The following is a 54,766-nucleotide window of genomic DNA, read 5'->3' as shown; positions in this document are numbered from 1 at the left end:
CTCGCCGCGTCGGCCGGACGCTCCGACGCCCCGGCCACCGAGGCCCTGCTGCGCCGGCTCAACGGCATCCTCCCGGCCGACGTGCGGGTACGCCGCGTGGCCGAGGCCGCGGACGGGTTCGACGCCCGCTTCTCGGCGCTGTGGCGCCGCTACGCCTACCGGGTCGCGGACCTGCCGGGGACCGTCGACCCGCTCACGCGCCGGCACGTGCTGGCCTGGTCCCGCCCGCTCGACCTCGACGTGGTCAACGAGGCCTCGGCCCTGCTTCTTGGGGAGCACGACTTCGCCTCCTTCTGCAAGCGACGCGAGGGTGCCACCACGATCCGCACGCTGCTCGACCTCGCGTGGGAGCGGGACGCGGACGGCGTCGCGGTCGCGACGGTCCGGGCCGACGCGTTCTGCCACAGCATGGTGCGTGCCCTGGTCGGATGCCTGCTCGCCATCGGTGAGGGCCGGCGTCCCGTGTCGTGGGCGGCCGAGGTGCTGCGCGCGCGGGTCCGCGACCCCGCCGTGACGGTCGCGCACGCCCACGGGCTCACGCTCGAGGAGGTCGGCTACCCCGCCGACGACGCGCTCGCCCGCAGGGCCGAGCAGACCCGGGCCAGGAGGAGCAGCGATGGATGAGCACTACTTCAGCGCCGACCCGTCGGTGCCGTTCAGGCGCGCGCCCGTGCACGCGGCAGTGTGGGGTCACGACCTCGAGCTGACCAGCGGCTCCGGCGTCTTCGCGCAGGGCCGGCTCGACATCGGCACGGCCGTGCTGTTCCGCGAGACCGAGCCTCCGTCCGGGGGACGGGTCCTCGACCTCGGCTGCGGCTACGGTGTCATCGGCCTCGCGGTCGCGGTGGCCGTGCCGGAGTCCGTTGTCACCGCCGTCGACGTCAACGAGCGCGCGGTGCTGCTGGCCCGGGAGAACGCCGCCGCGCTCGGTGTGGCGGACCGCTACACCGCGACCACGCCGGAGGGGGTCGCCGCGGACGCGTCGTACGACGAGATCTGGTCGAACCCCCCGATCCGGATCGGCAAGGACGCCCTGCACGACCTCCTGCTCACCTGGCTGCCGCGGCTGGTGCCCGGCGGCCGGGCCGTGATGGTGGTCGGCAAGAACCTGGGGGCCGACTCCCTCCAGCGCTGGCTGGGGGAGCAGGGCTACCCGACCGAGCGGCTCGCCAGCGCGAAGGGATTCCGCGTGCTGGAGAGCCGTCGGCCGGCATAGGCCGCACGCCGCTCAGCAGCACGCGGTCGCGGACGGCACGAGCTCGCAGCTCGACGTGCCGCAGCACCCGCAGGTGGACCCCTCCGGGACCTCGCCGAAGGTCTCGGCGTCCTCGAGGACCGTGTAGATCTCCCAGCGCTCGCCGTTGGGCGCCCCCTGGACCCAGAACTTGTCCTGCTTGGCGTAGCAGCAGGTCGTGCCGCGCTCGTCGACCGAGGCGAGTCCCGCCGCCGCGAGCCGGGTCTGCTCCGCGTCGACGGTGTCCACGTCGGCCACCTCGACGCCGAGGTGGTTGACCGAGCCGCCCTGGCCGGGGTTCTCGATGAGCACGAGCTTCAGGGGCGGCTCGACGACCGCGAAGTTGGCGTAGCCGGGCCTGGTCTTGGCCGGCTCGACGCCGAACAGGGAGGTGTAGAAGGCGATCGAGGCGTCGAGGTCGTCGACGTTGAGGGCCAGCTGGAGACGGGACGTGCGGGACATGGGTGGACCTCCATAGATATTGATGACTGTCTATGTCCGATGTTGCACCAGACATAGACGCCTGTCAACATAGATGCATGTCGAAGTCCTCGATCGAGCTGACACCGGTCCAGACCGTGGCGTGCTGCTCGCCGCTGGTCCGCGAGCCCCTGAGCCAGGAGCAGGCCGAGGCGATCTCGCCGCTGATCAAGGCGCTGGCCGACCCGGTCCGGTTGCGGCTGCTGTCGCTGGTGGCCTCCCACGCCGGCGGCGAGGCGTGCGTCTGCGACCTGCAGGACGCCTTCGACCTCTCCCAGCCCACGATCAGCCACCACCTCAAGGTGCTGCACGAGGTGGGACTGCTCGACCGCGAGAAGCGCGGTGTGTGGGTCTACTACCGAGTCGTCGACGGCGCGCTGCGCGGCGTCGGCGCCCTCCTCGGCGGCGTCGCGCGGTGACGCTCGCGCGCCGGGCGGTGGCCGAGCTCGTCGGCACCGCCTTCCTCGTGGGCGCCGTCATCGGCTCGGGAATCGCTGCGTCGCGGCTGTCCCCGGACGACGTCGGGCTCCAGCTGCTCGAGAACAGCCTGGTCACCGGCGCGGCCCTGGTCGCGCTGATCCTGGCCCTCCAGCCGGTCTCGGCCGCCTTCAACCCGGTGGTCACGCTCGTCGAGCGTGCGCTCGGCCTCGTCACCACGCGCGACGTGCTTCTCCTCGTGCCTGCCCAGCTCGTGGGCGGCGTCGTCGGCGCGATGGTCGCGAACCTGATGTTCGGCCTCGACGCCGTCTCGGTCTCCGGCCACGAACGCACCGGTGGGGACCTGTGGCTCGGTGAGGTGGTGGCGACGCTGGGCCTGGTGACGGTCATCTTCGGCAGCATCCGCACCGGGCGGGTCGAGACGATCGCGTACGCCGTCGGCGGCTACATCACGGCGGCGTACTGGTTCACCAGCTCCACCAGCTTCGCCAACCCCGCGGTGACGATCGCCCGGATGCTCTCCGACACCTTCGCCGGGATCGCCCCCGCGTCGGTGCCGATGTTCGTGCTCATGCAGCTGGTCGGTGGCGTCCTCGCCCTCGGCCTCGTCCACCTCGTCTTCCCCCGACCCGAGAGGGTGTCGTGATGAACGACCGGCCCACCGTCCTGTTCGTCTGCGTCCACAACGCCGGCCGCTCGCAGATGGCCGCCGGCTACCTGCAGCACCTCGCCGGCGACCGGATCCAGGTCCTCTCGGCGGGCTCGGTGCCTGCGGGGCGGGTCAACCCCGTCGCGGTGGAGGCGATGGCCGAGGAGGGCATCGACATCACCGCCGCCACGCCCAAGGTGCTCACCACCGAGGCCGTGCGGGAGTCCGACGTCGTGGTCACGATGGGCTGCGGCGACGCGTGCCCGTTCTTCCCCGGCAAGCGATACGAGGACTGGCCGCTGGACGACCCGGCAGGCCAGGGGATCGAGGCGGTGCGTCCGATCCGCGACCAGATCCGCACCCGGATCGAGACCCTGGTCACGGAGCTGCTCGGCGGCTGAGGGACCGAGGTTCGGCCCCCGACCGGTGCGGGCAGGATGGACCCATGACCTACGAAGCAGCCGAGAACCGCTACGACACCGACGCGACCGGCATGGAGTACCGCTTCACCGGCCGCAGCGGCCTGAAGCTCCCCGCGCTCTCGCTCGGGCTGTGGCAGAACTTCGGTGACGACCGGCCGGAGGAGACCCAGCGGGCCATCCTGCGTCGGGCCTTCGACCGCGGCGTCACCCACTTCGACCTCGCCAACAACTACGGTCCGCCCTACGGCCGTGCCGAGGAGAACTTCGGGCGCTACCTCAAGGACGACCTCGCGCCCTACCGCGACGAGCTGGTCATCTCCACGAAGGCCGGCTACGACATGTGGCCCGGCCCCTACGGCCAGGGTGGCGGCTCGCGCAAGTACGTCCTCGCCTCGCTCGACCAGTCGCTGACCCGGATGGGGCTCGACTACGTCGACATCTTCTACAGCCACCGCTTCGACCCCGAGACGCCGGTCGAGGAGACGATGACGGCGCTCGACCACGCCGTGCGTCAGGGCAAGGCGCTGTACGCCGGCATCTCGTCGTACTCCCCGGAGAAGACCCGCGAGGCCGCCACCATCGCCCGTGAGCTCGGCACGCCCCTGCTGATCCACCAGCCGTCGTACTCCATGCTCAACCGCTGGATCGAGGAGGGCCTGCTCGACGAGCTCGAGCAGCAGGGCATGGGCTGCATCGTGTTCACCGCGCTGGCCCAGGGGCTGCTGACCGACCGCTACCTCGACGGCGTGCCGAAGGACTCGCGGGCCGCGCGCAGCGACTCCACCATCCCCGGCGAGCACCTCGACGAGAAGGTGCTCGGGCACGTCCGCCGGCTCAACGAGATCGCGTCGGCCCGCGGCCAGAAGCTGGCCCAGCTCGCGCTCCAGTGGGCGCTGCGCGACCCCCGGGTGACCTCCGCGGTCATCGGCGCGAGCTCGGTCGAGCAGCTCGACACCAACCTCGACGCACTGGCCTTCCCGGCGCTGAGCGCTGAGGAGCTGGCCCAGATCGACCAGAGCGCGGTCGACGCCGGCATCAACCTCTGGGCCAGGTCGACCGAGCACTGAGCGGCTCGTCGGAGTCACCGGTGGACCGGTGACTCCGACGGTCCTCAGTCCCCGCGGCCGTCCTCCCACAGCGTGCAGCCGACCAGCACGAGCACGGCGAGCAGCCCGCCGGCCACGACGTCGATGACGTAGTGCTCGCCGTAGTAGACCAACGCGGTGGACATCGCGACCGGGTAGGCCAGCAGCAACCAGCGCCAGCGCGAGCGCAGCCGCTGCACGGCGTAGATCGAGATCAGGAAGGTCATGCCGGCGTGGAGCGACGGCATCGCGGCCACCGGGTTGCCGATGCCCTGCAGGGCCACGCCGACGTGGTCGATGCCGAGGTCCGCCCAGCCTCGCCCGGTGAGCCGCTCGACGTGGGAGGGCAGGTAGCCCTCGTCCGCGGCCAGCCACGGCGGGGCCATCGGGTAGAGGATGTAGACCACGAGGGCGGCGAAGTTGATCGTCACGTAGCGCCGCATCCAGCGGACCCACTCGACCCGGTTGCGGACCCACAGCACCGCTGCGATCGTCAGCCCCGCCAGGAAGTGCGAGGTGTAGACCGTGGTGAAGGCGACGTCGTACCACCGCGGTGGCGAGCCGGGCAGGCACGGTTCGCCGCACCAGGCGTCCTGCAGCCGCTGGGTCGGCGTCTCCCCGCGGCCCAGCCAGGTGTCGACCGAGACCGGCATCGAGAAGTGCGGGGCGAACCCGAGGTCGTCGGTGAGCCCGCGGCTGTAGAAGTAGAGCATCAGCCCGACCAGGGGCGGCCACCAGTCCAGCAGGAAGTTCAGGTGGTAGCGCGGGTGCGCCTCCACGTGCCAGGCGATGGTGCCCAGCCACAGCCAGAGGAACACCGGGACGGTCCCCTTCGGGATGCCGAGGAGCTCCGACCAGGCGATGAAGGCCAGGGCGTAGACCAGCATCGCGCCGGTGCGTGCCCACGGCCTCGTGACCGGGGTCCGGTCGACGAGCTCCGCGTCCGCGAGGTGGTCGGGCCCCGTCTGCATGACCCCGATCCTAGGAAACCGGGGCGCGGAGCCACGTCACCCGAATTGATCACACCCGTCGCAGGGCCATCAGCGGGCAGCTGCGCACCGCGTGTTCCGCGTGCTCCTCGAGAGCCGCCGGGACCTGCGGATCCCGCTCACCGGTGCGGCTGAGCGGGAAGCCCCACTCGTCGCTGACCAGGAGCTCGGGCACCAGCTCGGCGCAGGCGCCGTGCCCGTCGCACCTGGTCCAGTCCACGTGCAGCCTGCTCATCGGTGCGCCCCCTCGCTGGGGCACTGCCCCGACAGGTGCGCGGCGACGTGGTCGTCGAACACGCGCATCGTGCTCGCCACCATCCGGGTGGTCCCGTCCGGGTGCGCGCAGGCGCCGCGGCCGGTGACCAGGAGCCGGAGCCGGTCGATCTCCGCGGGCAGGCCGCGGTCGGGCGCCAGGTCGGCGAGCCGCCGCAGTGCGTCGGCCATCCGCGGCAGGCCGTTGACGCAGGGTCCGCACTGGGCGGCGGACTCCCCGGCGAGGTACGCCGCGATGTCGGCCGCCGCCCGGACCGGGCAGCTGCCGCGACCGAGGACGTGCAGGACCCCCGCGCCGACCGAGGCGCCCCAGGGCCGCAGGTCGGGGTTGCTGAGGGGCGTGTCGAGTGCGCTGGCCGGGAGCCACGCCCCGTGGTAGCCGCCCACGAGCACCGCGACCGGGTCGACCGGGACCGCCGGGCTGAGCACGTCACCCAGCCGGCCGCCGCGCGCCGCCTCCACGACCCCCGGGTGCGCGACCGCGCCGCTCAGGGTGAACAGGGAGGTCCCCGGGTCCTCGGGGGTGCCGGCCTCGCGGAACCAGGCGACCCCGTGCCGGACCAGCAGCGCGAGCTGGGCGAGGGTCTCGGCGTTGAGGACGAGCGTCGGGCGACCGCCGACGCCCTTGGTGGTGACGCGCACCAGCGGGTCACGGGGGACCGCCGGGCGGCCTTCGAGCTGGTTGACCAGCGCGGACTCCTGGCCGGCGACGAAGCCGCCCCGCAGCCGGGCGACCCGGACCCCGCGCGCCCGGGCGGCCCGCCTGGCGGCGTCGGGCCGGATCTCCGGCCCGATCGCGAGGACGGTCTCGTGCGCACCCAGCGCGCGCCCGACCACGGCCAGGCCGTCCGCCACCAGGTGCGGGGCCCGGGTGAGCAGCACGGCGTCCTTGTGGCTCAGCGGCTCGCCCTCCATGGCGTTGCCGACCACGACCGGGGCCCGCCCCTCGGTGACCGCCCGCACCTTGATCGCGGTGGGGAACCCTGCCCCGCCCCGCCCGGTGAGGCCGGACTCCTCGATCAGGGCGAGCAGCCGGTCGAGGGTGGGCGTGGGCAGGCCGTCGGCAGGCGGCTCCGCGAGGAGGCGGCGCGTGTCGGCGTGGGTGAGGGTGCTCATCGGGAGACCTTTCGGGGAGTGCGCGTGCGGCCGCGGTCGCCGTACGACGGGAGGAGCCGCCAGCCGACGGCGGCGGTGACGGCCGCGAAGCAGGTGGCCGCCAGGCCGGTCATCCACACCGAGCCGGCGTCGGTGCCGGTGCCGAGGGCGTGGACCAGCGCGACCGGCCACAGCAGGTAGGTGAGCCAGTGGACGGCCCGGAAGACGCGCGGGCCCACCCGCTGCCGCAGCAGGCTGACGACGGTGACGACGGCCAGCAGGTCCACGGCCAGGGTGCCCAGGCCGAGGTAGAGCGGCCGGTAGCCGCCCAGGAACGGGAACAGGACGTCGATCAGGTGCAGCTGCGCGAAGGGGTCCAGGAACAGGCTGCCCACGTGCACCGCCACCAGGCCGGTGCCGGTGAGAGCGGCGGTCCGGTGGACGTCGGCGACGCCGAAGCGGCCGAGGCCACCCACCGAGCGGCCCGACCGGGTGGCGATCCCGAGGACCAGGGCGATCGTGAACATGACCAGCGCGACGATGCCGGTGCCCCGGCCCAGCGCCCAGAAGGCCTCGTTCATGCCGCTTCACCCTCGGGCTCGCCGGGCCAGCCGTTGCACAGGTGGATCGCGCCGGTCCGGTCGACCAGGCGGGCCGGAAGTCCCTGGGCGCCCAGCCAGCCCAGGCCGGCCGGGCCCTTGACGACGGTGGCGGTGGCGGCCGCGTTGGCGATGCTGCAGGTGGCCGCCGCGACGCTGACGCTGCGCCAGACCGGGTCTGCCGGACGCCCGGTCCGGGGGTCGACGATGTGGTGCAGCGTCTCGCTGCCGCGGCGCCAGGTACGCCGTACCGTGCTGGAGGTCGCGAGGGCGCTGCCGGCCGGGAGCGAGACCTGGGCGGCCGGGTCGGTGTCGGTGTCCTGGACGCGGACCTGCCAGCCGCCGGCCGGTGCGGGGCCGGCGGTGGCGATGTCGCCGCCGAGGCTGACCAGGACGCCGACGCCGAGCCGCTCGGCCACCAGTGCGGCCGCCCGGTCGGCGGCCACCGCCTTCGCGGTGGCGCCGAGGTCGAGCTCGATGCCGTCCGGCAGCCCGAGCCGCCGGCCGGCAAGCCGCAGGGTCCGCCAGCCGGGGACCGGACGGACGAGGGCGACCAGGCCGGTCCCGCTCTCGACCAGCCGGATGTCGCGGTCGTAGCCGAGCGCCGAGAGGGTCGCGCCGATGGTGGGGTCCACCGCACCGTCCGTGCGCCGGGCGGCGTCGAGCGCCTCGGCGAGCAGGTCGGCCAGCACGGGGGAGACCAGCACGGTCCCGTCCGGTCCGGGGCGGAGCGTGCTCACCTCGGAGTCGGGACGGAACCGGCTGGCGGCCCGTTCGACCTCCGCGAGCAGGTCGTCGACCAGCAGCAGCGCCTGCTCCATGGCGGCGGGCTCCGTGACGACGAGGCGGGCCCGGGTGCTCCACAGGTCCCAGTCGCGTGCGGCCTCCATGTCAGGACCCGCTCGAGGTGGCGTGGCTGGTGCCCGACGAGCCCTGCTGGAGGGTCGTCGTCCCCTGCGAGCCGTGGTTGGTCGAGCCCGTGCTCGAGCCGGAGCCCGTGCCGGTGCCCGTGCCCGTGCCCGTGCTCGCAGCGTGCTGGGCGGCGACGCCGCAGGCGGCGGTCACGCCCAGCGAGGCGGTGACGGCGCCGACCAGGAGCGAGCGGCGCACGCGGGCGGTGCGTCGGAGGCTGGCGGTGCGGTCGTGGGTCATGGGTGCTCCTCTGGTTGGTCTTCCTCCACGGTGGAGGCGGACGCTGTGAGCTCCCTGTGAGCAGGCATCGGGTTTCCGTGTCGCTGCTGCCCATGACCCGTAAACGGGATGCCGCGGGACCCCCGGGTGGCGCAGAATCCTTCGACGTGGGTCATGTGGATGTCGCCGGGGTGCGCTACGAGCTGCCGGACGGTCGGGTGCTCCTCGACGACGTGTCGTTCCGCGTCGGTGAGGGCGCCAAGGTCGCGCTCGTCGGCGCCAACGGTGCGGGCAAGACGACGCTGCTGAGGATCGTCACCGGCGAGCTCGTCCCGCACGCCGGGGTGGTCACCCGCACCGGCGGGCTGGGGGTCATGCGGCAGATGGTCAACGCCGGCCTGGGGGACTCCCCGACGGTCGCCGACCTGCTGCTGTCGGTCTCCCCGCCCCGGGTCCGGGCCGCGGCCGCCGAGGTGGACCGTTGCGAGCGCGCGCTCATGGACACCGACGACGAGTCGACCCAGATGTCGTACGCCGCCGCGCTGGCCGAGTACGCCGACGCCGGGGGGTACGACCTCGAGGTGACCTGGGACGTGTGCACGACGGCCGGCCTGGGCGTCCCCTACGAGCGGGCGAAGTACCGCGAGCTGCGCACCCTCTCGGGCGGTGAGCAGAAGCGGCTGGTGCTCGAGCTGCTGCTCCGCGGGCCCGACGAGGTGCTGCTGCTCGACGAGCCGGACAACTTCCTGGACGTGCCGGGGAAGATGTGGCTCGAGCAGCGGATCCGGGAGTCCGAGAAGACGATCCTCTACATCAGCCACGACCGCGAGCTGCTCGACAACACCGCGACCCGGGTGGTGACCGTCGAGCTCGGGAGCGCCGGCAACCAGGTGTGGACGCATCCCGGGGGCTTCGCGTCCTACCACGAGGCGCGTCGCGACCGGTTCGCGCGCTTCGAGGAGCTGCGCAAGCGGTGGGACGAGGAGCACGCGAAGCTCAAGGCCCTGGTGCTGATGTACAAGCAGAAGGCGGCGTACAACGACGGGATGGCCAGCCGCTACCAGGCTGCCCAGACCCGGTTGCGCAAGTTCGAGGAGGCGGGCCCGCCGACCGAGCAGCCCCGCGAGCAGCAGGTGAGGATGCGCCTGAAGGGTGGCCGCACCGGCAAGCGCGCCGTGGTCTGCGAGAACCTCGAGCTCACCGGGCTCATGCGGCCGTTCGACCTCGAGGTCTGGTACGGCGAGCGCGTCGCCGTGCTCGGCTCGAACGGCTCGGGCAAGTCGCACTTCCTGCGCCTGCTGGCGGCCGGAGGCTCCGACCCCGACGTCGAGCACCAGCCCGTGGGTGAGGTCGCCGTGGCGCCGGTCGACCACACCGGAAGGGCCAGGCTCGGTGCCCGGGTGCGGCCCGGGTGGTTCGTGCAGACCCATGAGCACCCCGAGCTGGTCGGCCGGACGCTGCTGGAGATCCTGCACCGGGGCGACCAGCATCGCGACGGCATGGGACGCGAGCAGGCCAGCCGGGTGCTGGACCGCTACGAGCTCGCGCACGCGGCGGACCAGAAGTTCGAGTCGCTCTCGGGTGGACAGCAGGCGCGCTTCCAGATCCTGCTCCTCGAGCTCTCCGGCGCGACCCTGCTGCTCCTCGACGAGCCGACCGACAACCTCGACGTGCAGTCGGCGGAGGCGCTGGAGGAGGGCCTCGAGGCCTTCGAGGGCACGGTGCTCGCGGTCACCCACGACCGGTGGTTCGCGCGCGGCTTCGACCGGTTCCTGGTCTACGGCGCGGACGGCGAGGTCTACGAGGCGCGCGGACCGGTCTGGGACGAGGGAAGGGTGGAGCGCGTCCGATGAGCGTGCCGAACGACGGGCTCGTGATCGAGCCGCTGGACCCGCACGACGTCGGTGCCTTCGACGCCTTCTACGACGTCTACCTCGCCGCCGAGCGCGCCCTGGGTGACATCGCCTCGCCGTGGATGCGCGAGGAGGTGCGCGTCTCGATGCAGGAGCAGGGCGCCAGCCGCTGGCTCGGTGGGTTCGTGGGTCGGGCCGGCGGACGGGTGGCCGTGGTCGGACAGCTGTCGACGCCGCTCCTCGACAACCGGGACAGCGCCACACTGGCGGTCCACGTCGACCCCGACCGGCAGCGCCGCGGGTTGGGCTCGGCCATGCTCGACCGGCTCGAGCGCGAGGCCCGTGACCGGGGGCGGACCCTGCTCAACGCCGAGGCCGTCTGGGGCTGGCCGGCAGGGGCCGAGGGCGCCGGTGAGGCCGGGCCGGAGTTCGCCCGCAGCCGCGGGTTCCGGCTGGGGCTGGCCGACGTGAAGCGCCGGCTGCTGCTGCCGGTGGCTGCGGAGCTGCTCGACACCCTGGCCGCCGAGGCGGCTCGCCACCACGCGGCCTACACCCTGCGCTCGTGGGAGGGGCCGGTCCCCGACGACCTCGTCGAGGGGTGGGCCCGGCTGTCCGGCTCGCTGGTGACCGAGGCTCCCACCGGGGAGGTGGAGCGCGAGCCGGAGCACGTCGACCCGGCCGTCGTCCGGGAGGCCGAGGACCTCCTGGCCAAGCAGGGGCGCCGGAAGTACAACACGGTCGCCCTCGACCGGACGGGCGACGTGGTCGCCTACACGGACGTCGCGACCACCGTCCACGAGCCCGGGAGGGCCTACCAGTGGGGCACCCTGGTGCGGACCGACGCCCGTGGGCACCGGCTCGGACTGGCGGTGAAGGTCGCCAACCTGCGGCTGCTCCAGGCCGCGCGGCCCGACCTGACCGAGCTCACCACCTACAACGCCGAGGTCAACCGCCACATGATCGGGGTCAACGAGCGCCTCGGCTTCACGCCCGTCGCGTGGCTCGGCGAGTTCCAGAAGCGCCTGTGCTGAGCGGCGGGACGGGGCAGGAGGCGGGGCCCCGGCGACCGTTCGGGAGACGGACCGTGCGGTCGCGGGGCCCCGCCGGCCCGGGGCGCCTCTCACCAACGCCCCGGGAGTCGGTTGCCTACGAGTTGGACGCCGTGGAGTCGGAGTCCAGCGCGAGCCTCACCGTCTTGGTGTCGCTCCCGCGGACGTAGGTCAGGGTGACCTCGTCACCCGGCCGGTAGGACCGGATCGTCGCGACGAGGGAGTCGGCACCGGTGATCTGCGCGTCGTCGACCTTGGTGATCACGTCGCCGCGCTGGAGCCCGGCCCTGTCGGCCGTGGAGCCGCTGGTGACCTCGCCCACCTGGGCGCCCTCGGAGACGTCGGCGTTGCTGTTGCTCGACAGGTCGGACACCGAGATGCCCAGCCGGGCGTGCGTCGGGGTCTCGCCCTTGGCCATCTGCTCGACGATGGGCATCACCTCGTCCATGGGGATCGCGAAGCCGAGTCCGATCGACCCGCCCTGGTCGGCCCCGGAGGAGCTCGAGGTCCGGATCGAGGAGTTGATCCCCACCACGTGGCCCCGCAGGTCGACCAGCGGGCCACCGCTGTTGCCGGGGTTGATGGCGGCGTCGGTCTGGATGGCGGGGTACGTCGTGCTGTTGCCCTGGGCGTCCGACCCCACGTCGACGGGACGGTTGAGCGCGCTCACGATGCCGCTGGTCACGGTGGACTCGAGGCCGAACGGCGAGCCGATCGCGACCACGCCCTGGCCGACGGCGAGCTCGGAGGACTTGCCGATCGTGGCCGGGGTGAGGCCGCTGACGTCCTCGGCCTGGATCACCGCGGTGTCGGTGAGCGGGTCGGTCCCGAGGACCTTCGCCTTCGCCGAGGTGCCGTCGTTGAAGGACACCGAGATGGTCCCGGAGTCGCCCGCGATCTCGACCACGTGGTTGTTGGTGAGGATCTGGCCGTCGGAGCTGAGGATGATGCCCGAGCCGGACCCCGCCTCCTGCGGGCCGGTGACGTCGATCTTCACCACCGACGGCAGGACCTCCTGGGCCACCTGCTGGACCGAGCCCTCCGGGGCCGCGGAGCTGGGGCTGCTCACGACCTGGGAGGTGGTCCGCGCGGTGGGGGAGGCGGCCGTGTCGGACCCGTTCGAGCCCCACTGGTCCCAGGCGGCCGCGCCGGCCACCCCCGCCGCCCCGCCCACGAGCAACGAGGTCGCCACCACGGAGGCCACGAGAGCCGACCGGGCCGGACGCCGCTTGGTCGCTGTACCTCCGGGCGGGGCCGGCGGCGGCCCGCCCGAGGGGGACATGGGGTACGGCGGCGCGTACGGCGGAGGGGTGGTCGGCCTTTCGCCCGGGGGCGGGGTGGAGGGGGTGTCGGTCATGTCCCCGAGGATGTCGCCCCTGCCTGTGACGGACCTGAGACGTCGCTGGGGGTCTTTGAAGAAGCCTCGGCGGCGAGCGTCATCTTCTTCAGCAGCCCGTTGAGCGTGGCCCGCTCCTCCGGCGCCAGCACACCGACCAGCGCGGTCTCCTCGGCGCCGAGCTCGGCCATGGCGCGCCGCCAGATCTCGGCACCGGCCCGGGTCACCTCGATCTCCACCCGTCGTCGGTCCACGGGGGAGGGGGTGCGCTTGACCCAGCCGGCCTGCTCGAGCCCGTCGAGGCGGCCGGTCATGCCGGCGCCGCTCAGCCCGAGCGCCTCGGCGAGGGCGGACGGGTTGGCGGTACCCGGCGTCTCGCTGATCATCAGGCGGTGCAGGGTGTCGTACTCGAAGTCCTGGAGCCCGGTGCGGGCCGCGGTCTCCCGTCGCACCTGCTTGAGGTGACGCGTCAGCCGCGCGATCCGGGTGACGATGGCCTCGGTGTCGTCGTCGAAGGTGATGTCGACCCAGTGGTCCCGCCAGCGGGCCACGTGGTGGTCGGTCCAGTCCTGCGGCTCGTCCATGGGTCCGACTCTAGTCCGATCTAATTCGTTGACGAATAGTTCGCCAGCGAATTAAATGTGCCGCATGACGACGACGGAGACGGTGCCGGCCCGGCGCGGCCCGATGCGCTCCCGCAACTTCCGGCTGCTGGCGACCGGCACCACCACCAGCGCCCTGGGCAACGCGATCACGCCCGTCGCTCTCGCGTTCGCGGTGCTCGACCTCGGGGGCTCCGCCACCCAGCTCGGGCTGGTGGTGGCGGCGTTCGCGCTGGCCGAGGTCGTGACGGTGCTCTTCGGCGGCGTGCTCGGCGACCGGGTGCCCCGGCAGCTGATGATGGAGGGCTCCGCGGCGGCCAGCGCCGCCACCCAGGGGCTGATCGCAGTGCTCCTCGTCGGCGGCTGGGCCAGCATCCCCGCGCTCGGGGTGATCGGGATGGTCAACGGCTGCCTCTCGGCGCTGAGCGGGCCGTCGTCCCAGGCGATGACCCGGCTGACGGTCCCGGCGGAGGACCTCTCCTCCGCCGTGGCGCTGCGCCGGCTGCTGCAGACCACGGCCGGGGTCATCGGCTTCTCGCTCGGCGGCATCCTGGTGGCCGCGGTCGGCCCCGGCTGGGCGATCGCGGTCGACGCCGCGACGTACGCCCTCGCCGCCCTGTGCTACTCGCTGCTCCGCGTGCCGCACACCCGTCCGGAGGGAACCCGTCCCTCGCTCCTGGCCGACATGGGCGAGGGGGCGCGCGAGGTGCTGCGGCACGCCTGGCTCTGGCTCCTCATCGGGCAGGCGCTGCTCTACCACCTGTTCTACGGCGGCGCCCAGGGCGTCGTGGGGCCGATCGTGGTGGGCGACGGGATCGGGCGCTCTGCCTGGGGGCTCGCGCTCGGCGCGCTGATGGCCGGGTTCGTCGTCGGCGGCCTGGTCTGCCTGCGCTGGCGGCCGGCGCACGGGCTGTACGTCGGCACCGCGCTGCTGTCGCTCACCGCCGCGTTCCCGCTGGCGATGGCACTCTCGGACCAGCTGTGGGTGGTGCTGCTCGGCGCCTTCCTGCACGGGTTCGGCCTGGAGGTCTTCAGCATCAACTGGGACCTGTCGATCCAGCAGAACGTCGCAGAGGACAAGCTCGCCCGCGTCTACTCCTTCGACATCGTCGGATCCTTCGTCGCGCGCCCGCTGGGCCTGGCCCTGACCGGCCCGGTGGCCGAGGCGGTCGGCTTCGACCGGTGGCTGGTCGTCGTGGGTGTCGTCATGGGCGGCTCGTCGCTGCTGGCGCTGCTCTCACCCGACGTGCGCCGCCTCCGCCGGCAGGGCTGACCTGTTGTGGGGCCTTGTGACCTCGGACACAATCGCCCCATGACTGCGCCCACGCCCCGTTTCGTCGACGACCGCCTGGCCCACTGGGCCGCCACCACGCCCGACGCCGAGGCCATGACCTACGGCCGGCGCACCTGGAGCTGGGCGGAGTGGGACGACCGGGTACGCCGCGCCGCCGGAGGACTGCGGTCGTTCGGCATCGGCCGGGGTGACGTGGTGGCCTTCCTCGACAAGAACCACCCCGCGTGCGTCGAGATCAGCATGGCGGCGGGGTCCCTCGGGGCCGCGAACGCGATCGTCAACTGGCGCCTGGCCGGCGACGAGGTCGACTACACCGTCAACGACAGTGGCGCCCGGGTGCTGTTCGTGGGTTCGGAGCTGATGCCGCTCGTGGAGAAGATCCGCGACCGGCTGCCCGGCGTGGAGAAGGTCGTCGAGGTGACGCCCGAGGGCGGCGAAGGGGACGAGTACGAAGCCTGGCTGGCGGCCGCGACCCCGGTGTCCCGGCCCGACGACGTCGACCCCGAGGACGTGTGCCTGGTGATGTACTCCTCGGGCACCACGGGCCACCCGAAGGGCGTGATGCTCACCCACACCAACATGGTCGAGCACACCCTGAACGCCCACGACGGCTGGGTCTTCGAGCCCGGCGACAAGAGCATGGTGTCGATGCCGCTCTTCCACGTCGGCGGCTCGTCGTACGTCCTCTTCGGCATCCACGACGGCATCCCCAGCATCATGACCCGCGAGCCGGACGGGGCCTCGCTGGCGGGCGCGATCCTCGGCGGCGCCAACCGGACCTTCCTGGTGCCGGCCGTCCTCGCCCAGGTGCTCCAGGCGGGCCCGGACGCCGTGAAGCTCTTCGGCGCCCTGCGGACCTACACGTACGGCGCGTCGCCGATGCCGCTGCCGCTGCTGCGGGCGGCGATGGAGGCGTGGCCGGACACCGACTTCATCCAGGTCTACGGGCTCACCGAGGTCGCGGGGGTGGCCACGCACCTGATGCCCGAGGCGCACCGCGACGCCGAGCACCCCGAGCGGCTCACCTCGGCGGGGCAGCCGATCCCCGGTGTGGAGGTCCGCGTCGTCGACCCCGGCACCCTCGAGGACCTCCCGGTCGGCGAGCACGGCGAGATCTGGCTGCGCACCAGGCAGCTGATGAAGGGGTTCCTCGGCAAGCCGGAGGAGACCGCCAAGGTCATCACCGAGGACGGCTGGTTCCGCACCGGTGACATGGGCAAGGTGGACGCCGAGGGCTTCGTCTTCGTCGAGGACCGGCTCAAGGACATGATCATCAGCGGTGGCGAGAACATCTACTCACCCGAGATCGAGCGGGTGCTCGCCGAGCACCCGGCGGTCATGGAGGTCGCGGTGATCGGTGTGCCGGACGACCGCTGGGGCGAGGTCGTCAAGGCCGTGGTGTCCCTCAAGCCGGACACGTCGGCCACCGAGGAGGAGCTCATCGCCTACTGCCGCGAGCACCTCGCGCACTTCAAGTGCCCTCGCTCGGTGGACGTGATCGGGGCGTTGCCGCGCAACCCCACCGGCAAGATCCTCAAGCGCGAGCTGCGCGCGCCCTACTGGCAGGGGCACGACCGCACGATCGTGTGACCGCCCGCCGCGCGGTCAGACCGGGAGGCCGTGCGCGCGCAGGTCCCGGCGCAGCGACGCGGCGTCGGTGAACACCAGCGCGCGCATGCCGACCCGGGCGGCCGCCGCGACGTTCTCCTCGCGGTCGTCGACGAAGACCAGGTCGGTGAGCGCCTGCCCGGTGCGGGCGGCGACGATCTCGAAGATGCGCGGGTCCGGCTTGGCGACGCCCTCGGTGCCGGACACGAACACCTCGCGCAGCAGCTCCCGCAGGAACGGGAACTTCGCCGGCCCGTGGGGGAACAGCTCGTGGGACCAGTTGGTCAGCCCCCACATCGGGACACCGGCCGCGTGCAGCTCGCGGAGGAGGGAGACGCTGCCCGGCACCTCGCCGACCAGCGAGTCGGAGAAGTTCGCGCGGTAGGCCAGGGCGTGCTCGACCCAGTGCGGATGCGTGCGCCGGACCGCGGCCTCCGCCTCCTCCCAGGTCTGGCCGGAGTCGGGGCCGTGGTTCCACGCCAGGAAGTCGAAGTCGTCGGCGTCGCGGAAGCGGGCCGCCTCCGCGGGTCCCACACCGGCGGCGATCGCGGCGTACGGGTCCCATTCGACCAGCACGTTGCCCAGGTCCCAGACGACACCGGTCGGCACGGACGGGACGACCCCGGACGGAGAACCGTCCGGGGTCGTCGACACGTCGGGGCCGCTCGTGCTCAGGCCCAACGCTCGGAGGCCGGCACGAAGTCGAGCGTGCGGTCGCCGGTGTAGATCTGCTTGGGCCGCGCGATCTTCTGCTCCTTGTCCTGGACCAGCTCGTGCCACTGGGCCAGCCAGCCCGGGGTGCGGCCGATCGCGAACAGCACGGTGAACATCTCCGGCGGGAACTGGAAGGCCTCGTAGATCAGGCCCGAGTAGAAGTCGACGTTCGGGTAGAGCTTGCGCTTGACGAAGTACTCGTCCTCGAGCGCGATCTTCTCCAGCTCCTGGGCGATCTCGAGCAGCGGGTTGACCCCGGTGACCTCGAAGACGTCGTCGCAGGCCTTCTTGATGATCTTGGCCCGCGGGTCGTAGTTCTTGTAGACCCGGTGACCGAAGCCCATGAGCTTCTCGTTGCCGTTCTTCACGCCCTCGATGAAGGACGGGATGTTCTCCTTGGTGCCGATGCGGCGCAGCATCCGCAGCACCGCCTCGTTGGCACCGCCGTGCAGCGGGCCGTAGAGCGCCGCGACGCCCGCGGCCACCGCGGAGTAGGGGTCGACCTGCGAGGAGCCGACCGAGCGGACCGCGTTGGTCGAGCAGTTCTGCTCGTGGTCGGCGTGCAGGATGAAGAGCACGTCGAGGGCCTTGACCAGGCGCTCGTCGGCCTCGAACTTGCGCTCGCTCATCTTGAACAGCATCGAGAGGAAGTTCGCGGTGTAGCCGAGCTCGTTGTCGGGGTAGACGAACGGCTTGCCCTGCGCGTGACGGAACGACCAGGCACCCAGGGTCGGCATCTTCGCGATCATCCGCACGATCTGCATGTGGCGGTTGTCGCCGTCGGAGATGTTGCGGGCGTCGGGGTAGAACGTCGAGAGCGCACCCACCGAGGCCATCAGCATGCCCATCGGGTGGGCGTCGTAGCGGAAGCCCTCCATGAAGCTCTTGACGTTCTCGTGGACGAACGTGTGGTACGTGATCTCGTGGACCCAGGACTCGTACTCCGCCTTGGTCGGCAGCGAGCCGTGGATGAGGAGGTAGGCGACCTCGAGGAAGTTCGACTTCTCCGCCAGCTGCTCGATGGGGTAGCCGCGGTACTCGAGGATCCCCTTCTCGCCGTCGATGTAGGTCACGGCGCTGCGGCAGGACGCGGTGTTCACGAAGCCCGGGTCGTAGACCGCCAGGCCCGGCTCGTCGTCCCCGGCCTTGATCTTCCCGATGTCGGCTGCCCTGATGGTGCCGTCCAGGATCGGGACGTCGTACTCCGCTCCGGTGCGGTTGTCACGGACGGTGAGAGAATCAGTCACCGGGCCAACTTAGTCCGCTGCGTCGGGCGGGGCGAATCCAGGTCCCCGGATTTTGACCCGCGCGGACGCGTGCCCGTACTCTTGACGGTCGCGACTCCTGCCGCTCCCCGACCAACTGCTGTGCGGTCGAGGGGCAGTCCCGGAAGCCTCAGAACGGCAAGCCGGGCCGTGTTCGTCAGAAGCCGCCGCACCACCACCCGACGGGGCCGACCCGCCGGGCCCGACGAACGAAGAAAGTTGATCAGCCGTGCGTACGTACAGCCCCAAGCCCGCTGACATCCAGCGCCAGTGGCACGTCATCGACGCCGAGGACGTGGTCCTCGGCCGCCTCGCCGTGACGACCGCCAACCTGCTGCGTGGCAAGCACAAGCCCACCTTCGCGCCGCACATGGACATGGGTGACTTCGTCATCATCGTCAACGCGGAGAAGGTTGCTCTCTCGGGCTCCAAGAAGACCACGAAGATGGCCTACCGCCACTCCGGTTACCCGGGCGGCCTCTCGGCCACCCCGATCGGCGAGGTTCTGGAGAAGGACGCCCGCAAGGCGATCGAGAAGGCCGTCTGGGGCATGCTCCCCAAGAACCGCCTCGGTCGGCAGATCCTGAAGAAGCTGAAGGTCTACTCCGGCCCGAACCACCCCCACCAGGCCCAGCAGGCCACGCCCTTCGAGATCGTCCAGGTCTCCCAGTAATCCGCGACGAAAGACTGAGTGAGGAACACCGTGGCTGAGACCACCGAGAGCACTGAGGTCGAGGAGACCTTCGAGACCAACGAGCAGGGCATCGCCTACAGCTCGGAGAGCGCGCCGTCCGCCGACGCCCCGCAGCGTCCCGCGACCATCGCCCCCGCCGCGGCCACCGGCCGCCGCAAGGAGGCCGTCGCCCGCGTCCGCATCGTCCCGGGCACCGGCGTGTGGACCGTCAACGGCCGCACGCTCGACTCGTACTTCCCGAACAAGCTGCACCAGCAGGTCGTGAACGAGCCGTTCGCGAACCTCCAGCTCGAGGGCCGCTTCGACGTCATCGCCCGCATCCACGGCGGTGGCATCACCGGCCAGGCCGGCGCCCTGCGTCTCGGCGTGGCCCGTTGCCTGAACGCCGTCGACGTCGAGGCGAACCGTCCTTCGCTCAAGAAGGCGGGGCTGCTCACGCGTGACGCCCGCGTCATCGAGCGCAAGAAGGCCGGTCTGAAGAAGGCCCGCAAGGCACCGCAGTTCAGCAAGCGCTGACGCTTCTATAGTTTGGGCCGCATGTCACCCAAACTCTTCGGCACGGACGGGGTCCGGGGCCTGGCCAACGGTCATCTGACCGCTGAGCTGGCCCTGGACCTTTCCGTTGCCGCCGCCCGTGTCCTGGCCGACCGGGGCGAGTTCGAGGGCCACCGCCCGCTCGCCGTCGTCGGCCGGGACACGCGCATCTCCGGCCAGTTCCTGGAGGCCGCCGTCGTGGCGGGCCTCGCCTCGGCAGGCGTCGACGTCCTGCTGCTGGGCGTCCTGCCCACCCCCGGCGTCGCCTACCTCACCGGCGCCCTGGGCGCCGACCTCGGCGTGATGCTGTCGGCGTCCCACAACGCGATGCCCGACAACGGGATCAAGTTCCTCGCGCGCGGCGGGCTCAAGCTCGACGACGCGATCGAGGCGGAGATCGAGCGCCACCTCCACGAGGACTGGGACCGCCCCGTCGGCGGAGCGGTCGGCCGGGTCCGCACCCACGAGACGGCGGTGGAGGAGTACGCCGCCCACCTCGACTCCACGCTGCGCCAGCGCCTCGACGGCCTGACGGTCGTGCTGGACTGCGCCGAGGGTGCGGCGTACGACGCCGGGCCGCGCGCGCTGCGCGAGGCGGGCGCCACCGTCATCCCGATCCACGCCGAGCCCGACGGGCTGAACATCAACGACGGCTGCGGATCCACGCACCTCGAGCCGTTGCGCAAGGCGGTGCTCGAGCACGGGGCCGACGCAGGCTTCGCGCTCGACGGCGACGCCGACCGCTGCCTGGCGGTCGACCACGACGGCGAGGTCGTCGACGGCGACCAGATCCTCGCGATCCTCGCGCTCGGGCTCGCCGAGAGCGGCCACCTGGCCCGCAACACCGTCGTCGCCACCGTGATGAGCAACCTCGGGTTCGTGCACGCGATGAAGGCGGCGGGGATCGGGGTCCGGCAGACCAAGGTCGGCGACCGGTACGTGCTCGAGGCGATGAAGGTCTCCGGCTACTCCCTCGGCGGCGAGCAGTCCGGCCACGTGATCATGAGCGAGCACGCCACCACCGGCGACGGGATCCTCACCGCCCTGCACGTGCTGGGACGGGTGGCCGCGACCGGCAAGAGCCTGCAGGACCTCGCGTCGGTGGTCACCCGGCTGCCGCAGGTCTTGGTCAACGTGCCGAACGTCGACAAGGCCCGCGCCGACGAGGACGCCGTGCTGGCCGCCGCCCTCGCCGAGGAGGAAGCCGCGCTCGGTGACACCGGCCGCATCCTGCTGCGCCCGTCCGGGACCGAGCCGCTGGTGCGCGTGATGGTCGAGGCGGGGACGTACGACGAGGCGCACGCCGTCGCCGGCCGGCTCGCGGAGGTCGTGCGGGTCCAGCTCGCCCTCTGAGGCAGCCGGCCGTAAACCCGGTCGCCGTCACGGCTCCGGCTGCCTAGGCTCCGGAGCCATGACCGGCACCGAGATCGTCGAGATCGACGCCCGCGACGAGACTCGGCTGCGGGACTGGTGGGAGGTCGCGCACGCCGCCGAGGGCGACCGGCCCTTCGACGCGTGGCCGACCTGGGACGTCACCCGGCGCAAGCTGCCCGTCCCGCGCACGGACGGCAGGCTGGTGCTCACCCTCGCCCGGGACGGGGAGGGCCGGGTCGTCGGAGCCGGTCGGCTCCTCTTCTACCGCTACGACAACACCCACCTCGCCGAGGTGACCGTGTGGGTGCCGCCGGCGCACCGGCGCCGGGGAATTGGCCGCGCCCTGCTCGAGGCGGCCGAGGCCCGGGCGCGACGGGAGGGGCGGACCACGCTGATGGCCAGCGCGTACGCCCCGGTGGGGGAGGACAGCCCCGGGTCGCTCTTCGCCGCCGGGACGGGCTTCGAGGTGGGCAGCTACGAGGAGACCAAGCTGGTGGACCTGGCGACCGCGCCGGCCACCTGGGACGCCCTCGACCGCGAGGTGGAGGCCGCGCTCGGCGACTACCGGCTCGAGGTGGCCGTGGAGCGGTTGCCCGAGGAGCGGATCGAGGACTTCTGCCGGCTGCTCTCTGCCTTCCTGGGCGAGGTGCCGACGGGTGACCTCGACCTGCGGCGTACCGAGTGGACCCCGCAACGGGTCCGCGACGGCGAGACCCGGGCGATCGGCACCGGGAGGGTGCTGGTCTACGGCCTGGCCGTGGCCCCCGACGGCCACCTGTGCGGGTTCTCCGACGTGCGCGTCCATCGCGCCGACCCGCGGCACGCCTCGGTGGGCGGGACCCTCGTCCTGCCCGGGCACCGCGGGCACCGCCTGGGTCTGGGCATGAAGCTGCTGACCCACCGGCAGGTGCACGCGATGTTCCCGGAGTGCACCCACGTCGAGACCGGCAACGCCGGGGTGAACGCCGCCATGAACGCCGTCAACGAACGGCTCGGCTACCGCGTGGTCGAGCGCTGCCTCGACGTCCAGAAGCTCCTCTGACCCCGCCGTGCGCATGCTGGAGGACTGCCGGTCACCGGGATGCGCGCCTGCTGCGACGGATCTGGCCGCGAACGGGCGGTGCGTCGGCCACCGTTTCTGGTGACGAAACGGTGGCCGGCTCACCGCTCCCCGCATCGTCGACGCGGGGGCCGCCCCCGGGGACATGCCCCGGTGACTGCTCCACACACCTCGACCCCGGGGGGATTGGCGCGGCAGGGCTCGGGTAGAACCGCCAGCATGGATCGCTTCCGACTCGCCTCCCTGCTCGCCGTGCTCGCGGTGGTGGCCGTGCTCGGCACCGCCGTGACGGCGGTGGCGGCCTACACCCAGCGCGACGGGTCGACCCCGTCGTCCGGCGGTGGCGGCACACCAGGCCCGGGCGAGCCCAGCGCATCGCGCACGGTCGAGAAGGTCCATGTCTTCGACGACGGCCAGTTCGTCGTCGGCGACCGGGGGGACAACGCGCTCTTCGAGGTCCCGGCCAGCGCGGAGGGCTGGAGCCTCGAGAGCAGCGACACGGTCGTCTACTACCTGGACCGCCAGGGTGATCCCGCCGTGGGGGTGAACGGTCCCGCGGTGTTCCGTGACGGCTACTGCAAGAAGCGCAGCACCAGCTCCAACCGCGGCTTCGTGGGGTTCACCCGCTCGGCCACCGGCATGGGCGCCCGGCAGGCCAACACCGACCTGGCGAAGGAGTGGGTGGCGGCGATCTCGCTCAACGAGGACCTGCGCACCTCCAGCCCGCACACGCCGGTGCGGACCACCCAGGTCACGTTGGCCGACGGCTCCACGGCGGTGCGCTCCACGTCCCGGATCACCCTGAGCGACCCGGGACCGTGCGACCCGCCGGCGGTGCAGCTCGCGATCGTCAGCCTCGACACGGGCGAGGCGGTGGCCAACCTGGTGATGGTCCGCGACCTCGACGCCCCGGGGACCCTCGACGACGACCTCGCGGAGAAGATCCTCTCGACCCTGCGCCGGGCCGTGGCGTGAGCCCCGCGCCCGCGGGTCAGAGCTTGCGCACCCGCACGTAGCGCACGGAGTGGTCCCGGTCCTTGCGCAGCACCAGCGTCGCGCGGGACCGCGTCGGCAGGACGTTCTGCACGAGGTTGGGGCCGTTGATGGTGTCCCAGATCCGCTCCGCCTCGGCCACGGCCTCCTCCTCGCTGAGCGCGGCGTACCGGCTGAAGTAGGAGCCCGGGTCGCGGAACGCGGTCTCGCGCAGCCGCAGGAACCGCTCGACGTACCAGCTGCGGATGTGACTGGTGCCGGCGTCGACGTACACGCTGAAGTCGAAGAAGTCGCTCAGGGTGAGGCCGGTGCGGCCGTCGTCACGGACCCGTGCGGGCTGCAGGACGTTGAGGCCCTCGATGATCACGATGTCCGGCCGGCTGATCACGACCTTCTCGTCGGGCACGACGTCGTAGACCAGGTGGGAGTACGTCGGCGCCTCGACCTCGTCCTTGCCGGACTTGATGTCGACGACGAACCGGAGCAGCGCCCGCCGGTCGTAGGACTCCGGGAACCCCTTGCGCTGCAGCAGGCCGCGGCGCTCGAGCTCGGCGTTGGGGTAGAGGAAGCCGTCGGTGGTGACCAGGGCGACGTTCGGGTGCTCGGGCCAGTGGGCCAGCATCTGCTGCAGCACGCGGGCGGTCGTGGACTTCCCGACCGCGACCGACCCGGCGAGGCCGATGACGAACGGCGTGCGGGGCGGCACCCGGCGGTGCAGGAAGTCCTCCTGCTGGCGGTGCAGGCGGCCCGCGGACTCGACGTACAGGCTGAGCAGGCGGGAGAGCGGCAGGTAGACCTCCTGGACCTCCTCGAGGTCGAGGGAGTCGCCGAGGCCCCGCAGCCGCCGGATCTCCTCCGGGGTGAGCGGGCTCTCGGTCTCCTGTGCGAGGGCGGCCCAGGCCGAACGGTCCAGCTCGATGTACGGCGAGGACTCGCGGCCGACGTCCTCGGAACCACCGTGGTGGCCCCCGCCGTTGCCAGACATGCGGGAGATTGTTGCAGTCGCCGTGCGCCCCGTCGGGGACGGCCTCCCGCTCGATACAGTGGCGCCCATGTGCGGAATCGTGGGCTACGTCGGCGAGAAGCAGGCTCAGGACGTCGTGATCGAGGGCCTGCGGCGGCTGGAGTACCGCGGCTACGACTCCGCGGGGATCGCCCTGATCGACGACGGCACCGTCTCCTGGCAGAAGCGGGCCGGGAAGCTGGCCAACCTCGAGAAGGCGATCGTCGACGAGCCGCTGGTCGCCTCGACCACCGGCATCGGCCACACCCGGTGGGCCACCCACGGTGCCCCCAACGACGCCAACGCCCACCCGCACCTGGGCCGTCACGGACGGCTCGCGCTGGTGCACAACGGGATCATCGAGAACTTCTTCGAGCTGCGCGCCGAGCTGGAGGACGCCGGGCACGAGCTGCGCTCGGAGACCGACACCGAGGTCGCCGCCCACCTGCTCGAGCTCGAGCTGGAGAACGGCGTCGACCTCACAGAGGCGATGCAGCGGGTCTGCCGCCGCCTCGAGGGAGCCTTCACGCTGGTCGCGCTCGACGCCGCCGACCCCTCGCGGGTGGTCGCGGCCAGGCGCAACTCCCCGCTCGTGGTCGGCCTCGGCGAGGGCGAGAACTTCCTCGGCTCCGACGTCGCTGCGTTCATCGAGCACACCCGTGAGGCCATGGAGCTGGGTCAGGACCAGGTCGTCACGATCACCCGGGAGGGCGTGTCGGTCACCGGTTTCGACGGCACGCCCGCGGAGGGTCGCCGCTACCACGTCGACTGGGACCTCTCGGCCGCCGAGAAGGACGGCCGCGACTGGTTCATGCGCAAGGAGATCTACGAGCAGCCGCGCGCCGTCGCCGACTCGCTGCTGGGCCGGCGTACCCCCTCCGGGGCGCTGCACCTCGACGAGATGCGGCTCTCCGACGAGGAGCTGCGCGACATCGACAAGATCATCATCATCGCCTGCGGGACGTCGTTCTACGCCGGCATGGTCGCGAAGTACGCCATCGAGCACTGGACCCGGATCCCGGTCGAGGTGGAGCTCGCCTCGGAGTTCCGGTACCGCGACCCGATCCTCGACTACTCGACCCTGGTCGTCGCGATCAGCCAGTCCGGCGAGACCGCCGACACGCTCCAGGCGATCCGGCACGCGCGGCTGCAGCGCTCGAAGGTGCTGGCCATCTGCAACACCAACGGGTCCACGATCCCGCGCGAGTCGGACGCGGTCATCTACACCCACGCCGGGCCGGAGATCGGGGTCGCCTCGACCAAGGGCTTCCTCACCCAGCTGGTCGCCTGCTACCTGCTCGCGCTCTACCTCGCCCAGGTCAAGGGCACCCGGTACGGCGACGAGATCACCGAGATCATGGACCAGCTCGACTCGATGCCCGAGCACGTCCAGCGGGTGCTCGACGACGACGAGGCGGTCTACGCGCTCGCCCGCGAGCACGTCGGCGCCCGGTCGGTGCTGTTCCTGGGCCGGCACGCGGGCTACCCGGTCGCGCTCGAGGGCGCGCTGAAGCTCAAGGAGCTCGCCTACCTGCACGCCGAGGGCTTCGCAGCCGGCGAGCTCAAGCACGGCCCGATCGCGCTGGTCGAGGACGGTCTGCCGGTGCTGTGCGTCGTGCCTCCCCAGGGGCGCGACCAGCTGCGCGACAAGATGCTCAGCGGCATCCAGGAGGTGCGCGCCCGGGGCGCCCGGACGATCTGTCTGGCCGAGGAGGGCGACGAGTCGATCGCGCCGTACGCCGACGTGCTGCTGCGGCTGCCCAAGGTGCCGGTGCTGCTGCAGCCGCTGGTCGCGGTCGTCCCGCTCCAGCTGTTCGCGTGCGAGCTCGCGACCGCGCTGGGCCACGACGTCGACCAGCCGCGCAACCTCGCCAAGTCCGTCACGGTCGAGTAGGGCGCCCCGTGGCCGTCATCGGGGTGGGGATCGACGTCTGCGACATCGGGCGGTTCGAGGAGTCGCTGGTGCGGACCCCGGGCCTGCGCGAGCGGCTGTTCACCCCGCACGAGGTCGGCCGCTCCGCGGCGTCGCTGGCCGCTCGGTTCGCCGCCAAGGAGGCGCTGGCCAAGGCGCTGGGCGCCCCGGTCGGGATGGCCTGGCACGACGCCGAGGTGGTCACGGAGGAGTCCGGCCGCCCCCGCTTCGACATCCGCGGCACCGTCCTGGCCCGCGCGACCGAGCTCGGCGTCGTCTCGGTCCACCTCTCCCTGTCCCACGACGCCGGCATCGCCTCCGCGATGGTGGTCCTCGAGAGCTAGGGGTCGTCGACTCGTGTGCCTGAGGACGCGCTATGCCGCGTTGTCAGGCACACGACCCGGCAGGCCGAGCGCGATCAGGTCGATCGCGACCTCCTCGGCCTCGTGTCGCAGCTCGTACGCAGAGCAGCGGACGACGATGCGCCGGCGAGTGGTGATCCGTCGCGCGCGCTTCAGGTCGTCGCCCCAGTGACGGACGTCCATGTGGAAGCCGCCGTCCACCTCGAGAACCAGGACCGTCCCGTCGGGCAGGTCCCACTCGCAGTCCGTCCAACGTTGCTTGCCGGCCCGGTCGGTTCGCGAGCGTTGCCGGTGAGGGAGGGGGATGGCGAACCTGCGGCACATGGCGCACACGGCGAGCTCGGCGCCTGACTGGGATCCGCCCGCCACGTCGTTCAGTGTCGCCCTGAACGGCTTCGCCCTGCGCAGTGGTCGCAATTGGTCGACCCAGGTGAGCATGCGGGCCGGAGTGGTGAGCCGTTGCTGGACCGTCGCGGCGACCAGGGCGTGCGCCGCCCGGGTGTTCGCCTCGTAGCCCGCGTGCAGCAGCACTGCGGGCTCGAGCCGGCAGACAGGCAGGCCAGGGCGGGGGTGCAGCAGCAGGCTGAAAGGCCGACGCGAGCGAAAGAAGTCGATCCCGTCCACGGGCTCGAAGCTCAGCTCGTCGTCGACGATCACAGTGACCTCGTCCCGCTCCCAGCCGGTCAGGCCGTGGTGCGCTGCGGCGGTGAGCCCGCCGATCATGCTCTTCGGGCCTGCGTGCAGCACGGCCAGCCACAGCCACTGGTTCCATGAGAGCGGACCTGTGGTCGTGCTGATGACCCGTGGGGTCCGTTCCGTCCATCGCCGCGCGGCGACGTGGTTGCGGACGGCGTCCCAGTCCACGCCGTGCTGGTTGAGCTGACGACGGGCGACCATGCCCGCTTGGTCGGCGATGAGCGTCTCGAGCGCCTCCTTCATGCGCTCAGGCTGCCTCGGATCGCGCCGCGACGACGCCCGTCCTCCACAGGCTCGGATCGTCATTCGAGGCGTGTGTCTGAGGACGCGTCATGACGCGTTCTCAGGCACACGACCCGAGGGGACCCGGTTAGGTTGGCGGCATGAGGAGCGCGCACACCGTCGAGCAGGTGCGGGAGGCCGAGGCGGCGCTGATGGCCACGCTGCCCGAGGGGACGCTGATGCAGCGGGCGGCTGCCGGCCTGGCGTACGCCGTGATCGACCTGCTCGGCTCGGCCTACGGCCGGCGCGTGCTGCTGCTGGTCGGGTCCGGCGACAACGGCGGTGACGCGTTGTACGCCGGGGTGGTGCTGGCGCGGCGCGGCTGCCGGGTCGAGGCCTGGCTGCTCTCCGACAGGGCGCACAGGGCCGGGGTGGAGGCCCTGCGGGCCGCCGGCGGCCGGGTCGTGCGGCTCAGCGAGCATCGGGGCGCACCCTCACCCGCACGAGCCGAGGTGGTCGTGGACGGGATCGTGGGGATCGGCGGCCGGGGCGGGCTGCGCCAGGAGGCCGTCGAGGCCCTGGCAGCCGTCCGCGGGGTGCCGGTCGTGGCCGTCGACACGCCGTCGGGGGTCGACGTCGACACCGGCGAGCTCGTCGGCGAGCACGTCACCGCCGACGTCACGGTCACCTTCGGCACCCACAAGGTCGCGCACCTCGTGGACCCCGCCGCGGCGGCCTGCGGCGTGGTGCACCTCGTCGACATCGGGCTGGACCTGCCGCCGGCGCCCGTCGAGGCGCTGCAGCCCGAGGACGTCGCCGCCCTGCTCCCGCGGCCGCGGTCCGACGCCCACAAGTACACCCGCGGCGTGGTCGGGATCCGGTGCGGCTCCGCGGCGTACCCCGGCGCCGGCCTGCTCAGCGTCGCGGGTGCCGACACCGGGCTCTGCGGCATGGTGCGGTACGTCGGCGACCGGGCCGTCGCCGACCGGGTCCGCCAGGCACACCCCGAGGTGGTGGGTGCCGGCCGGGTGCAGGCGTGGGTGATCGGCTCGGGGGGTGGCGACACGGCGGGCCGCGAGCTCGCCGACGCCGTGGCCGACGGGGTCCCGGTGGTCGTGGACGCCGACGCGCTGGCGCACGTGCGCGGCAGGCTCGGCGTCCCCGCGGTGCTGACCCCGCACGCCGGCGAGCTCGCCGCCATGCTCGAGACCGAGCGGTCCGAGGTGGAGGCGAGGCCGTTGCTGCACGCGCGCCGGGCCGCGGACACGTTCGACGCGGTGGTGCTGCTGAAGGGTCGGCACACCCTGGTCGCCTCGCCGGAGGGCAGGGTCCGGGCCACCACCACGGGCGTCCCGTGGCTCGCGACGGCGGGCGCCGGAGATGTCCTCGGCGGGCTCGTCGGTGCCCTGCTGGCGGCCGGCCTCGACCCCTTCGACGCCGCGTCCGTCGGCTCCTGGCTGCACGGCGCGGCAGCCACCCTGGCCTCGCGGGGCGGGCCGATCGTGGCGGGCGAGGTGGCGCACCACGTCGCCGACGTCGTGCGGCACCTCCCGTCCCGCGACTGAGCGGTGCCGGGCGGCCCGGACCGCGAGGATGGAAGAATCACCCGGCATGAGCCACTCGCCGGTCGCGCGCGCCGAGATCGTCGTGGACCTGGCGGCGGTCCGGCACAACGTCTCGACGCTGCGTCGCGTCGTGTCTCCCGAGGGAGCTTCTCCGGTCGCGATGATGACCGTGGTGAAGGCCGACGGCTACGGCCACGGCATGGTCGAGGTGGCGGCCGCCGCGCGCGAGGCCGGCTCCGAGTGGCTGGGCGTGGCCACCCTCGACGAGGCGATGGCCCTGCGCGCCGCAGGCGACACCGGGCGGCTGCTCTGCTGGCTGACCGTGCCGGGGGAGGACTACGCGCCGGCCGTTGAGGCGGACGTCGACATCACGGCCTCCACGGTGCGAGCGCTCGAGGAGATCGCGGAGGCCGCCCACCACGTGCGCCTCCCGGCCCGGGTGCAGCTGAAGATCGACACCGGGCTGTCCCGCAACGGGGCCACCGTCGAGGACTGGCCGGCCCTCGTCGAGGCCGCGCGCCGGCTCGAGGACCGCGGCCGGGTCCGGGTCACCGGCGTCTGGTCCCACTTCGCCTGCAGCGACGAGCCCGACCACCCCGCCAACGAGGCGCAGGAGCGGGTGTTCACCGAGGCGCTCGCCACCGCGGAGGCCGCGGGCCTGCGCCCCGAGGTGCGGCACCTCGCGAACTCGGCCGCCGCGCTGCTGCGGCCGTCGTCGCGCTTCGACCTGGTCCGGTGCGGGCTGGCGTCGTACGGCCTGGACCCGGCGCCCGGCCACACGCCCGACGTGGGGCTGGTGCCGGCCATGACCGCCCGCGCCAGCCTGGTCATGACCAAGCCGCTCGCGACCGGCGCGAGCGTCTCCTACGGCCACACGTGGACCGCCGAGCACCCCACGACCGTGGGTCTCGTCCCCGCCGGGTACGGCGACGGGGTCCCTCGGCACGCCTCCAACAACGCCGAGACCTGGGTCGGGGGCAAGCGTCGCCCGGTGCGCGGGCGGATCTGCATGGACCAGCTCGTCGTCGACCTCGAGGGCGACGAGGCGCAGGCAGGGGACGACGTCGTCCTCTTCGGTGCCGGGCGCGACGGCGAGCCGACCGCGCAGGACTGGGCGGACGCCTGCGGCACCATCTCCTACGAGATCGTCACCCGGATCGGCGGCCGGATGACCCGCCGCCACGTCAACCCCACGCAGGGAGACACATGAGCCTCAGACGCAGGATCCTCGGACTGGCCGCCGGCGCAGCCGGTGTGGCCGTGGCCGGTACGGCGGTCGGGGTCGCCCACCACCGTCGGGTCATCGCCCGTCGCGGCGCGGGCGACCAGGTCGCGTTCGGGTCGCTGCGCTCGCGACCGATCACGGTCGTCGCCGACGACGGGGTCCCGTTGCACGTCGAGGTCGACGAGTACGACGGCGAGGAGGACGGCAGCGGACGGCGGCGTGGCACGGGGGAGTCGCACCCGCCGATGACGGTGGTGTTCTGCCACGGCTACGCCCTCAACCTGGACTGCTGGCACTTCCAGCGCGCGGGCTACCGCGGCCTGGTGCGGTCGGTGTTCTACGACCAGCGCTCGCACGGACGCTCGGGCCGCTCGACGATCGGGCACGCGACCATCGACCAGCTCGGACGCGACCTCGAGCAGATCATCGACGAGGTGGTGCCGGAGGGGCCGATCGTCCTGGTCGGTCACTCGATGGGCGGCATGACCATCATCGCGCTCGCCGAGCAGCGCCCCGACCTGTTCGGCGACCGCATCGTGGGCGTCGGCCTCATCTCGACGACCGCCGGAGGCCTGGACCCGAGCCGGATCCTGTTGCCGGTGTTCCCCCTGTCGGTCGGCGCCGGCCTCACCAACAGGGCCGTCGCCCTGCTCGGCCGCGGCCACAAGAGCGTCGACCGGGTCCGCCGCCTGGGCCGCAACGTGGCCATGGTCGCCACCGACCTGTTCGCGTTCGGCGACGCCGTGCCCTCGTCGTACGTCGACTTCGTGGACCAGATGCTCTCCGACACCCCGTTCGAGGTGGTCGCGGAGTTCTTCCCGAGCTTCAGCCTGCTCGACAAGTTCCACGCCCTCGAGGCGCTCGCCGACGTGCCGACCGCGATCATCTGCGGCACCGCCGACCGGCTCACCTCGATAGGGCACAGCCGCAAGCTGCACGCGCACGTCCCCGGGTCGACGCTGCTCGAGTGCGAGCGGGCCGGGCACATGGTGATCATGGAGCGCCACGACCAGGTCAACGCCGAGCTCGACCAGCTCATCGCGGCGGCCGCCGGGGTGGTGGGCTCGCGGTGACCCTGGAGATCCGCCGGGTCGGCCCCGAGGAGGCCGAGGCCGTCCGCGCCGTGGTGCTGCCGGCGTTCGAGGCCCGCCCCAGGCTCGACCCGCCCGCCGCCGCCCTCAGCGAGAGCCTCACCGAGCTGGCGGCGCTCCTCGCGAACGGCGCCGGAGGCCTGGTCGCCCGCTTCCGCGGCGAGGACGTGGGCGTGCTCGTGCTCGACCCCAAGGGCAGCACGATGTACCTCCGCCGCTTCGCGGTCCTGCCCTCGGCCCAGGGCCACGGGATCGCCAAGGTGCTCATCGACGCCGCGGTCGAGGCCGCGCACGGGTACGACGACCTGACCGTCGTCACCCGCGAGGAGCTGCCGCGGACCCGGCGCTTCTGGGAGCGTCAGGGGTTCCGCGAGATCCGCCGGTCCGCGCCCAACGTCGAGCTGCGCCGGCCGCTGCGCACGTTCCTCTTCGACGCCCCCGACGCGGAGTCGATGCGCGAGATCGGCCGGGCGCTGGCCGGCCAGCTCACGGCCGGTGACCTGATCGTGCTGAGCGGTGAGCTCGGCGCCGGCAAGACCACCTTCACCCAGGGCATCGGTGCGGGCCTCGAGGTCCGCGGCGACGTCACCTCCCCGACGTTCGTCATCGCCCGCGAGCACCCCTCGCTGGCCGAGGGGCCCGCGCTCGTGCACGTCGACGCCTACCGGCTCGGCGGCATCGACGAGCTCGACGACCTCGACCTCGAGACCTCCCTGGAGGAGTCGGTGACCGTGGTCGAGTGGGGCGAGGGCGTGGCCGAGGGGCTGGCGGAGTCGCGGCTGGAGGTCCGGATCATCCGGGCCCTCGCCGACGAGGACCCGGACAGCGACCTCGACCCCCGCCGGGTGCTGATGACCCCGATCGGCCCGCGTTGGTACGAGATGGAGCTGCCCTCGCTGCAGCGCGAGCCGCTGGCGGAGAAGCTCAACGAGAACATCCTCCTCGACTTCTACCGCTGCGACGAGTCCGAGCTCGCAGACCTCGACCCGAGCATCCCGCTGCCTCTCTCCCTCATGGTGGCCGAGCACGCCGGCGGCGTCGTCGTGGTCCACAACGCCTGGCGCGACGAGTGGGAGCTGCCGGGTGGCACGATCGACGAGGGTGAGACCGCTCGCGAGGCGGCGGTGCGCGAGTTCGTCGAGGAGACCGGTGTCGCCCCGGGCGAGGTCGAGTTCGTCGGGGTCGGCACCGTCCAGCTCGGGCACGAGCGCCGCATCGAGTTCGTCGCGGTCTACCGCACGGTGGTCGACGGCCCGGTCGAGTTCCGCACCAACGACGAGATCGACGAGCTGTGCACGTGGGACGTCGGGACGGAGCTGCCCGGGCTGTCCCAGATCGACGCCCATCTCGCCGAGCTGGCGCTCGGCCGCCCGGTCGCGGGCGGGACCGCCGGGGACCAGTAGCCTTCGAACCGTGCTGCTCGCCTTCGACACCGCCACGCCCCACGTCTCCGTCGCCCTGCACGACGGCCGTGACGTCCTGGTCGAGCTGACCGCGGAGCGGCCGATGAAGCACGGTGAGCAGCTCGCGCCGCTCATCGAGGAGGCGCTCGGGCGGGCCGGTCTCACCCGCGGTGACCTGACCGGGATCGCGGTCGGGGTGGGGCCCGGCCCCTTCACCGGGCTGCGGGTCGGCCTGGTCACCGCCCGCACGCTCGCGTTCGTGCTGAGGATCCCGGTGCAGGGCGTGTGCTCGCTCGACGTGCTCGCCGTGGAGGCCGTCGACACCGGCGTGGTCACCGGCGAGTTCGTGGTCGCCACCGACGCCCGGCGCAAGGAGGTCTACCTCGCGTCGTACGACGCCGACGGCAGCCGTCGCCACGGGCCGATGGTCGAGCACCCCGGCGCCGCGGCCACGCACCTGCCGGTCGTGGGGGAGGGCGCCACGCTCTACCCCGACTCGTTCCCCAACGCCGTGGGCCCCGCCCGCCCGAGCGCCGGCTGGCTGGCCCGGGTGGTGGCCGGCGAGCGCGCGGAGCTGCACGGGCCCGAGCCGCTCTACCTGCGCCGCCCCGACGCGGTCGCCCCGGGCAAGCCCAAGCCCGTCTCGTGATCCGCGTGGCCGGGCCGGCCGACGTGCCGGCCATCGCCAGGCTCGAGCAGGACAACCTCGGCGCGGACGCTTGGTCGGAGGGGCTGGTCGCCGAGGGGGTGGGCGGCCGGCTGCCGACCGTCCGCTACCTCGTGGCCGAGGCCGACGGAGCCGTGGTCGGCCACGCGGTGGCCAGCGTCGTCGCCGACGTCTCCGAGCTGCAGCGCATCGCCGTCGCCGCCACCCACCGGCGTTCCGGACTGGCCACCGGCCTGCTCCGGGAGGTGGTGGCGCTCGCCCGCGACGGTGGCGCGGACCGGCTGCTCCTCGAGGTCCGCGAGGACAACGACGGCGCGATCGCCTTCTACGCCGCCCGCGGGTTCACCGAGATCGCGCGTCGACGCCGGTACTACAACGACGGCGCCACCGCCGTGGTCCTCGAGCTCTCGCTCGGGCCGGGCGATGACGCCGTCGCAGGGGTGTAGCGGGTTGCCCTACGGCAGGTAGTACGTCGGGTTCGGCAGCTTGACCACGCGGTCCGAGGAGCCGCCGATCAGGTCGCTGAACTGGTCACCGAAGTTCGCGATGATGTGGACGCCGAACTTGTCCTGGACGTGCTTGCGGGTCGAGGACTTGTACTCGATGGTCGAGCACTTGACCGGGTCGCTGTCCATCGCGCAGTCGACGTACGCAGGCGGCAGGTCGCCGCTGTTCCACTTGGTGAAGTAGTACTTCTGCTTGAACAGCGAGTTGCCGTCCTTGTCGTAGTAGTACGTGCGCAGGTTGTTGAGGGTGGCCGAGCGCTGGGCGTTGCTGCGACCGGTGAGGCCGACGACCTTGCAGCCGGCCTTGGCGGCGGCGCGCACGACCTTGGGCATGCCCGGGGTGGCCGGGAACCGCTCGCCCTCGACCCACTGGTTCTGCAGGACCGGGTCGAAGTCGAACTTCATCGCCGCGTCCTCCATGTCGTAGGTCCACAGCGTGGTGTCGTCGGCGTCGAAGACGACCGCCGGCCTGATGCCCTGGCGCACGCCCTTCTCGCACCGGTTGCGCAGCTTCTGCGACCACGTCGTCGTGATCCCCTTCATCTCGCTGATGTAGGGGGACGTGGCCTTGTTCGAGTTACCGGGCTTGGTCGGGTCGGCGACTCCGTAGTAGGAGCGGATCTCGCCCTTGACGTTGTCGATGTTCGGGATGCCCTCGCCGTCGGCGTCCTGGCCGCTCGAGCCGTCGGGGTTCATCGTGAACTCGGTCCGGGGTGCCAGGTCGGCGTCCGACGCCGGGGCGCCCGCGATGTTCGGGCTCGGGAGGTAGTACGTCGGGTTCGGCAGCTTCAGGGTGTCGTCGGCGTACCCGCCCTGCAGGTCGGAGAACTGGTCCCCGACGTTGAGGGCGATGTCGTACCCCAGGTCCTCCTCGATGTGCTTGCGGGTCCCGGCCTTGTACTCGACCGTCGTGCACTTGGCCGGGTCGTCGGCCGGGTCGACGCTGGTGTGGCAGTCCAGGTAGCCCGGCTTGGTGGCCGGGCTGGCGAACTTCGTGAAGAAGTTGTCGGCGTCGAAGCCGTGGTACCCCACGTCGGCGAGGTTCTGCAGCGTCGCCTCCTCCTGCGACTCGCCGCGGCCGGTGAGCCCGAAGACCGCGTAGCCCTTGGCTGCGACGGCGTCGACGAACGCGGGCATGCCCGGCGTCGCCGGGAACCACTTGTTCTGGACCCAGGTGTTCTGGAGCACCGGGTCGAAGTTGAAGCGCATCCCCGGCCGCTGGGCCTTGGGGTCGCCGTCCTCCATGTCGTAGGTCCACAGCGTCGTGTCGTCCGCGTCGAGGACCACGGCCAGCTTGTCGGCCGGGTCGACCGCCGGGAGCGCCGCGAGCGCGTCGGCCTCGAGCTCGGCCATCTCGTCGATGTAGGGCGAGTCGGCCTTGTTGGCGATGCCGCCTGTCGCGCCGTAGTAGGCGCGGATCGTCGCCTTCACCGAGTCGATGTTCGGGATGTCCGCGCCGTGGGCGGGGGGTGCAGGCACGGTGCCGTTCGCGTTCAGCGGCTGCACCGTGAAGTGCGTGTGCGGGGTGAGCTTCGTGTCGTCGACGGTGCGGGCACCGGCGACGGCGGGAGAGGTGATGACCAGTGCGGCGGACGCGGTGGCGACCAGCGCGACACGGGTTCGGGGGGTTCCCGGGATTTGCATGCGTTGCTCCGAGTGGTGTGTGTGAGACAGGCAACAAACCCGCACAACCTACGTCTGCCGGGGCACGCGCGGAAGAGAATCGCCGAACCGACGCGCCGGTGCCGGACGCGACCGTCCGAGCCCTGCCCGCGGGCAGGCGCGGCGGGGCGGCACAATGGCCGCGTGAGCGAACCACTCGTCCTCGGCATCGAGACCTCCTGCGACGAGACCGGCGTCGGTATCGTCCGCGGGCGCACCCTTCTCGCCGACGCGGTCGCGAGCAGCGTCGACGAGCACGCCCGCTTCGGCGGCGTCGTGCCGGAGGTCGCGAGCCGCGCCCACCTCGAGGCGATGGTGCCCACCATCGAGCGCGCCTGCGAGACGGCCGGCGTCGCGCTGCACGACGTGGACGCGATCGCGGTGACCAACGGGCCCGGCCTGGCGGGTGCGCTGCTCGTCGGCGTGGCCGCGGCGAAGGCGCTGGCGCTCGGGCTCGGCAAGCCGATCTACGGCGTCAACCACCTCGCGTCGCACGTGGCGGTGGACCAGCTCGAGCACGGGCCGCTGCCGGAGCCGTGCCTGGCGATGCTGGTCAGCGGCGGCCACTCGAGCCTGCTCCGGGTCGAGGACGTGACGACCGGGGTGGACCCCATGGGCTCCACGATCGACGACGCTGCGGGCGAGGCCTTCGACAAGGTCGCGCGGCTGCTGGGGCTGCCCTTCCCCGGCGGCCCGCACATCGACCGCGCCGCCCGCGAGGGCGACAGCGTGCACGTCGACTTCCCGCGCGGCCTGACCTCGCGCCGGGACCTCGAGCGGCACCGGTTCGACTTCTCGTTCTCCGGGCTCAAGACCGCGGTCGCGCGCTGGGTGGAGGCGCGCGAGCGCTCCGGTGAGCCGGTGCCGGTGGCCGACGTGGCCGCCAGCTTCCAGGAGGCCGTCTGCGACGTGCTGACCCGCAAGGCGATCGACGCCGCGGTCAGCGAGGGCATCGACGACATCCTCATCGGCGGCGGCGTCGCCGCGAACTCGCGGCTGCGCACGATGGCCGAGGAGCGGGCCGCCGCGAAGGGAATTCGCGTGCGGGTCCCGCGCCCCGGCCTGTGCACCGACAACGGTGCGATGGTGGCCGCCCTGGGCTCCGAGATGGTCGCCCGGGGGCGGACCCCGTCGCCGCTGGACCTGCCGGCCGACTCCTCGCTGCCGGTCACCAGCGTGCTGGCCTGATCCTCACGACGTGGGGAGGTACTCCGACATCATCTCGGGGTTGCCGCCACGGACGGGTCCCGCGACGGTCTCGGGGTCGCCACCGTCGAGGGGGTAGCGCACCAGCGTCCACCGGTTGCCGTCCAGGCCGGCCAGGACCGCCAGCACGTGGGTGTCGTCCGCCCAGGTGGCGCGGCTGATGACCTGCTTCCCGGGCTTGATCGCGGCCACCTCCTGCAGGTCGCGGTCGAGCACCGCCACCTCGCCGGCCATGTTGTTCTCGTACCGGCCGGACAGCAGGTGCTCGCCGTCGGGGGAGAAGTCGAGGTTCCCGCCCGTGCAGCTGCGCGCGGTGACCCTCTCGGCAGCCGGGTCGTAGAGCCCCACGCACGGGTACTGCTCACCCCCTGCTGATCGGAACGACACCGCCCAGGTGTCACCGTCGGGACTCACGTCGAGGACCCGCATCGGCTCGGAGGTGTCCAGGCGCTCGGCGCCGTCGAGCGTCACCGTCGCCACCGTCTCGGTGCCGTCGCTGACGAGCACCTCGCACCCGCCGTCGGCGCAGTGGTCACCGGTGACCGCGTCGATGAACGGGGTCGTGCCGTTGATGACCGGCATCTTGGGCATGGCCACAGGCTCGGGGCTGCCGCTCTCGAGCAGCTGCACACGCCCTCGCTGGTCGATCCACGCGGCGAGCCCGTTGCTCGAGCTCATGGTGAAGGTGAGGAAGTCGACCGCGTACGTCGTCGCCGGCGCGCCGTCGGCGTCGTACACCTCGATCTGCGAGAGCTTCTGGTTGGCCACCAGGATGCGACCGTCGGTGAGCACCCCGAACTGGCTGACGTCTGCGTTGTCGATGTCCACGGGGACCGTGCCCCCGCCGGGGAGTGTGACCTCGCGGTCGTGCAGGACCGAGGCGCCGCGGCCGGTCGAGGGAGACGGCGCCGGCTGCGGCTCGTCGGCCCGGTTGAGGCCGCCCGCCAGCGTGGTCGACAGCGTCGCCACCAGCGCGACTGCGGCAGCGGTCGCGGTGACGGCGGCGACGCGGCGCCGGCGACGGATGCCTCGCGCCCGGCCGCGGACGTCGTCAAAGGTGAACGGGGCCTCGTACAGGCCGTCCGCACGTCGGTGGAGCTCCCTCCCGAGCTCCTCGGTGATCTGGTTCGGGGTGCTCATCGTTCCTCCTCCCGGGGGTTCAGGCTGGCGGGTGTGCGTTCGCGCAGGGCGGCGAGCGCACGACTGGTCTGGGACTTCACGGTGCCGACGGAGATGCCGAGGGCGTCCGCTGTCTCGGCCTCGCTCATCTCCTCGTAGTAGCGCAGCACGAGAACGGCACGGGCCTTGCGGGGCAGGGTCTGCACCAGCGCCCACAGCTCGTCGTTGCGGCCGTCGTCGTACGAGTCGAGGACCGGCGCTCCCTCCGGCACCTCGTCCGTGGCGTGCTCGCGACGCTTCCAGCCCCTCCGCCACAGCGAGTTGTTCTCGTTGACCATGATCCGGCGGACGTAGGCGTCCACCGAGTCGCGGTCGCGGACCTTGTCCCAGGCCAGGTAGAGCTTGGCCAGGGAGGTCTGCAGGACGTCCTCGGCCTGGTGCCGGTCGCCGGTCAGCAGGTAGGCCGTGCGCAGCAGCGCAGGCTGCCGGGCGGCGAGGTACGCCGTGAAGTCGGCGTCGCGCTCGGCTCCGCGTCCTCCCACCCCGACCCCCGATCCCGCGCCCGGTTGGGCTGTGAGCTGCATTGTCTCCTCCGTTCGTACGTCATCGAGACGCGAACGGTGTCGACATGGTTGCAATCGTGCGGCGCAGCCTCAGGGACGAGCGGCGAGCACGAAGTCGCGGCCTCCCAGCGCCGGCGTGGCGAGCTCGAGCCGGCCGGTGACGTCGGTGCGCACCAACGCGGCCCGGGGACCCTGCCGTACCGACGCCACGAGGTGCGTGTCGTCCTCCCACGCGACCTGGCGCACGTCGCCGGACAGGTCTGCGAGTTCGGCGACCTGCTCGCCCGTGGTCACGTCGACGATCGACAGGCCGCGGGTGGCACTGGTCATCCCCAGCGTCGCGACGTACCGCCCGTCCGGGCTGAACGCGACCGGCAGCCGCCCGGGGACCCGCATCGTGACCTCTCCCGTCGACGGGTCGACGACCGCGCCCACCCTGCCGGACAGCGCGCCTCCCACCAGACCGGTCGTGGCGTCGACCGCGGAGGCCCGGACCAGGCCGGGGACACGGCGGGGCGGGTGCTGGAGGTCGGTGACCCAGGCGCCGTCGCCGAACATGCTGGTGTAGACGACGTCCTCACCGCTCAGCCCGACCAGCTGCACGTTCGGGTCCGCGCCCGGGTCGACGGCCGGGTCGACGGTCTGGGTCGCCTCGCCCTCGCCCATGCCGGAGCTGATGCCCCGGTGGATCGTGGCCGAGGTGACGCCGGCGCTGCTGTCGCACTCGAGGCTGAGCCAGGCCGTCTGCATCAGGTCGCCGCTGACGACCGGCGAGCCCGCCGAGCACCACCCGTCGACCTCGGCTCCCGTGCCGTCGAGCAGGTGCAGGCCGACGGTGCCCTCGAAGGCGCGGTCGTCGGCGACCAGGAACCCGCCGTGGTAGGGCGTGATGGCGCTGATGCCCGTCTCCACCGGAACCCGGAGCCGTGAGCCGTCGGACGCCACGTAGGTGTCGCCGACGGCGTACGCCACGCGAGGTCCGGCGCCCCGCGGGAGGTCCTCGAGCGACGTCCGCGCAGGAGTGGGGGTCGACGAGGACGTGTGGTCCGAGGGGCCGGGGCCGGTTCCCCCGTCGTGGGAGAGCAGCAGTCCGGCCGGCACGGTGAGGACCACGACGCACGCGGCCGCAGCGAGGCCGGCGTTGCGCCGCTGCCGGTGGCGCAGCGCCCGTGCGGTGCCGACCACGTCGGCCATCGGCGTGGGTTCGTACGACGCATGGTCGACGCGGGCGTGCAGGGCGTCGCTGAGCAGGCGCTCGGTGTCGGTCATCGGTCCTCCTGGAGGTCCGGCAGCTCGGGGTGGTCGTGGACCACCGCTCTGAGTGCGGCGATCGCCCGGCTGGCCTGCGACTTCACGGTCCCCACCGAGACGCCCAGCACCGCGGCGGTCTCGGGCTCGGTGAGGTCCTCGTAGTAGCGCAGCACGATCACGGCGCGCTGCCGCGGAGGCAGGGTCGCCACGAACGCCCAGACGGCGTCGTGCGCGCCGTCGTACGACGGACCGGGGCCGGCGGTCTCGGGCAGCCGGTCGGTCGTCACCTCACGCCTGCGCCACGGTCGACGCCAGGCCGAGCGGTGCTCGTTCACCAGCACCCTGCGCGCGTAGCCGTCGAGGTGCTCCCGGTCATCGAGCCGGTCCCAGGCGAGGTAGAGCTTGGCGAGCGTGGTCTGCACCAGGTCCTGGGCGCCGTGCGGGTCGCCGGTCAGCAGCAGGGCGAGACGCTGGAGCGCAGGCTCGCGCGCCGCGCACCACTCCTCGAAGCCCGTCCGGGCCGCGCTGGCCCTCACCCCCACCTCCATGCCCGCTACACGTTGAACCACTCCATACGGTTGCATGGGAAGCCACCGACGAGAGGGAGCGCGCATGCAGCAGGTCAAGGCCGTCGTCGCACGCGGCAAGGGACAGCCGGTCGAGGTGACCACGATCAACGTGCCGGACCCGGGGCCGGGCGAGGCGCTGGTGAAGGTGCAGGCGTGCGGGGTGTGCCACACCGACCTGCACTACCGCGAGGGCGGCATCAACGACGACTTCCCGTTCCTGCTGGGCCACGAGGCCGCGGGCGTGGTGGAGGCCGTCGGCGACGACGTCACCAGCGTGGCGCCGGGGGACTTCGTGATCCTCAACTGGCGCGCGGTGTGCGGCGACTGCCGCGCCTGCGACCGCGGCGAGCCGTGGTACTGCTTCGCCACCCACAACGCCACCCAGAGGATGACGCTCGAGGACGGCACCGAGCTGACGCCGGCGCTCGGCATCGGAGCCTTCGCGGAGAAGACCCTGGTCGCGGCCGGCCAGTGCACCAAGGTCGACCCGTCCGCGCGTCCGGCTGCCGTGGGCCTGCTCGGCTGCGGGGTCATGGCCGGGATCGGTGCGGCCATCAACACCGGCAACGTGGGTCGCGGCAAGTCCGTGGCCGTCATCGGCTGCGGCGGCGTCGGCGTGGCCGCCGTCGCGGGCTCCGCGCTGGCGGGGGCGTCCACGATCATCGCCGTCGACATCGACGCGAAGAAGCTCGAGGCCGCGACCCGGATGGGCTCCACGCACACCGTGAACAGCAAGGACACCGACCCCGTTGCCGCGATCCAGGAGCTCACCGGCGGCAACGGCGCCGACGTCGTCATCGACGCGGTCGGTCGACCGGAGACCTGGAAGCAGGCTTTCTACGCCCGCGACCTCGCCGGCACGGTCGTGCTCGTGGGCGTCCCCACCCCGGACATGAAGATCCCCGAGATCCCGCTGATCGACGTCTTCGGCCGGGGCGGCTCGCTGAAGTCGAGCTGGTACGGCGACTGCCTGCCCTCGCGCGACTTCCCGATGTTGGTCGACCTCTACCAGCAGGGGCGGCTCGACCTCGACGCGTTCGTCACCGAGGAGATCGGCATCGACGACGTCGAGGCCGCGTTCGAGAAGATGCACGGTGGCAACGTGCTGCGGTCCGTGGTGATCCTCAAGTGACCGCCCGCGTCGACCACGGCGTCTCGAGCGGCACCTTCAGCCTCGACGGGCAGACCTTCGACGTCGACAACAACATCTGGGTCGTCGGTGACGACACCGAGTGCGTCGTCATCGACGCACCGCACTCGGTCGACGACATCATGGCCGTGGTGGGGGACCGCACGGTCAAGGCGATCCTGTTGACCCACGCCCACGACGACCACTGCCGGGTCGCGCCGGCCCTGCGGGAGCGCACGGTCGCGCCGATCATGCTGCACCCGGACGACCGGCCGCTGTGGGAGCTGACCCACGGCGACGCGGAGACCGGGGACCACCTCTGGGACGTCGACCTCGCCGACGGTTTCGAGATCACCGTCGGGGGTACGACGTTGCGTGCTCTCCACACCCCGGGCCACGCGCCGGGGGCGGTGTGCTTCCACGCCGCGGAGCTCGGCTGCGTCTTCACCGGCGACACCCTCTTCCAGGGTGGCCCGGGCGCGACCGGCCGGTCCTTCAGCGACGAGGAGCAGATCAAGCGGTCCATCCGGGACCGCCTGTTCGGGCTGCCGGCCGACACGGTCGTGCACACCGGGCACGGCGACGACACCACGATCGGCGCCGAGCAGGAGGCGCTGGGCTGAGCGATGCCCTGGACGGCGCGCCACGACGGACGGAGATCGGTGAACGAGGAGTACTGGCAGGCGCTGGAGGCCGGTGACCGGCACGCCGCCCTCACGGTGGTCAAGCGGCTGCACGAGTCCGGGCAGTCGCCGCTCGCGATCATCGACGAGCTCGTCGTCCCGGCCCAGGAACGCGTCGGCGAGCTGTGGCTGGACGGCGCCTGGAGCGTCACCCAGGAGCACGCGGCCACGGCCATCAACGAGGGTCTTGTGCACTGGCTCGGGTCCTTCGTCCCCGAGCCCGAGCCGGACCGGCCGCTGGTGCTGGTCTCCTGCATCGAGGGGGAGCGGCACGCCCTGCCGGCCCTGGTCGTCGCCGAGGCGCTGGGGATGGCCGGCCACCGGGTCAGCTACGTCGGGGGTGACCCGGAGCCGCACGACCTGCTGCGACAGGTCCTGGTGCTCAAGCCGCGGGCGGTCCTGTTCAGCGCCTCGCTCACCTCGTCGCTGGCGCCCCAGAAGGGCCTCTTCGGCAGCATCCGCGCGATCGGCATCCCGGTGCTGGTCGGCGGGCGGGCGTTCGGCGGCGACGAACGACGGGCCACCTCGCTGGGTGCCACGGCGTACGCCCACGGGGTCGACGACGTGCTCCGCCTGCTGGAGGAGCTGCCGGAGCGGCTGCCCGCCGCCCCCCGGCCGCCCGAGGGGCCGGCCGACGTCGAGGCGGCCTGGATCCTCGCGCACCGCGGCCAGATCACCCCGGCGGTCGTGCGCGCCGTCGAGCGACGGTACGCCGTCGAGGGCGACCGGCCCCGGTGGTGGTCGGAGCTCGAGGGTCACGTGGACCACGTGCTCGGCTGCCTCGCCGCGGCGCTGGTGACGGGGGACGAGACGATCATGATCGAGGTGCGCGACTGGTTCGGCCGGGTCCTCGCCCGGCGTGGGGCCGCCCCCGGCCTCGTGGAGGAGGTGTGGCACCTGCTCGCGGGCCCGCTGCGTGGCCACCCGTTGGCGCGGGTGTTCCTCGCCGGGTCGGCCGCCCCCAGCGAGGGCGGGATCTCCGAGCCCTCGGTCTGACCCGTCCTCAGAGCGGTCGGACCAGCAGCGCGGTCCCGTGGCCGGCGACCCGGGTGAGCACGATGGTGGCGGTCTCGTCACCGTGCAGCGCCAGGCGTCTGCGCAGCTCGTCGGGGACCACGTTCACCCCGCGCTTCTTGATCGTCAGCGTGCCGACGCCGCGCTCCCGCAGCGCGGCCCGGAGGGCCTTCTCGCGGTAGGGCAGCTCCTCGAGGACCTCGTACCCGCGCGCGAACGGCGTGCGGGTCGCCGCGTCCGAGGTCACGTAGGCGATGTGCTCGTCGACCAGCCCGCCCTGCACGAGCGCCGCGACCGCCGTCACCAGGCCGGCCCGGATCACCGCGCCGTCCGGCTCGTGGAGGTACCGCCCGACCGGCGTCACGCCGGCGCCCGGGTCGTCCTCGTCGGTCAGGGTGGCCAGTCCGCCGTCCCCGATGACGGTGGCCCGCCGGGCCGTGGTGGCCAGGCGCCCGGACCACAGGGCGGCCTCCTTCACCTCGCCGTGGTCGCTGACCCACTCCGCCTCGACGCCCTCGGGCAGGAGCTCGTGGGGGATGCCGGGCGCGACCTTGACGCAGGAGTCGCGGCGCAGCAGCTGCTCGACGAAGGGCCACGGAGGCGTCCAGTCGTCGACGTCGAACGTGCGACCCCGCCCCGAGCGACGCGCCGGGTCCGCGAACGCGACGTCGAAGGGCGTGGAGTCGACCTGCGTCGCGTCGGCGACCTGGACGGCGCCGTCGAGACCGAGGGCGGCGAGGTTGGCGGCGGCCACGGCCACCCGGACCGGGTCGAGGTCCACCCCGGCGCAGACCAGGCCCCGGGAGGCGAACGCGACGAGGTCCCCACCGATCCCGCAGCCGAGGTCGACGACGGTCCCGGCCGAGGACGCCTCCACCCGCGCGGCGCGGTGCCGGGCGACGGACAGGCGGGTGGCCTGCTCGAGGCCGTCGGGGGTGAAGTACATCCGCGCCGCGAGGTCGCCGAACTTCGCGACCGCCCGGCGGCGCAGGGTCGCCTGCGTGAGCGCGGCGGCGACGTGCGCGGGCTCCGCCGTGCGCCGCAGCGTGGTCTGGGCCCGCAGCGGGTCCTCGTCGACCACCTCGTCGGCCGCGGCCAGCAGCCGCTGGCCCTCGTCGGTCAGCAGCCAGCGGAAGTCGTCGAGCTCCATCCGTCGATCCTCGCAGGCTGTGCGGTTTGGCCGGTGCGGGGGAGGGCAGCATGCCGACATGAGGAACGGGGGAGTCCTTCTGGCGGTGGCAGTCGCCACGACGGGTTGCTCCGTCATGTCGGACGCGTCCGGACCGGACCAGCCACGCGCGGCCGTGGGCCAGGTGGTGACGGCGCAGCTCAGCGGCCAGGTCGAGGGCCGTCACTCCGTCCTGGTCGTGCCCGGACGTCGCTACGACTTCACCGTCAGCACCCCCCGCGAGCGCATCGACCAGGTCAGCGCCGACGACGCGGAGGTGAGTGCCGAGGGTGGCGACGACATCCGCTTCGTGAGCCTGGCGTGGGACCTCGAGGCCCAGCCGGGCGACGTCTTCGTGATGGACCCGCCGCAGGACGCGCACCCTCTGCTGACGGTGGTGGCGGACGGTGCCGACCTGCCGGTGGGTCCGCTCGACGAGGAGGGCGTCCACGCCGTGCACGTCGCCGTACCCGCGGATGCGGAGGACATCGGCTACCGGGTGGAGTACGACGGCCTGGTCCAGACCGTCGACGACGCCTACGACCCGGTGCTCGCGCGCGGCGACGGGCCCGGGTCCCTGTACCACGACGTGCCCCGCTTCGAGTGGGGCCACTGTCCCTCCTCACGGCTGTGGCCCGAGCGTCGGTCGCTGTACGCCTTCGGCGCAGACTGCGCGGTGCGCGTGAGCAACGCCCTGCCCTACGCCGGCGAGGTCGGGTGGGCGTCACCCGGACGGGCCTGGGTCGTGGTCGACTTCTCGGCCCGACCCGTGCTGGTGGGGTACGACGGCACCGCCGGTGTCGTCGACTACGTGGTCGAGCCGGCGCCGGTGCGGCTGTCGCTCGAGGGCGGCACCGGGCCCCGACTGTTCCCGCTCGAGGAGGGCGAGGAGGTCGGCCTCCAGTCGGACGGGTCGTGGTCGGCGCGGGCGGTCTTCGAGGTCGCGGACACCTCGTCCCGCGCGTCGCTGTCCTTCAGGCGCGTGGTCCGGGCCCGGGCCGAGGACCCCGACGAGGCCCGGTCCGTCGGCGCCCCGACGGTGGTCAGGCGCGTGTACGCAGGGAAGGTCTGAGGAGTCGGTCGACCCAGCTGCTGGCACTCATTCGAGGCGAGTGCTAACGTCTGGACTGGCACTCTCACCATGAGGGTGCCAGCGCTTGCGAGCGAAGTGCGACCCCCGCGACGGCGTACCTCCCAGCAAGCCCCAACGTCCGGAGGACTCCCGTCACCCGGAGTGCTCCAGCCCTACGTCAGACAAGTGGAGAAAGTGGAGGTCGACATCGTGTCGGTCAACATCAAGCCCCTCGAGGACCGCATCGTCGTCAAGCCGCTCGAGGCCGAGCAGACCACGGCGTCCGGCCTGGTCATCCCCGACACCGCCAAGGAGAAGCCCCAGGAGGGCGAGGTCGTGGCGACCGGTCCGGGTCGTATCGACGACAACGGCAACCGCGTCCCGCTGGACGTGGCCGTCGGCGACAAGGTCATCTACAGCAAGTACGGCGGCACCGAGGTCAAGTACGGCGGTTCGGAGTTCCTCATCCTCTCCGCCCGCGACGTGCTGGCTGTCGTTTCCTGATTTTCCCTGGGTCGTGTGCCTGACGACGCGCCCTGGCGCGCTCTCAGGCACACGACCCGATCTCTTTGAGGAGAGCAATGCCGAAGATTCTTGAGTTCGACGAGGGCGCCCGCCGCGCGCTCGAGCGGGGCGTCGACGCGCTCGCCAACGCCGTCAAGGTGACGCTGGGCCCCAAGGGCCGCTACGTCGTCCTCGACAAGAAGTGGGGCGCGCCGACCATCACCAACGACGGCGTGACCGTCGCGCGTGAGATCGAGCTGGACGACCCGTTCGAGAACCTCGGTGCGCAGCTGACCAAGGAAGTTGCCACCAAGACCAACGACGTCGCCGGTGACGGCACGACCACCGCGACCGTGCTCGCCCAGGCGATGGTCCACGAGGGCCTGCGTGCGGTGGCCGCCGGTGCCAACCCGATGGGTCTCAAGCGGGGCATGGACGCCGCGGCCGAGGCCGTCGGCGACGCGCTGCGCGAGGCTGCTCGCGAGGTGGAGTCCAAGGAGGACATGGCCTCGGTCGCCACGATCTCCAGCCGCGACTCCCACATCGGCGAGCTGCTCGCCGAGGCCTTCGACAAGGTCGGCAAGGACGGCGTGATCACCGTCGAGGAGTCCAACACCATGGGCACCGAGCTGGAGTTCACCGAGGGCATGCAGTTCGACAAGGGCTACATCTCGGCGTACTTCGTCAGCGACCCGGAGCGCATGGAGGCCGTCCTCGACGACCCCTACATCCTCCTGCACCAGGGCAAGATCTCGGCGATCGCCGACCTGCTGCCCCTGCTGGAGAAGGTCATCCAGGCCGGCAAGCCGCTGTTCATCCTGGCCGAGGACGTCGAGGGCGAGGCCCTCTCCACCCTGGTCGTGAACAAGATCCGCGGCACCTTCAACGCGGTCGCGGTGAAGAGCCCGGCGTTCGGTGACCGTCGCAAGGCGATGATGCAGGACATCGCGACCCTGACCGGCGGTCAGGTCGTGGCGCCCGAGGTCGGGCTCAAGCTCGACCAGGTCGGCCTCGAGGTCCTCGGCCAGGCGCGCCGCGTCGTCATCACCAAGGACAACACCACGATCGTCGACGGCGCCGGTGACGCCGCCGAGGTCGAGGGGCGCGTCAACCAGATCAAGGCCGAGATCGAGTCCACCGACTCCGACTGGGACCGCGAGAAGCTCCAGGAGCGCCTCGCGAAGCTGGCCGGCGGCGTGTGCGTGATCAAGGTCGGCGCCGCCACCGAGGTGGAGCTGAAGGAGAAGAAGCACCGTATCGAGGACGCCGTCTCCGCGACGCGCGCCGCGATCGAGGAGGGCATCGTCCCCGGCGGTGGCTCCGCGCTCATCCACGCGGTCTCGGTCCTCTCCGACGACCTCGGCCTCACCGGCGACGAGGCCGTGGGCGTCCGGATCGTCCGCAAGTCGGCCGACGAGCCGCTGCGCTGGATCGCCGAGAACGGCGGCCAGAACGGCTACGTCGTGACCACCAAGGTCCGCGAGCTCGGCGTCGGCAACGGCTACAACGCCGCCACCGAGGAGTACGGCGACCTGGTCGCCCAGGGTGTCCTGGACCCGGTCAAGGTCACCCGCTCCGCGCTCGTCAACGCCACCTCGATCGCGGGCATGCTGCTCACGACCGAGACCCTGGTCGTCGACAAGCCGGAGGACGAGGACGAGGCTGCCGCGGCCGGCCACGGCCACGGTCACGGCCACGGCCACTGATCCACCCGTCGCGTCCTGACGCGACACCGCACCGGCCCGTCGTCTGCTGACGACGGGCCGGTGTCATGTCCGACCGCGCCGGCCGGGTCGGTGTGGCAGGCCCCGCGGGTGCGGCCGCCTCAGCGCGTCCGGCCCAGCCACTGGGTGGCGCCGTGGCCACCGTTGACCGGCGTGTCCCAGATGAACAGGTCGCCGGCCCAGGGCGCCTCCATCGAGAACCGCGACGTGGCCTCGCTGATGCGCACCAGCCGGCCGGTGGCGTAGTCGAGGACGAAGGTGCCGCCGAGCTCCTGGTTGTAGGACCGGACGACCAGGTCGCCGTCGGTGGTGCCCGCGAGCTCGGCGCCGTCGTCACGGACGGTGACGACCGGGGAGCCGTCGGTGGTGACGACCTGGACCCGGTCGTCGCGCACCCCGTCGTGCCGGCCGCAGTACGTGCCGAGCACGACGTACCGCGGGGTGCGGTCGAGGGAGAGCTGGTTGCACCGGTCGCCGGACCGTGGGTCGAACGAGGACTCCTCGCCGGTGGTCAGGTCGCGGATGCGAACGACGTCGTTCGGCTCGTTGTGCGTCGCGGTCCAGGTCAGCTGGTCACCCTCGATGGTGAAGTCCCCGACCACCAGGTGCTCGTCGCGCACGTCGCCCGGGTCGTCGAGCGCCATCGACCAGAGGTCGAAGGTCCTCCAGCCCGTGCCGTGGGCGTAGGCGACGTAGAGGCGGTCGTCGGGGCCGATCGCGGTGTAGTAGGAGTAGTCGCGGCGCGGGAGCCCGTCCCAGACAGTCCGGCTCCACCGGTGCGTGGTGCGGTCGTACGTGACGACCGACAGGTTGGTCGGGTCCTGACGCCCACCGAGGAACACCAGCCGGTCACGGCCGAGGTCGAGGGGGCGCTCGAGCGCGATCGGCGGGTCCGGGAGCGAGTCCTGCACAGAGGTCTCGGGGTTGTAGAGCGCGTAGGTGCTGGTGTTGCGGATCCCGTGCGGGCCGTCCTGGAACAGGACCCACCCGTCGTCGGTGATGCCTGCGTAGTACTCGCCGTTGGCGCGGTCGAGGTTCACGTTCGTGTGGTGGTCGAGCACCTCGTAGTCGGTCCCACGAACCGCAGGCACCGCGTCGGAGAGCTTCAGCACGGGCCCGACCGGGGCCAGCTGTCGTGCGGGGGAGGCGGGACCGGGGCCTGTGTCGAACAGGCCACCCAGCGCAGCCCCGGCGGTGCCGAGGACGGCGACGGTGGCGACGACCCCGGCCACCAGCCCGGTGCGACGCGCCCGGACGCGAGAGCGGCCGCGGCTCACCACGCGCTCCAGGTCGAGGTGGTCCGGCGGCGGGGCCGAGACGTTGTCGTGCAGCAGCTGCTTGAGGTCGTTCACCACGGGAGGGTCCTTTCCCCGACGACGGCGAGCTCGTCGCGCGACGCGCTCTCGAACATGGACCGCAGGGTGGCCAGGGCGCGCGAGGTCTGGCTCTTGACGGTGCCCTCGCTGCACCCGAGGGCCTGCGCGGTCTCCCGGACGTCGAGGTCCTCGAAGTAGCGCAGCACCACGCAGGCCCGCTGGCGTTCCGGCAGTCGTGCCAACGCCGCCATCAGCGCCGCCCGGTCGGTGACGGCGCCGGCGACGTCCTCGCCGGACGTCTGGGTGGCGTCCACCTCCACGGGGCGCTCCCGGCTGGAGCGCCGGCGGGCGCTGTCCAGGAACGCGCTGACCACCGCGCGTCGGGCGTAGGCGTGCTCGCCGCCCTTGCGCACCAGCCGCGGCCAGGCGACGTACACCCGGATGAGGCCCTCCTGGACGTGGTCGGACGCGCGCTCCCAGTCACCGCACAGCAGGTACGCCGTGCTGCGCAGGCGGGCGCTCGATGCCGCCGCGAAGTCGGTGAAGGCGGTGTCGTCCGCTCCGTGCCGCCTGGTCAACGAGCCCCCCGAGTCAGGTCCATGCCCACTGAACGTGGTCAGCGGGGAAACGGTTGCACGGCCGGCGCCGTCGATGTCAGGCGCGACCGCGGAGCAGCGACACCCGCATCTCGCGCAGCTCCCCGCGGACCGTGCCGCTGGCGATCGCCGGATCGCTCTCCATCACCGCGCGGGCGGACTCCTCGTCCGGCGCCTCGAAGACGGCGATGCCGGTGTTCTCCTCGCCCAGGGTGGGCCCGGCGAGCACCAGGGTGCCCTCGTCGAGCAGCCGCTGGAGGTGCGCGAAGTGCTCTGCGAAGACCGACTCCTCCTCCGGGGTCATCGTGGCCGCGAAGCCGCTCCGCGGCGGGTGGAGGAAGTAGATCCAGCTGCGCATGCCGCCAGCATCGCAGAGCGTGGAGCGGCTGACACGTGCCGGAAACACGGCCGACGTCGACCGGCAACGTCGTCCGTGCACAGTGCTCGCATCCGCACATCGACCGAGGGGGGACCCATGTTGTGGAGAGTTCGAACGACCCTGCCCGACCGACCGGGCTCGCTGGCCGTGCTCGCCCGGAGCTGCGGCGAGGCGGGGGTGAACATCCTCGGGCTGCAGATCTTCCCGGGCATCGAGGCGGTGACCGACGAGCTGGTGCTGCGCACGCCGCCGGGCTGGGGACTGCCCGAGATCGCCGCGGTCGTCGAGGCCTCCGGTGGGTTGGCGGTCAGTGCCGCCCCGTGCACCGAGGCCGCGCTCACCGACCAGCCGACCCGTTACGTGCAGGCGGCCCGCACGATCCTGGCCCAGCCGGCGTCGTTCCCGGAGGTCGTGGCGATGCTCTTCGACGCCGAGGCCGACCCCGCGCCGGGTGACCTGGCCTCGGTGCAGGACGTGATGGACATGACGGTGGGGGACGTGCAGGTGCAGGTGCGTCGCACGGCGCCGTTCACCGCGACGGAGCATGCCCGCGGCGCGGCCCTGGCCGAGCTGGTCTCCGACGTCCTCGCCCGGGGGCGCGAGGCAGCGGCCGGCCCCGCGCCGGGACGCCGGGTCGGCCACGGCTCGACGCCGGAGTACGCCGTCGAGGACGACGCGGTCCGCGCCACGATCGACGACACCCCCGTGGGCCTCGCCGTGGTCCGGCCGGCCCTGGTGGACGAGCCCGACGTCCGCCCGGTCACCCTGCGCGTGGACCCCGCCTGGCAGCGCCGGGGGATCGGCACCCGTCTCCTCGTGGACGCGGCCCGCCTGGCGGGGTCGATGGGCGCCACGGAGATCGTGCTCACCACGCGCGCGGACAACCAGGCGGTGCTGCCGATGGTGCTCGCCGCCGGGCTCCGCGCGCGGATCCGGATGGCGGCCGACCAGCTGACCGTGCGCGTTCCCGTCCGGTCGCTGAGACCGCTCCCCGGCTGAGCAGGTCCGGTGCCGGTCCGGGCCGGGATCCGGGCCGGGACCGGGGGCCGCCGTGACTTCGGTCGGGGCGGCGGACCTCGGTAGGATGCTCCGGGTGGAGCTCCCCGACAAGTTCGCCGCCCTCGGCCTGACCTACGACGACGTCCTGCTGCTGCCCGGGCACTCGGACCTGGCGCCCTCGGACATCGACACGACCTCGCGGCTGACCCGCGAGATCTCGCTCAAGGTGCCCCTCGTCAGCGCCGCCATGGACACGGTCACCGAGTCCCGGATGGCCATCGCGATGGCCCGCCAGGGTGGCCTCGGCGTGCTCCACCGCAACCTGTCGATCGAGGACCAGGCCTACCAGGTCGACCTCGTCAAGCGCACCCAGACCGGCATCATCTCCAACCCGGTGACGATCGGCCCCGACGCGACGCTGGAGGACCTCGACCGGATCTGCGGCGAGTACCGCGTCTCCGGCCTCCCCGTGGTCGACACCGACAACCGGCTGCTCGGCATCATCACCAACCGCGACCTGCGCTTCACCCCGGTCGCGGAGTGGGCGACCACCAAGGTCGACGAGGTGATGACGCCGATGCCGCTGATCACCGGCCCGGTCGGCATCTCCCGCGACGACGCCACGCTGCTGCTGCGCAAGCACAAGCGCGAGCGGCTGCCGCTGGTCGACGACGACGGCCGCCTCGCCGGCCTCATCACGGTCAAGGACTTCGTGAAGTCCGAGCAGTTCCCCCACGCGTCGTACGACGCCGACGGCCGGCTGCTCGTCGGCGCCGCGATCGGCTACTTCGGCGATGCCTGGCAGCGCGCCACCACCCTGGTCGAGGCCGGCGTGGACGTGCTCGTCGCCGACACCGCCCACGGCAACGTCCGGCTGCTGCTCGACATGGTCAAGCGGCTCAAGACCGACCCGGCGACCCGGCACGTGCAGGTCATCGGTGGCAACGTCGCGACCCGCGAGGGCGCCCAGGCGTTCGTCGACGCTGGCTCCGACGCGATCAAGGTCGGCGTGGGTCCGGGGTCCATCTGCACCACGCGCGTCGTCACCGGCGTCGGGGTCCCGCAGGTCACCGCGGTCTACGAGGCGTCGCTGGCCGCCAAGCCCGCGGGTGTCCCGGTGATCGCCGACGGCGGCATGAAGCACTCGGGCGAGATCGCGAAGGCGCTGGTCGCCGGCGCCGACACCGTGATGCTGGGGTCGCTGCTCGCCGGCTGCGAGGAGTCCCCGGGCGAGCTGGTCTTCGTGAACGGCAAGCAGTACAAGTCCTACCGCGGGATGGGTTCGCTCGGCGCGATGTCCAGCCGCGGCAAGAAGTCCTACTCCAAGGACCGCTACTTCCAGGCCGAGGTCACCAGCGACGACAAGATCGTGCCCGAGGGCATCGAGGGCCAGGTCGCCTACCGCGGCCCGCTCGCGGCGGTCTCCCACCAGCTCATCGGCGGCCTGAACCAGTCGATGTTCTACGTCGGCGCGCGCACCGTCCCCGAGCTGCAGGAGAAGGGCCGCTTCGTGCGGATCACCTCCGCCTCGCTCAAGGAGAGCCACCCCCACGACGTGCAGATGACCGTCGAGGCCCCCAACTACACCGGCCGTTGAGCCCGACCACCGCTGGTCGAGCGTGTCGAGACCACAGCCGAGGAGCTGACCTGTGACCGAGATCGAGATCGGGCGTGCCAAGCGCGCGCGTCGTGCCTACTCCTTCGACGACGTGGCGATCGTCCCCTCGCGGCGCACCCGTGACCCCGAGGAGGTCAGTGTCGCCTGGCAGATCGACGCCTACCGCTTCGAGCTGCCGGTGATGGCCGCCCCGATGGACTCGGTGATGTCGCCGGAGACGGCGATCGCGTTCGGCCGGTTCGGCGGGCTCGGTGTGCTCAACCTCGAGGGGCTCTGGACGCGGTACGACGACCCCACGTCCCTGCTGGAGGAGGTCGCGGGCCTTGAGGGCAGCGACGCCACCCGCAGGATGCAGGAGATCTACACCGCGCCGATCCGTCCCGAGCTCATCACCGAGCGGCTCCGCGAGGTCCGCGAGGCCGGGGTGACCGTCGCCGGGTCGCTCTCCCCCCAGCGGACCAAGGAGTTCGCGAAGACCGTGGTCGACGCCGGCGTCGACATGTTCGTCATCCGCGGCACCACGGTCTCGGCCGAGCACGTCTCCTCGCAGGCCGAGCCACTGAACCTCAAGGAGTTCATCTACGAGCTCGACGTGCCGGTGATCGTCGGCGGCTGCGCGACCTACCAGGCCGCCCTGCACCTGATGCGCACCGGCGCGGCTGGCGTGCTCGTCGGCTTCGGCGGCGGCGCCGCCCACACCACGCGCACCGTGCTCGGCGTGGCGGTGCCGATGGCCTCGGCGGTCGCCGACGTCGCCGCGGCCCGCCGCGACTACCTCGACGAGTCGGGCGGCCGCTACGTGCACGTCATCGCCGACGGCTCGATCGGCCGCTCGGGCGACATCGCCAAGGCGATCGCCTGCGGCGCCGACGCCGTCATGGTCGGCTCGCCGTTCGCGCGGGCCTCCGACGCCCCCGGGCGCAGCTTCCACTGGGGCACCGAGGCGCACCACGCCGAGCTGCCCCGCGGCCAGCGCGTCCGCTTCGACACCGTGGGCACCCTCGAGGAGATCCTGTTCGGCCCGTCGCGGGTCGCAGACGGCACCATGAACCTCATCGGCGCGCTGCGGCGTTCGATGGCCACCACCGGATACACCGACCTCAAGGAGTTCCAGCGGGTCGAGGTCGTCGTCGAGTAGCCGATGCTGGTCGCTGCTGCCCAGGCTGCCGCCGTCCCCGGGGACGTGCCGGCCAACGTCGCCACCGCGGCGCGGCTGGTCACGCTCGCCGGCAGCCAGGGCGTCCGCGTCGTGGTCCTCCCCGAGGCGTTCCTCACGGGCTACGACGAGGACGTCTTCAGCGGCGCGGTCCCGCGCGCGGACGACCTGGACAGCGGCTGGCTGGACCCGCTGCGCAGCGCCGCCGCCGACACCGGCTCGGTCGTCGTCGTCAGCACGCCGCTCGACCGCGGCGACCGGCGCACGCTGGCGATGCTGGTGGTCCGGCCCGACGGCGACGTCACCGCGCCGTACGACAAGCAGCACCTCGACGCCGACGAGCGTCCGTTCTTCAGTGCCGGGGACCACGGGGCGTCGATCACCGTCGACGGGGTCGAGCTCGGGCTGTCGATCTGCTACGACAGCAGCTTCCCGGAGCATGCCCGCGCGGCTGCCGACGACGGCGCCGCGGGCTACCTCTGCTCGGCAGCCTTCTTCCCGGGCGCGGCGCACCGTCGTGACACCGCCCTGGCCGCCCGTGCGCTCGACAACGGCATGTACGTCGTGCTGGCCGCGGCCACGGGTCGCGGCGGCGCGCGCACGTTCATCGGTGGCTCGGCGGTCCTCGACCCCGAGGGACGACCGCTCGCCCGGCTGGGGGAGGAGGAGGGTGTCGCGATCGCGGAGCTCGATCCCGAGGTGGTGGCCGCGACCCGACAGGTCCGGACCATGCGCGCCGACCGGCCGGCCACACTCGGTCCCCGGCTGCGCTGACCGGCCCGGCCGAGGCCTGGCGGCTCACGGCCGGCGGGGAGAGGTGGGCGAGCTCAGCCGGCCAGCAGGGCCAGCACCGCACGCACGTACGCCGCCTCCGCGTCGACGTCGACGTGCCGGACCTCGTCGCGACCGTTCCGCACGGTGACCGCCCAGCCGGCGGTCACCCCCGGCAGGCGCTCGAGGGCGACGAACCGCTCGCCGAGAAGCTCGCGCAGCTGGTCCTCGCGCGGAAGCCACACCGCCTCGTTCGCCTCGAGGGCGTCCAGCGCCCATTCGGTGGTGCCGTTGAAGGCCAGCACCCGGTCACCGTCGGGCACCTCGACCAGCTCGACGACCATGTCGCTGAGGACGAAGACGTGGTCGTCGAGGTCGCGGTCGGGGATCGCGAACCGGTCGCCCTTGCGGGGCCGCCAGACCACCCCCGCGTCGCGGAGCGCACGTGCCACCTCGAGACCCACCATGGGTCCAGTCTGCGTCGGTGCCGGTCACCGGCGTCGCAGGCGGCCGCTCGGGTGGTCCGATGGGGGCGACGGGCCCGATTTGTGCTTCGGCCCAGACCTGTCTAATGTTCTCCGGGTCGCCAGGGAGCGGCGGGCCGCAAGACCTGAGGGTTGGGCGGCCGGCCCCGGGGTGGCCACTTCCAACCAACATCTTTCGGGTGGATGGGTGCGTCCTGAAGAGGGTGTTCCCGGAAAGCTGTTTCGGGTGCTGTGCGGAGGGCGGAGGGTGAAAGCCTCGAATTGCGGGGCCGGAAACGTTCCGCTAAAGTTTACGGAGTCGCCGCAGCGAGGGGCCGGAAAAGCCCGGAGCGCGGTGTGCGTCTGATTCTTGAGAACTC

57 protein-coding genes (1 of these 57 cut by a window edge) are annotated in these 54,766 nt (G+C 72.4%); 34 read left to right on the top strand and 23 right to left on the bottom strand.

All coding sequences use genetic code 11. The annotated features are described in order from the left end of the window. Positions 1–624 carry the 3' portion of a tRNA pseudouridine(38-40) synthase TruA gene (gene truA, locus ACFO9I_RS21140; protein WP_379184548.1) on the top strand. 210 nt of this gene lie to the left of the window's left edge, so only the last 624 of its 834 coding nucleotides appear in the window; the start codon falls outside the window, past its left edge; its stop codon occupies positions 622–624. Beyond that, on the top strand, positions 617–1,216 hold the full coding sequence (locus ACFO9I_RS21135; protein WP_379184546.1) for a class I SAM-dependent methyltransferase: 600 nt from the start codon (positions 617–619) through the stop codon (positions 1,214–1,216). Before truA ends, ACFO9I_RS21135 begins: the two co-directional genes overlap by 8 nt. Positions 1,217–1,228: 12 nt before the next feature. Here the strand turns inward: ACFO9I_RS21135 and ACFO9I_RS21130 are convergent, their stop codons facing one another. Then, positions 1,229–1,696, bottom strand: a complete 468-nt coding sequence (locus ACFO9I_RS21130; RefSeq protein ID WP_379184544.1) for an ArsI/CadI family heavy metal resistance metalloenzyme — start codon at positions 1,694–1,696, stop codon at positions 1,229–1,231. Between the two features lie 77 nt (positions 1,697–1,773). Here ACFO9I_RS21130 and ACFO9I_RS21125 point away from each other — a divergent pair, with 77 nt between their 5' ends. Genes ACFO9I_RS21125 through mgrA form a run of 4 tightly spaced genes read left to right on the top strand, consistent with a single transcriptional unit; the run spans position 1,774 to position 4,290 of the window. Further along, a complete protein-coding gene (locus ACFO9I_RS21125; RefSeq protein ID WP_379184542.1) occupies positions 1,774–2,133 on the top strand; it encodes an ArsR/SmtB family transcription factor in 360 nt (119 codons plus the stop codon). Beyond that, positions 2,130–2,798 carry an aquaporin gene (locus ACFO9I_RS21120; RefSeq protein ID WP_379184540.1) on the top strand — a complete coding sequence of 223 codons (669 nt, stop codon included), beginning with the start codon at positions 2,130–2,132 and terminating at the stop codon, positions 2,796–2,798. Before ACFO9I_RS21125 ends, ACFO9I_RS21120 begins: the two co-directional genes overlap by 4 nt. Beyond that, positions 2,798–3,202, top strand: a complete 405-nt coding sequence (locus tag ACFO9I_RS21115; protein ID WP_379184538.1) for an arsenate reductase ArsC — start codon at positions 2,798–2,800, stop codon at positions 3,200–3,202. Before ACFO9I_RS21120 ends, ACFO9I_RS21115 begins: the two co-directional genes overlap by 1 nt. A gap of 44 nt (positions 3,203–3,246) precedes the next feature. Continuing rightward, complete coding sequence (gene mgrA, locus ACFO9I_RS21110) at positions 3,247–4,290, top strand: L-glyceraldehyde 3-phosphate reductase (RefSeq protein WP_379184536.1); 1,044 nt, start codon at positions 3,247–3,249, stop codon at positions 4,288–4,290. Positions 4,291–4,334: 44 nt separating this feature from the next. Here mgrA and ACFO9I_RS21105 read toward each other — a convergent pair whose 3' ends face one another. Genes ACFO9I_RS21105 through ACFO9I_RS21080 form a run of 6 tightly spaced genes read right to left on the bottom strand, consistent with a single transcriptional unit; the run spans position 4,335 to position 8,416 of the window. Next, entirely contained in the window at positions 4,335–5,279 is a 945-nt protein-coding gene (locus tag ACFO9I_RS21105; RefSeq protein WP_379184534.1) for a phosphatase PAP2 family protein, read from the bottom strand. Between the two features lie 49 nt (positions 5,280–5,328). Then, positions 5,329–5,532: a ferredoxin gene (locus tag ACFO9I_RS21100; RefSeq protein WP_379184532.1), complete on the bottom strand. Its 204-nt coding sequence runs from the start codon at positions 5,530–5,532 to the stop codon at positions 5,329–5,331. Continuing rightward, positions 5,529–6,686 (bottom strand): NADH-ubiquinone oxidoreductase-F iron-sulfur binding region domain-containing protein, encoded by a 1,158-nt coding sequence (locus ACFO9I_RS21095; protein ID WP_379184530.1) that lies wholly within the window; start codon positions 6,684–6,686, stop codon positions 5,529–5,531. The genes ACFO9I_RS21100 and ACFO9I_RS21095 overlap by 4 nt, the downstream gene beginning before the upstream one ends. Next, a complete protein-coding gene (locus tag ACFO9I_RS21090) occupies positions 6,683–7,246 on the bottom strand; it encodes a ferric reductase-like transmembrane domain-containing protein (protein WP_379184528.1) in 564 nt (187 codons plus the stop codon). The genes ACFO9I_RS21095 and ACFO9I_RS21090 overlap by 4 nt, the downstream gene beginning before the upstream one ends. Beyond that, positions 7,243–8,154 carry an FAD:protein FMN transferase gene (locus ACFO9I_RS21085; RefSeq protein ID WP_379184526.1) on the bottom strand — a complete coding sequence of 304 codons (912 nt, stop codon included), beginning with the start codon at positions 8,152–8,154 and terminating at the stop codon, positions 7,243–7,245. The genes ACFO9I_RS21090 and ACFO9I_RS21085 overlap by 4 nt, the downstream gene beginning before the upstream one ends. A gap of 1 nt (position 8,155) precedes the next feature. Next, positions 8,156–8,416 (bottom strand): hypothetical protein, encoded by a 261-nt coding sequence (locus ACFO9I_RS21080; RefSeq protein ID WP_379184524.1) that lies wholly within the window; start codon positions 8,414–8,416, stop codon positions 8,156–8,158. A 146-nt stretch (positions 8,417–8,562) separates the two neighbouring features. Here ACFO9I_RS21080 and ACFO9I_RS21075 point away from each other — a divergent pair, with 146 nt between their 5' ends. Beyond that, complete coding sequence (locus tag ACFO9I_RS21075; RefSeq protein ID WP_379184522.1) at positions 8,563–10,248, top strand: ABC-F family ATP-binding cassette domain-containing protein; 1,686 nt, start codon at positions 8,563–8,565, stop codon at positions 10,246–10,248. Beyond that, complete coding sequence (locus tag ACFO9I_RS21070; RefSeq protein WP_379184520.1) at positions 10,245–11,279, top strand: GNAT family N-acetyltransferase; 1,035 nt, start codon at positions 10,245–10,247, stop codon at positions 11,277–11,279. The genes ACFO9I_RS21075 and ACFO9I_RS21070 overlap by 4 nt, the downstream gene beginning before the upstream one ends. A 115-nt stretch (positions 11,280–11,394) precedes the next feature. On the opposite strand, the gene ACFO9I_RS21065 is transcribed toward ACFO9I_RS21070, so the two are convergent. Together ACFO9I_RS21065 and ACFO9I_RS21060 are read right to left on the bottom strand one after the other, a co-directional pair. Beyond that, on the bottom strand, positions 11,395–12,654 hold the full coding sequence (locus tag ACFO9I_RS21065; RefSeq protein WP_379184518.1) for a S1C family serine protease: 1,260 nt from the start codon (positions 12,652–12,654) through the stop codon (positions 11,395–11,397). After that, complete coding sequence (locus tag ACFO9I_RS21060; RefSeq protein ID WP_379184516.1) at positions 12,651–13,217, bottom strand: MarR family winged helix-turn-helix transcriptional regulator; 567 nt, start codon at positions 13,215–13,217, stop codon at positions 12,651–12,653. Before ACFO9I_RS21060 ends, ACFO9I_RS21065 begins: the two co-directional genes overlap by 4 nt. Before the next feature lie 64 nt (positions 13,218–13,281). On the opposite strand from ACFO9I_RS21060, the gene ACFO9I_RS21055 reads away from it, so the two are divergent. Together ACFO9I_RS21055 and ACFO9I_RS21050 are read left to right on the top strand one after the other, a co-directional pair. Next, entirely contained in the window at positions 13,282–14,508 is a 1,227-nt protein-coding gene (locus ACFO9I_RS21055; RefSeq protein ID WP_379184514.1) for an MFS transporter, read from the top strand. A 39-nt stretch (positions 14,509–14,547) separates the two neighbouring features. After that, on the top strand, positions 14,548–16,119 hold the full coding sequence (locus ACFO9I_RS21050; protein WP_379184512.1) for a long-chain-fatty-acid--CoA ligase: 1,572 nt from the start codon (positions 14,548–14,550) through the stop codon (positions 16,117–16,119). Positions 16,120–16,134: 15 nt separating this feature from the next. Here ACFO9I_RS21050 and ACFO9I_RS21045 read toward each other — a convergent pair whose 3' ends face one another. Continuing rightward, positions 16,135–16,791 (bottom strand): HAD family hydrolase, encoded by a 657-nt coding sequence (locus ACFO9I_RS21045; protein ID WP_379184510.1) that lies wholly within the window; start codon positions 16,789–16,791, stop codon positions 16,135–16,137. 17 nt (positions 16,792–16,808) lie between these two features. Beyond that, positions 16,809–18,098: a citrate synthase gene (locus ACFO9I_RS21040; protein ID WP_379184508.1), complete on the bottom strand. Its 1,290-nt coding sequence runs from the start codon at positions 18,096–18,098 to the stop codon at positions 16,809–16,811. Between the two features lie 247 nt (positions 18,099–18,345). Between ACFO9I_RS21040 and rplM the strand changes: the two genes are divergently transcribed. The 5 genes from rplM (at position 18,346) to ACFO9I_RS21015 (ending at position 22,753) form a co-directional block, all read left to right on the top strand. Next, a complete protein-coding gene (gene rplM, locus ACFO9I_RS21035; RefSeq protein ID WP_379184506.1) occupies positions 18,346–18,789 on the top strand; it encodes a 50S ribosomal protein L13 in 444 nt (147 codons plus the stop codon). An 18-nt stretch (positions 18,790–18,807) separates the two neighbouring features. Continuing rightward, positions 18,808–19,326 carry a 30S ribosomal protein S9 gene (gene rpsI / locus ACFO9I_RS21030; RefSeq protein ID WP_379184504.1) on the top strand — a complete coding sequence of 173 codons (519 nt, stop codon included), beginning with the start codon at positions 18,808–18,810 and terminating at the stop codon, positions 19,324–19,326. 21 nt (positions 19,327–19,347) lie between these two features. Beyond that, entirely contained in the window at positions 19,348–20,697 is a 1,350-nt protein-coding gene (glmM, locus tag ACFO9I_RS21025; RefSeq protein WP_379184502.1) for a phosphoglucosamine mutase, read from the top strand. A gap of 58 nt (positions 20,698–20,755) precedes the next feature. Continuing rightward, complete coding sequence (locus tag ACFO9I_RS21020; RefSeq protein ID WP_379184500.1) at positions 20,756–21,760, top strand: GNAT family N-acetyltransferase; 1,005 nt, start codon at positions 20,756–20,758, stop codon at positions 21,758–21,760. 237 nt (positions 21,761–21,997) lie between these two features. Then, a complete protein-coding gene (locus ACFO9I_RS21015; protein WP_379184498.1) occupies positions 21,998–22,753 on the top strand; it encodes a hypothetical protein in 756 nt (251 codons plus the stop codon). A gap of 16 nt (positions 22,754–22,769) precedes the next feature. On the opposite strand, the gene coaA is transcribed toward ACFO9I_RS21015, so the two are convergent. Beyond that, positions 22,770–23,756, bottom strand: coding sequence for a type I pantothenate kinase (coaA, locus tag ACFO9I_RS21010; RefSeq protein ID WP_379184496.1), 987 nt, complete (start codon positions 23,754–23,756; stop codon positions 22,770–22,772). A 67-nt stretch (positions 23,757–23,823) separates the two neighbouring features. On the opposite strand from coaA, the gene glmS reads away from it, so the two are divergent. Together glmS and ACFO9I_RS21000 are read left to right on the top strand one after the other, a co-directional pair. Beyond that, complete coding sequence (gene glmS, locus ACFO9I_RS21005; protein WP_379184494.1) at positions 23,824–25,668, top strand: glutamine--fructose-6-phosphate transaminase (isomerizing); 1,845 nt, start codon at positions 23,824–23,826, stop codon at positions 25,666–25,668. A gap of 8 nt (positions 25,669–25,676) precedes the next feature. After that, positions 25,677–26,030, top strand: a complete 354-nt coding sequence (locus ACFO9I_RS21000; RefSeq protein ID WP_379184492.1) for a holo-ACP synthase — start codon at positions 25,677–25,679, stop codon at positions 26,028–26,030. Between the two features lie 30 nt (positions 26,031–26,060). Here ACFO9I_RS21000 and ACFO9I_RS20995 read toward each other — a convergent pair whose 3' ends face one another. Then, complete coding sequence (locus ACFO9I_RS20995) at positions 26,061–26,987, bottom strand: hypothetical protein (RefSeq protein ID WP_379184490.1); 927 nt, start codon at positions 26,985–26,987, stop codon at positions 26,061–26,063. 140 nt (positions 26,988–27,127) lie between these two features. Between ACFO9I_RS20995 and ACFO9I_RS20990 the strand changes: the two genes are divergently transcribed. The 6 genes from ACFO9I_RS20990 to rimI are packed head-to-tail and all read left to right on the top strand — an operon-like array spanning position 27,128 to position 33,363. Beyond that, entirely contained in the window at positions 27,128–28,531 is a 1,404-nt protein-coding gene (locus ACFO9I_RS20990) for an NAD(P)H-hydrate dehydratase (RefSeq protein WP_379184488.1), read from the top strand. Positions 28,532–28,577: 46 nt separating this feature from the next. Next, entirely contained in the window at positions 28,578–29,741 is a 1,164-nt protein-coding gene (gene alr, locus ACFO9I_RS20985) for an alanine racemase (protein WP_379184486.1), read from the top strand. Beyond that, positions 29,738–30,829 carry an alpha/beta fold hydrolase gene (locus tag ACFO9I_RS20980; protein WP_379184484.1) on the top strand — a complete coding sequence of 364 codons (1,092 nt, stop codon included), beginning with the start codon at positions 29,738–29,740 and terminating at the stop codon, positions 30,827–30,829. The genes alr and ACFO9I_RS20980 overlap by 4 nt, the downstream gene beginning before the upstream one ends. Continuing rightward, positions 30,826–32,250: a tRNA (adenosine(37)-N6)-threonylcarbamoyltransferase complex ATPase subunit type 1 TsaE gene (gene tsaE / locus ACFO9I_RS20975; protein ID WP_379184482.1), complete on the top strand. Its 1,425-nt coding sequence runs from the start codon at positions 30,826–30,828 to the stop codon at positions 32,248–32,250. The genes ACFO9I_RS20980 and tsaE overlap by 4 nt, the downstream gene beginning before the upstream one ends. 10 nt (positions 32,251–32,260) lie before the next feature. After that, positions 32,261–32,899, top strand: coding sequence for a tRNA (adenosine(37)-N6)-threonylcarbamoyltransferase complex dimerization subunit type 1 TsaB (gene tsaB / locus ACFO9I_RS20970; RefSeq protein ID WP_379184480.1), 639 nt, complete (start codon positions 32,261–32,263; stop codon positions 32,897–32,899). Between the two features lie 5 nt (positions 32,900–32,904). Next, the gene (rimI, locus tag ACFO9I_RS20965) at positions 32,905–33,363 is read left to right on the top strand and encodes a ribosomal protein S18-alanine N-acetyltransferase (RefSeq protein ID WP_379184478.1); all 459 of its coding nucleotides are present in this window, start codon (positions 32,905–32,907) and stop codon (positions 33,361–33,363) included. Between the two features lie 9 nt (positions 33,364–33,372). Here rimI and ACFO9I_RS20960 read toward each other — a convergent pair whose 3' ends face one another. Continuing rightward, positions 33,373–35,067: an HAD family acid phosphatase gene (locus ACFO9I_RS20960; RefSeq protein ID WP_379184476.1), complete on the bottom strand. Its 1,695-nt coding sequence runs from the start codon at positions 35,065–35,067 to the stop codon at positions 33,373–33,375. Between the two features lie 162 nt (positions 35,068–35,229). On the opposite strand from ACFO9I_RS20960, the gene tsaD reads away from it, so the two are divergent. Next, complete coding sequence (gene tsaD, locus ACFO9I_RS20955; RefSeq protein WP_379184474.1) at positions 35,230–36,273, top strand: tRNA (adenosine(37)-N6)-threonylcarbamoyltransferase complex transferase subunit TsaD; 1,044 nt, start codon at positions 35,230–35,232, stop codon at positions 36,271–36,273. A 3-nt stretch (positions 36,274–36,276) separates the two neighbouring features. Here the strand turns inward: tsaD and ACFO9I_RS20950 are convergent, their stop codons facing one another. The 4 genes from ACFO9I_RS20950 to ACFO9I_RS20935 form a co-directional block, all read right to left on the bottom strand. Continuing rightward, positions 36,277–37,431: a hypothetical protein gene (locus ACFO9I_RS20950; protein WP_379184472.1), complete on the bottom strand. Its 1,155-nt coding sequence runs from the start codon at positions 37,429–37,431 to the stop codon at positions 36,277–36,279. Further along, a complete protein-coding gene (locus ACFO9I_RS20945) occupies positions 37,428–37,952 on the bottom strand; it encodes a SigE family RNA polymerase sigma factor (RefSeq protein WP_379184470.1) in 525 nt (174 codons plus the stop codon). Before ACFO9I_RS20945 ends, ACFO9I_RS20950 begins: the two co-directional genes overlap by 4 nt. A 111-nt stretch (positions 37,953–38,063) precedes the next feature. Next, positions 38,064–39,242 carry a hypothetical protein gene (locus ACFO9I_RS20940; RefSeq protein ID WP_379184468.1) on the bottom strand — a complete coding sequence of 393 codons (1,179 nt, stop codon included), beginning with the start codon at positions 39,240–39,242 and terminating at the stop codon, positions 38,064–38,066. After that, entirely contained in the window at positions 39,239–39,760 is a 522-nt protein-coding gene (locus ACFO9I_RS20935) for a SigE family RNA polymerase sigma factor (protein WP_379184466.1), read from the bottom strand. Before ACFO9I_RS20935 ends, ACFO9I_RS20940 begins: the two co-directional genes overlap by 4 nt. A 76-nt stretch (positions 39,761–39,836) precedes the next feature. Here ACFO9I_RS20935 and ACFO9I_RS20930 point away from each other — a divergent pair, with 76 nt between their 5' ends. From ACFO9I_RS20930 to ACFO9I_RS20920, 3 genes are read left to right on the top strand one after another with little or no spacing between them, the layout of a single operon-like run. Beyond that, positions 39,837–40,925 carry an S-(hydroxymethyl)mycothiol dehydrogenase gene (locus ACFO9I_RS20930; RefSeq protein ID WP_379184464.1) on the top strand — a complete coding sequence of 363 codons (1,089 nt, stop codon included), beginning with the start codon at positions 39,837–39,839 and terminating at the stop codon, positions 40,923–40,925. Continuing rightward, positions 40,922–41,545 (top strand): MBL fold metallo-hydrolase, encoded by a 624-nt coding sequence (locus ACFO9I_RS20925; protein ID WP_379184462.1) that lies wholly within the window; start codon positions 40,922–40,924, stop codon positions 41,543–41,545. The genes ACFO9I_RS20930 and ACFO9I_RS20925 overlap by 4 nt, the downstream gene beginning before the upstream one ends. Before the next feature lie 39 nt (positions 41,546–41,584). Further along, on the top strand, positions 41,585–42,601 hold the full coding sequence (locus ACFO9I_RS20920; protein WP_379184460.1) for a cobalamin B12-binding domain-containing protein: 1,017 nt from the start codon (positions 41,585–41,587) through the stop codon (positions 42,599–42,601). Between the two features lie 7 nt (positions 42,602–42,608). Here ACFO9I_RS20920 and ACFO9I_RS20915 read toward each other — a convergent pair whose 3' ends face one another. Continuing rightward, positions 42,609–43,769, bottom strand: coding sequence for a THUMP-like domain-containing protein (locus ACFO9I_RS20915; protein ID WP_379184458.1), 1,161 nt, complete (start codon positions 43,767–43,769; stop codon positions 42,609–42,611). A 58-nt stretch (positions 43,770–43,827) separates the two neighbouring features. On the opposite strand from ACFO9I_RS20915, the gene ACFO9I_RS20910 reads away from it, so the two are divergent. The 3 genes from ACFO9I_RS20910 (at position 43,828) to groL (ending at position 47,069) form a co-directional block, all read left to right on the top strand. Beyond that, entirely contained in the window at positions 43,828–44,859 is a 1,032-nt protein-coding gene (locus ACFO9I_RS20910) for a hypothetical protein (protein WP_379184456.1), read from the top strand. A 210-nt stretch (positions 44,860–45,069) separates the two neighbouring features. Further along, the gene (gene groES / locus ACFO9I_RS20905) at positions 45,070–45,363 is read left to right on the top strand and encodes a co-chaperone GroES (protein ID WP_379185075.1); all 294 of its coding nucleotides are present in this window, start codon (positions 45,070–45,072) and stop codon (positions 45,361–45,363) included. Positions 45,364–45,440: 77 nt separating this feature from the next. Then, positions 45,441–47,069, top strand: coding sequence for a chaperonin GroEL (gene groL, locus ACFO9I_RS20900; RefSeq protein ID WP_379184454.1), 1,629 nt, complete (start codon positions 45,441–45,443; stop codon positions 47,067–47,069). A gap of 119 nt (positions 47,070–47,188) precedes the next feature. Here the strand turns inward: groL and ACFO9I_RS20895 are convergent, their stop codons facing one another. From ACFO9I_RS20895 to ACFO9I_RS20885, 3 genes are all read right to left on the bottom strand, one after another. Next, the gene (locus ACFO9I_RS20895) at positions 47,189–48,439 is read right to left on the bottom strand and encodes a hypothetical protein (protein ID WP_379184452.1); all 1,251 of its coding nucleotides are present in this window, start codon (positions 48,437–48,439) and stop codon (positions 47,189–47,191) included. Then, the gene (locus ACFO9I_RS20890; RefSeq protein WP_379184450.1) at positions 48,436–48,981 is read right to left on the bottom strand and encodes a SigE family RNA polymerase sigma factor; all 546 of its coding nucleotides are present in this window, start codon (positions 48,979–48,981) and stop codon (positions 48,436–48,438) included. The genes ACFO9I_RS20895 and ACFO9I_RS20890 overlap by 4 nt, the downstream gene beginning before the upstream one ends. Positions 48,982–49,057: 76 nt before the next feature. Further along, positions 49,058–49,357, bottom strand: a complete 300-nt coding sequence (locus ACFO9I_RS20885; protein ID WP_379184448.1) for a YciI family protein — start codon at positions 49,355–49,357, stop codon at positions 49,058–49,060. Positions 49,358–49,474: 117 nt separating this feature from the next. On the opposite strand from ACFO9I_RS20885, the gene ACFO9I_RS20880 reads away from it, so the two are divergent. The 4 genes from ACFO9I_RS20880 to ACFO9I_RS20865 all read left to right on the top strand — a co-directional run bounded on the left by ACFO9I_RS20880 (position 49,475) and on the right by ACFO9I_RS20865 (position 53,925). Then, positions 49,475–50,377 carry a GNAT family N-acetyltransferase gene (locus tag ACFO9I_RS20880; RefSeq protein WP_379184446.1) on the top strand — a complete coding sequence of 301 codons (903 nt, stop codon included), beginning with the start codon at positions 49,475–49,477 and terminating at the stop codon, positions 50,375–50,377. Positions 50,378–50,462: 85 nt separating this feature from the next. Then, positions 50,463–51,974, top strand: a complete 1,512-nt coding sequence (gene guaB, locus ACFO9I_RS20875) for an IMP dehydrogenase (RefSeq protein WP_379184444.1) — start codon at positions 50,463–50,465, stop codon at positions 51,972–51,974. A 52-nt stretch (positions 51,975–52,026) separates the two neighbouring features. After that, positions 52,027–53,133, top strand: a complete 1,107-nt coding sequence (locus ACFO9I_RS20870; RefSeq protein ID WP_379184442.1) for a GuaB3 family IMP dehydrogenase-related protein — start codon at positions 52,027–52,029, stop codon at positions 53,131–53,133. Positions 53,134–53,136: 3 nt separating this feature from the next. Further along, complete coding sequence (locus tag ACFO9I_RS20865) at positions 53,137–53,925, top strand: carbon-nitrogen hydrolase family protein (protein WP_379184440.1); 789 nt, start codon at positions 53,137–53,139, stop codon at positions 53,923–53,925. A 53-nt stretch (positions 53,926–53,978) separates the two neighbouring features. Here the strand turns inward: ACFO9I_RS20865 and ACFO9I_RS20860 are convergent, their stop codons facing one another. Further along, complete coding sequence (locus ACFO9I_RS20860) at positions 53,979–54,389, bottom strand: pilus assembly protein CpaE (protein ID WP_379184438.1); 411 nt, start codon at positions 54,387–54,389, stop codon at positions 53,979–53,981. Between the last annotated feature and the right edge of the window lie 377 nt (positions 54,390–54,766).

This window comes from Nocardioides sp. GCM10023255 (genome assembly GCF_042653125.1).
Lineage (GTDB): Bacteria > Actinomycetota > Actinomycetes > Propionibacteriales > Nocardioidaceae > Nocardioides.
Note: the sequence above shows the minus strand (reverse complement) of the source record. Positions and strands in the feature narration are given on the sequence as shown.

What these genes read in the sequence shown, in the direction of transcription:
- ACFO9I_RS21015 (WP_379184498.1), top strand. Translation starts at nt 21,998, where the DNA reads ATGGATCGCTTCCGACTCGCCTCCCTGCTCGCCGTGCTCGCGGTGGTG.
- ACFO9I_RS20880 (WP_379184446.1), top strand. Translation starts at nt 49,475, where the DNA reads ATGTTGTGGAGAGTTCGAACGACCCTGCCCGACCGACCGGGCTCGCTG.
- ACFO9I_RS20995 (WP_379184490.1), bottom strand. Translation starts at nt 26,987, where the DNA reads ATGAAGGAGGCGCTCGAGACGCTCATCGCCGACCAAGCGGGCATGGTC.
- ACFO9I_RS21060 (WP_379184516.1), bottom strand. Translation starts at nt 13,217, where the DNA reads ATGGACGAGCCGCAGGACTGGACCGACCACCACGTGGCCCGCTGGCGG.
- ACFO9I_RS21125 (WP_379184542.1), top strand. Translation starts at nt 1,774, where the DNA reads ATGTCGAAGTCCTCGATCGAGCTGACACCGGTCCAGACCGTGGCGTGC.
- ACFO9I_RS20950 (WP_379184472.1), bottom strand. Translation starts at nt 37,431, where the DNA reads ATGAGCACCCCGAACCAGATCACCGAGGAGCTCGGGAGGGAGCTCCAC.
- ACFO9I_RS21115 (WP_379184538.1), top strand. Translation starts at nt 2,798, where the DNA reads ATGAACGACCGGCCCACCGTCCTGTTCGTCTGCGTCCACAACGCCGGC.
- coaA (WP_379184496.1), bottom strand. Translation starts at nt 23,756, where the DNA reads ATGTCTGGCAACGGCGGGGGCCACCACGGTGGTTCCGAGGACGTCGGC.
- ACFO9I_RS20865 (WP_379184440.1), top strand. Translation starts at nt 53,137, where the DNA reads ATGCTGGTCGCTGCTGCCCAGGCTGCCGCCGTCCCCGGGGACGTGCCG.
- ACFO9I_RS20910 (WP_379184456.1), top strand. Translation starts at nt 43,828, where the DNA reads ATGAGGAACGGGGGAGTCCTTCTGGCGGTGGCAGTCGCCACGACGGGT.
- ACFO9I_RS21130 (WP_379184544.1), bottom strand. Translation starts at nt 1,696, where the DNA reads ATGTCCCGCACGTCCCGTCTCCAGCTGGCCCTCAACGTCGACGACCTC.
- guaB (WP_379184444.1), top strand. Translation starts at nt 50,463, where the DNA reads ATGCTCCGGGTGGAGCTCCCCGACAAGTTCGCCGCCCTCGGCCTGACC.
- ACFO9I_RS21135 (WP_379184546.1), top strand. Translation starts at nt 617, where the DNA reads ATGGATGAGCACTACTTCAGCGCCGACCCGTCGGTGCCGTTCAGGCGC.
- groL (WP_379184454.1), top strand. Translation starts at nt 45,441, where the DNA reads ATGCCGAAGATTCTTGAGTTCGACGAGGGCGCCCGCCGCGCGCTCGAG.
- ACFO9I_RS21080 (WP_379184524.1), bottom strand. Translation starts at nt 8,416, where the DNA reads ATGACCCACGACCGCACCGCCAGCCTCCGACGCACCGCCCGCGTGCGC.
- ACFO9I_RS20980 (WP_379184484.1), top strand. Translation starts at nt 29,738, where the DNA reads ATGAGCCTCAGACGCAGGATCCTCGGACTGGCCGCCGGCGCAGCCGGT.
- ACFO9I_RS21065 (WP_379184518.1), bottom strand. Translation starts at nt 12,654, where the DNA reads ATGACCGACACCCCCTCCACCCCGCCCCCGGGCGAAAGGCCGACCACC.
- ACFO9I_RS21050 (WP_379184512.1), top strand. Translation starts at nt 14,548, where the DNA reads ATGACTGCGCCCACGCCCCGTTTCGTCGACGACCGCCTGGCCCACTGG.
- glmM (WP_379184502.1), top strand. Translation starts at nt 19,348, where the DNA reads ATGTCACCCAAACTCTTCGGCACGGACGGGGTCCGGGGCCTGGCCAAC.
- ACFO9I_RS21020 (WP_379184500.1), top strand. Translation starts at nt 20,756, where the DNA reads ATGACCGGCACCGAGATCGTCGAGATCGACGCCCGCGACGAGACTCGG.
- ACFO9I_RS21090 (WP_379184528.1), bottom strand. Translation starts at nt 7,246, where the DNA reads ATGAACGAGGCCTTCTGGGCGCTGGGCCGGGGCACCGGCATCGTCGCG.
- ACFO9I_RS20990 (WP_379184488.1), top strand. Translation starts at nt 27,128, where the DNA reads ATGAGGAGCGCGCACACCGTCGAGCAGGTGCGGGAGGCCGAGGCGGCG.
- ACFO9I_RS21085 (WP_379184526.1), bottom strand. Translation starts at nt 8,154, where the DNA reads ATGGAGGCCGCACGCGACTGGGACCTGTGGAGCACCCGGGCCCGCCTC.
- ACFO9I_RS21105 (WP_379184534.1), bottom strand. Translation starts at nt 5,279, where the DNA reads ATGCAGACGGGGCCCGACCACCTCGCGGACGCGGAGCTCGTCGACCGG.
- alr (WP_379184486.1), top strand. Translation starts at nt 28,578, where the DNA reads ATGAGCCACTCGCCGGTCGCGCGCGCCGAGATCGTCGTGGACCTGGCG.
- ACFO9I_RS20930 (WP_379184464.1), top strand. Translation starts at nt 39,837, where the DNA reads ATGCAGCAGGTCAAGGCCGTCGTCGCACGCGGCAAGGGACAGCCGGTC.
- ACFO9I_RS20960 (WP_379184476.1), bottom strand. Translation starts at nt 35,067, where the DNA reads ATGCAAATCCCGGGAACCCCCCGAACCCGTGTCGCGCTGGTCGCCACC.
- ACFO9I_RS21095 (WP_379184530.1), bottom strand. Translation starts at nt 6,686, where the DNA reads ATGAGCACCCTCACCCACGCCGACACGCGCCGCCTCCTCGCGGAGCCG.
- mgrA (WP_379184536.1), top strand. Translation starts at nt 3,247, where the DNA reads ATGACCTACGAAGCAGCCGAGAACCGCTACGACACCGACGCGACCGGC.
- ACFO9I_RS21055 (WP_379184514.1), top strand. Translation starts at nt 13,282, where the DNA reads ATGACGACGACGGAGACGGTGCCGGCCCGGCGCGGCCCGATGCGCTCC.
- ACFO9I_RS21100 (WP_379184532.1), bottom strand. Translation starts at nt 5,532, where the DNA reads ATGAGCAGGCTGCACGTGGACTGGACCAGGTGCGACGGGCACGGCGCC.
- glmS (WP_379184494.1), top strand. Translation starts at nt 23,824, where the DNA reads ATGTGCGGAATCGTGGGCTACGTCGGCGAGAAGCAGGCTCAGGACGTC.
- ACFO9I_RS20860 (WP_379184438.1), bottom strand. Translation starts at nt 54,389, where the DNA reads ATGGTGGGTCTCGAGGTGGCACGTGCGCTCCGCGACGCGGGGGTGGTC.
- ACFO9I_RS21070 (WP_379184520.1), top strand. Translation starts at nt 10,245, where the DNA reads ATGAGCGTGCCGAACGACGGGCTCGTGATCGAGCCGCTGGACCCGCAC.
- ACFO9I_RS20885 (WP_379184448.1), bottom strand. Translation starts at nt 49,357, where the DNA reads ATGCGCAGCTGGATCTACTTCCTCCACCCGCCGCGGAGCGGCTTCGCG.
- ACFO9I_RS20915 (WP_379184458.1), bottom strand. Translation starts at nt 43,769, where the DNA reads ATGGAGCTCGACGACTTCCGCTGGCTGCTGACCGACGAGGGCCAGCGG.
- ACFO9I_RS20940 (WP_379184468.1), bottom strand. Translation starts at nt 39,242, where the DNA reads ATGACCGACACCGAGCGCCTGCTCAGCGACGCCCTGCACGCCCGCGTC.